At 40.5% G+C, this 57,671-nt stretch carries 48 protein-coding genes, 2 pseudogenes and 1 riboswitch (1 of these 51 running past the window's edge); of the genes and pseudogenes, 19 read left to right on the top strand and 31 right to left on the bottom strand.

From position 1 onward, the window contains the following. The 6 genes from G396_RS0102705 to guaC all read left to right on the top strand — a co-directional run. Window positions 1-719, top strand: the end of a protein-coding gene (locus G396_RS0102705) for a Ppx/GppA family phosphatase (RefSeq protein WP_006417621.1). Its footprint begins 835 nt before the window's first position; 719 of the gene's 1,554 nt are visible here — the last part of the coding sequence; its start codon lies beyond the left edge, outside the window; it ends in the stop codon at window positions 717-719. Between the two features lie 21 nt (window positions 720-740). Beyond that, a complete protein-coding gene (locus tag G396_RS09980; protein ID WP_034907446.1) occupies window positions 741-2,942 on the top strand; it encodes an RNA degradosome polyphosphate kinase in 2,202 nt (733 codons plus the stop codon). Window positions 2,943-2,995: 53 nt separating this feature from the next. After that, window positions 2,996-3,151 (top strand): hypothetical protein, encoded by a 156-nt coding sequence (locus G396_RS11345; protein WP_006417626.1) that lies wholly within the window; start codon window positions 2,996-2,998, stop codon window positions 3,149-3,151. A 217-nt stretch (window positions 3,152-3,368) separates the two neighbouring features. After that, window positions 3,369-4,676: a branched-chain amino acid transport system II carrier protein gene (gene brnQ, locus G396_RS0102690; RefSeq protein WP_028124976.1), complete on the top strand. Its 1,308-nt coding sequence runs from the start codon at window positions 3,369-3,371 to the stop codon at window positions 4,674-4,676. Between the two features lie 254 nt (window positions 4,677-4,930). Beyond that, window positions 4,931-6,565, top strand: coding sequence for an ABC-F family ATP-binding cassette domain-containing protein (locus tag G396_RS0102685; RefSeq protein ID WP_006417624.1), 1,635 nt, complete (start codon window positions 4,931-4,933; stop codon window positions 6,563-6,565). Window positions 6,566-6,712: 147 nt separating this feature from the next. Beyond that, the gene (gene guaC / locus G396_RS0102680) at window positions 6,713-7,687 is read left to right on the top strand and encodes a GMP reductase (RefSeq protein WP_028124975.1); all 975 of its coding nucleotides are present in this window, start codon (window positions 6,713-6,715) and stop codon (window positions 7,685-7,687) included. A 446-nt stretch (window positions 7,688-8,133) separates the two neighbouring features. On the opposite strand, the gene G396_RS0102670 is transcribed toward guaC, so the two are convergent. From G396_RS0102670 to G396_RS0102650, 5 genes are all read right to left on the bottom strand, one after another. Continuing rightward, complete coding sequence (locus G396_RS0102670) at window positions 8,134-8,913, bottom strand: dimethylarginine dimethylaminohydrolase family protein (RefSeq protein ID WP_028124974.1); 780 nt, start codon at window positions 8,911-8,913, stop codon at window positions 8,134-8,136. A 15-nt stretch (window positions 8,914-8,928) separates the two neighbouring features. Next, a complete protein-coding gene (locus tag G396_RS0102665; RefSeq protein ID WP_028124973.1) occupies window positions 8,929-10,008 on the bottom strand; it encodes an alanine racemase in 1,080 nt (359 codons plus the stop codon). Between the two features lie 56 nt (window positions 10,009-10,064). Next, window positions 10,065-11,498, bottom strand: a complete 1,434-nt coding sequence (locus G396_RS0102660; RefSeq protein WP_028124972.1) for an amino acid permease — start codon at window positions 11,496-11,498, stop codon at window positions 10,065-10,067. Window positions 11,499-11,564: 66 nt separating this feature from the next. Then, a complete protein-coding gene (locus tag G396_RS0102655) occupies window positions 11,565-12,341 on the bottom strand; it encodes a dimethylarginine dimethylaminohydrolase family protein (RefSeq protein ID WP_028124971.1) in 777 nt (258 codons plus the stop codon). A gap of 760 nt (window positions 12,342-13,101) precedes the next feature. Further along, the gene (locus G396_RS0102650; RefSeq protein ID WP_028124970.1) at window positions 13,102-16,413 is read right to left on the bottom strand and encodes a M14 family metallopeptidase; all 3,312 of its coding nucleotides are present in this window, start codon (window positions 16,411-16,413) and stop codon (window positions 13,102-13,104) included. A 361-nt stretch (window positions 16,414-16,774) separates the two neighbouring features. On the opposite strand from G396_RS0102650, the gene G396_RS0102645 reads away from it, so the two are divergent. The 10 genes from G396_RS0102645 to tenA all read left to right on the top strand — a co-directional run bounded on the left by G396_RS0102645 (window position 16,775) and on the right by tenA (window position 24,507). After that, the gene (locus G396_RS0102645) at window positions 16,775-17,491 is read left to right on the top strand and encodes a YebC/PmpR family DNA-binding transcriptional regulator (protein ID WP_028124969.1); all 717 of its coding nucleotides are present in this window, start codon (window positions 16,775-16,777) and stop codon (window positions 17,489-17,491) included. A gap of 1 nt (window position 17,492) precedes the next feature. After that, on the top strand, window positions 17,493-17,969 hold the full coding sequence (locus G396_RS0102640; RefSeq protein WP_028124968.1) for a glutathione peroxidase: 477 nt from the start codon (window positions 17,493-17,495) through the stop codon (window positions 17,967-17,969). 141 nt (window positions 17,970-18,110) lie between these two features. Continuing rightward, a riboswitch (TPP riboswitch) is annotated at window positions 18,111-18,197 on the top strand. A gap of 117 nt (window positions 18,198-18,314) precedes the next feature. Next, entirely contained in the window at window positions 18,315-18,854 is a 540-nt protein-coding gene (gene thiW, locus G396_RS09975; protein WP_051221082.1) for an energy coupling factor transporter S component ThiW, read from the top strand. Next, the gene (thiM, locus tag G396_RS0102630; protein ID WP_051221079.1) at window positions 18,851-19,681 is read left to right on the top strand and encodes a hydroxyethylthiazole kinase; all 831 of its coding nucleotides are present in this window, start codon (window positions 18,851-18,853) and stop codon (window positions 19,679-19,681) included. Before thiW ends, thiM begins: the two co-directional genes overlap by 4 nt. Beyond that, window positions 19,665-20,300, top strand: a complete 636-nt coding sequence (thiE, locus tag G396_RS0102625; protein WP_028124965.1) for a thiamine phosphate synthase — start codon at window positions 19,665-19,667, stop codon at window positions 20,298-20,300. The genes thiM and thiE overlap by 17 nt, the downstream gene beginning before the upstream one ends. A gap of 51 nt (window positions 20,301-20,351) precedes the next feature. Next, the gene (gene thiD / locus G396_RS0102620) at window positions 20,352-21,260 is read left to right on the top strand and encodes a bifunctional hydroxymethylpyrimidine kinase/phosphomethylpyrimidine kinase (protein ID WP_028124964.1); all 909 of its coding nucleotides are present in this window, start codon (window positions 20,352-20,354) and stop codon (window positions 21,258-21,260) included. Beyond that, window positions 21,253-22,005: an ABC transporter ATP-binding protein gene (locus G396_RS0102615; RefSeq protein WP_028124963.1), complete on the top strand. Its 753-nt coding sequence runs from the start codon at window positions 21,253-21,255 to the stop codon at window positions 22,003-22,005. Before thiD ends, G396_RS0102615 begins: the two co-directional genes overlap by 8 nt. Beyond that, on the top strand, window positions 21,995-22,765 hold the full coding sequence (locus tag G396_RS0102610; protein ID WP_028124962.1) for an ABC transporter permease: 771 nt from the start codon (window positions 21,995-21,997) through the stop codon (window positions 22,763-22,765). The genes G396_RS0102615 and G396_RS0102610 overlap by 11 nt, the downstream gene beginning before the upstream one ends. After that, window positions 22,765-23,769 carry an ABC transporter substrate-binding protein gene (locus G396_RS0102605; RefSeq protein WP_028124961.1) on the top strand — a complete coding sequence of 335 codons (1,005 nt, stop codon included), beginning with the start codon at window positions 22,765-22,767 and terminating at the stop codon, window positions 23,767-23,769. The genes G396_RS0102610 and G396_RS0102605 overlap by 1 nt, the downstream gene beginning before the upstream one ends. 66 nt (window positions 23,770-23,835) lie before the next feature. Next, window positions 23,836-24,507 carry a thiaminase II gene (gene tenA, locus G396_RS0102600; RefSeq protein ID WP_051221077.1) on the top strand — a complete coding sequence of 224 codons (672 nt, stop codon included), beginning with the start codon at window positions 23,836-23,838 and terminating at the stop codon, window positions 24,505-24,507. Between the two features lie 129 nt (window positions 24,508-24,636). Here tenA and G396_RS0102595 read toward each other — a convergent pair whose 3' ends face one another. From G396_RS0102595 to malQ, 9 genes and pseudogenes are all read right to left on the bottom strand, one after another. Continuing rightward, complete coding sequence (locus G396_RS0102595) at window positions 24,637-26,748, bottom strand: alpha-amylase family glycosyl hydrolase (RefSeq protein ID WP_034907443.1); 2,112 nt, start codon at window positions 26,746-26,748, stop codon at window positions 24,637-24,639. A gap of 398 nt (window positions 26,749-27,146) precedes the next feature. Then, window positions 27,147-28,250, bottom strand: coding sequence for an ABC transporter ATP-binding protein (locus G396_RS0102590; RefSeq protein WP_006417990.1), 1,104 nt, complete (start codon window positions 28,248-28,250; stop codon window positions 27,147-27,149). Then, window positions 28,237-28,989, bottom strand: coding sequence for a hypothetical protein (locus tag G396_RS0102585; protein ID WP_155857392.1), 753 nt, complete (start codon window positions 28,987-28,989; stop codon window positions 28,237-28,239). Before G396_RS0102585 ends, G396_RS0102590 begins: the two co-directional genes overlap by 14 nt. A 108-nt stretch (window positions 28,990-29,097) precedes the next feature. Further along, window positions 29,098-29,949 (bottom strand): sugar ABC transporter permease, encoded by an 852-nt coding sequence (locus G396_RS0102580; RefSeq protein WP_028124957.1) that lies wholly within the window; start codon window positions 29,947-29,949, stop codon window positions 29,098-29,100. A gap of 1 nt (window position 29,950) precedes the next feature. Continuing rightward, a pseudogene (locus G396_RS09970) lies at window positions 29,951-31,258 on the bottom strand (carbohydrate ABC transporter permease). 77 nt (window positions 31,259-31,335) lie between these two features. Beyond that, complete coding sequence (locus G396_RS0102570; protein ID WP_034907441.1) at window positions 31,336-32,580, bottom strand: extracellular solute-binding protein; 1,245 nt, start codon at window positions 32,578-32,580, stop codon at window positions 31,336-31,338. Window positions 32,581-32,866: 286 nt separating this feature from the next. Then, a complete protein-coding gene (locus tag G396_RS0102565; protein ID WP_028124955.1) occupies window positions 32,867-34,630 on the bottom strand; it encodes a glycoside hydrolase family 13 protein in 1,764 nt (587 codons plus the stop codon). A gap of 124 nt (window positions 34,631-34,754) precedes the next feature. After that, window positions 34,755-37,034 (bottom strand): glycogen/starch/alpha-glucan family phosphorylase, encoded by a 2,280-nt coding sequence (glgP, locus tag G396_RS0102560; protein ID WP_028124954.1) that lies wholly within the window; start codon window positions 37,032-37,034, stop codon window positions 34,755-34,757. A gap of 3 nt (window positions 37,035-37,037) precedes the next feature. Further along, complete coding sequence (gene malQ, locus G396_RS0102555; RefSeq protein WP_028124953.1) at window positions 37,038-38,546, bottom strand: 4-alpha-glucanotransferase; 1,509 nt, start codon at window positions 38,544-38,546, stop codon at window positions 37,038-37,040. A 195-nt stretch (window positions 38,547-38,741) separates the two neighbouring features. Between malQ and G396_RS0102550 the strand changes: the two genes are divergently transcribed. Both G396_RS0102550 and G396_RS0102545 read left to right on the top strand, forming a co-directional pair. Further along, window positions 38,742-39,752: a LacI family DNA-binding transcriptional regulator gene (locus tag G396_RS0102550; protein WP_028124952.1), complete on the top strand. Its 1,011-nt coding sequence runs from the start codon at window positions 38,742-38,744 to the stop codon at window positions 39,750-39,752. 234 nt (window positions 39,753-39,986) lie between these two features. Further along, a complete protein-coding gene (locus G396_RS0102545) occupies window positions 39,987-41,210 on the top strand; it encodes a hypothetical protein (RefSeq protein ID WP_028124951.1) in 1,224 nt (407 codons plus the stop codon). Between the two features lie 56 nt (window positions 41,211-41,266). Here G396_RS0102545 and G396_RS0102540 read toward each other — a convergent pair whose 3' ends face one another. The 13 genes and pseudogenes from G396_RS0102540 to G396_RS0102480 all read right to left on the bottom strand — a co-directional run bounded on the left by G396_RS0102540 (window position 41,267) and on the right by G396_RS0102480 (window position 53,303). Further along, window positions 41,267-41,905, bottom strand: coding sequence for a CBS domain-containing protein (locus tag G396_RS0102540; protein WP_006418848.1), 639 nt, complete (start codon window positions 41,903-41,905; stop codon window positions 41,267-41,269). A 2-nt stretch (window positions 41,906-41,907) separates the two neighbouring features. After that, window positions 41,908-42,612 (bottom strand): ABC transporter ATP-binding protein, encoded by a 705-nt coding sequence (locus G396_RS0102535; protein WP_028124950.1) that lies wholly within the window; start codon window positions 42,610-42,612, stop codon window positions 41,908-41,910. Further along, window positions 42,612-43,391: an ABC transporter ATP-binding protein gene (locus tag G396_RS0102530; RefSeq protein ID WP_006418955.1), complete on the bottom strand. Its 780-nt coding sequence runs from the start codon at window positions 43,389-43,391 to the stop codon at window positions 42,612-42,614. Before G396_RS0102530 ends, G396_RS0102535 begins: the two co-directional genes overlap by 1 nt. Next, window positions 43,391-44,359, bottom strand: coding sequence for a branched-chain amino acid ABC transporter permease (locus G396_RS0102525; RefSeq protein WP_028124949.1), 969 nt, complete (start codon window positions 44,357-44,359; stop codon window positions 43,391-43,393). Before G396_RS0102525 ends, G396_RS0102530 begins: the two co-directional genes overlap by 1 nt. Window positions 44,360-44,369: 10 nt before the next feature. Further along, a complete protein-coding gene (locus G396_RS0102520; RefSeq protein WP_028124948.1) occupies window positions 44,370-45,248 on the bottom strand; it encodes a branched-chain amino acid ABC transporter permease in 879 nt (292 codons plus the stop codon). Between the two features lie 102 nt (window positions 45,249-45,350). Continuing rightward, on the bottom strand, window positions 45,351-46,496 hold the full coding sequence (locus G396_RS0102515; protein WP_034907439.1) for an ABC transporter substrate-binding protein: 1,146 nt from the start codon (window positions 46,494-46,496) through the stop codon (window positions 45,351-45,353). A gap of 439 nt (window positions 46,497-46,935) precedes the next feature. Next, a pseudogene (locus G396_RS11150) lies at window positions 46,936-47,067 on the bottom strand (acyltransferase); the annotation flags it as partial. Window positions 47,068-47,134: 67 nt separating this feature from the next. Further along, entirely contained in the window at window positions 47,135-47,890 is a 756-nt protein-coding gene (gene aroD / locus G396_RS0102505) for a type I 3-dehydroquinate dehydratase (RefSeq protein WP_028124946.1), read from the bottom strand. A 78-nt stretch (window positions 47,891-47,968) separates the two neighbouring features. Next, window positions 47,969-49,306: a hypothetical protein gene (locus G396_RS09965; RefSeq protein WP_034907437.1), complete on the bottom strand. Its 1,338-nt coding sequence runs from the start codon at window positions 49,304-49,306 to the stop codon at window positions 47,969-47,971. Between the two features lie 25 nt (window positions 49,307-49,331). After that, a complete protein-coding gene (locus tag G396_RS0102495) occupies window positions 49,332-50,588 on the bottom strand; it encodes an MFS transporter (protein ID WP_028124945.1) in 1,257 nt (418 codons plus the stop codon). A 35-nt stretch (window positions 50,589-50,623) separates the two neighbouring features. Beyond that, entirely contained in the window at window positions 50,624-51,493 is an 870-nt protein-coding gene (locus G396_RS0102490; protein ID WP_051221073.1) for a hypothetical protein, read from the bottom strand. A gap of 91 nt (window positions 51,494-51,584) precedes the next feature. Further along, window positions 51,585-52,439 (bottom strand): SDR family NAD(P)-dependent oxidoreductase, encoded by an 855-nt coding sequence (locus G396_RS0102485; protein WP_028124943.1) that lies wholly within the window; start codon window positions 52,437-52,439, stop codon window positions 51,585-51,587. A gap of 27 nt (window positions 52,440-52,466) precedes the next feature. After that, on the bottom strand, window positions 52,467-53,303 hold the full coding sequence (locus G396_RS0102480) for a sugar phosphate isomerase/epimerase family protein (RefSeq protein ID WP_028124942.1): 837 nt from the start codon (window positions 53,301-53,303) through the stop codon (window positions 52,467-52,469). A 138-nt stretch (window positions 53,304-53,441) separates the two neighbouring features. On the opposite strand from G396_RS0102480, the gene G396_RS0102475 reads away from it, so the two are divergent. Further along, window positions 53,442-54,335 carry a LysR family transcriptional regulator gene (locus G396_RS0102475; RefSeq protein WP_028124941.1) on the top strand — a complete coding sequence of 298 codons (894 nt, stop codon included), beginning with the start codon at window positions 53,442-53,444 and terminating at the stop codon, window positions 54,333-54,335. 195 nt (window positions 54,336-54,530) lie between these two features. Here G396_RS0102475 and G396_RS09960 read toward each other — a convergent pair whose 3' ends face one another. The 4 genes from G396_RS09960 to G396_RS09950 form a co-directional block, all read right to left on the bottom strand. Beyond that, the gene (locus tag G396_RS09960) at window positions 54,531-56,261 is read right to left on the bottom strand and encodes an FAD-dependent oxidoreductase (protein ID WP_051221070.1); all 1,731 of its coding nucleotides are present in this window, start codon (window positions 56,259-56,261) and stop codon (window positions 54,531-54,533) included. Between the two features lie 222 nt (window positions 56,262-56,483). Further along, window positions 56,484-56,690 carry a phosphoribosylaminoimidazolesuccinocarboxamide synthase gene (locus G396_RS11775; protein ID WP_028124940.1) on the bottom strand — a complete coding sequence of 69 codons (207 nt, stop codon included), beginning with the start codon at window positions 56,688-56,690 and terminating at the stop codon, window positions 56,484-56,486. A gap of 358 nt (window positions 56,691-57,048) precedes the next feature. Next, on the bottom strand, window positions 57,049-57,234 hold the full coding sequence (locus G396_RS12075; protein WP_081683529.1) for a helix-turn-helix domain-containing protein: 186 nt from the start codon (window positions 57,232-57,234) through the stop codon (window positions 57,049-57,051). Window positions 57,235-57,405: 171 nt separating this feature from the next. Next, the coding region (locus tag G396_RS09950; protein WP_034907436.1) for a family 4 glycosyl hydrolase at window positions 57,406-57,671 on the bottom strand (266 nt) is incomplete at its 5' end.

Here is a 57,671-nt window from a genome sequence, read left to right as displayed (position 1 = left end):
TTATTGAATTAGTTAAAGCGGCGAAATCAGATGCTTTTGTCATTTCCACACGAGGTCTCCGAGAAGGCATGGTCCTAAAATATATCAATGATAATTATGATGGACCGATTGACAATGCGACCATCCGAGCTCGTGCCATCTTCCAAATGAAAGAGGACCTGCCTATGGCAGGGATTGGTCCCCAAACCGCCGTGGATACCTCCATTTCACTCTATAGCCAGCTCTGCCACCTCGGCCTATTGGAGTACAATTATAAATTACAAGAACTCCTTGAATATGCCGCATCAATTTATCGCTTCGGTGGGTTTCTTTCAGCTGAAGCGGATTCTCAACATACATTCTATATTTGTGCCAATATGAACCTACTTGGTTTTGTCCACAAAGACCGTCTAAAACTGGCTCTTTTAGCCAGTTATCGGAATAAGTCTCTCTTCAAACAATACCTTAGTAACTACCAGGGTTGGCTCGCTGAAGATGAAAAAAAAGAATTACAGATTTTAGGCGGTGTGCTGAAGTTTGCTAATGCCATCAATGATTCCAATATTGAGCATATAAGCAAGGTCCATTTAAAACAAGTTGAAGTCAAAAACTACCAGTTAGATATTTACCATGTTGGTCCAATTTTGTCAGAGAAATTCCGGGCCAACCGTCATCAGAAACATCTCGAACGCGCCTTAGATGGCAAACTAACGCTACATTTCATTAATACTGATGCCTAACCAATAGAAAGGGATGCCTCCATGCCTGCGTCGAATAATTCTAAGAAAGCCGTCCTGAAAAAATCCTTCACTGCTACCGACTTCTCTAATACTAATTTTTCCGCTGCCAAGTATTATTTTAACCGTGAGCTTTCTTGGCTCGATTTCAATGACCGGGTCCTAGACCAAGCATCTGACCTAAATAACCCCTACTTAGAGCAGTTAAACTTTATCGCAATTGCCAGTTCTAATTTAGATGAATTCTTCATGGTCCGAGTGGCAGGGGTCTATGACCAGTTCAATGCTAACGTTGAAATCGCAGAAAACAAGACCCGGATGACCCCAAAAGAATTGCTAAATGCCATTGCCGACAAAAACCATAATAATATCACGAAACAATATGATCGTTATCAACAGTTAGTCAAAGCTTTACCTAAATATGGGGTAGCTTTAAGTCAGGTAGCGCAATTGGATGAGGAAGAACGTTTGGAAGCTGATCGTTACTTTAATGATTTCGTCCTCCCCACCCTATCTCCGCTTGGGGTTGACGCTTATCGGCCTTTCCCCCATTTGAATAACAAAGCGCTTAATATATTTGTGAGCCTATCTAAAGAGGGTGAAGACCACTTGGCACTTATTCCCGTACCTGCCCTGCTAGATCGCTTAATTTTACTTAAAGCTCATCAAACACCTCACCGCTACCTTTTCATTGAAGATCTAATTATCAGTCATTTAGATAAATTATTTATCGGTTATAGTATCAACTACGCTTATCCTTTCCGGATTACGCGGTCGGCTGACTTTGATATCATTGAAGATAATGCTGAAGACCTCTTAGAATTAATGGAAGACTATGTCAAACAACGCCGGAACGGCTTTGCTGTCCGCTTAGAACTCGATAGCTCTTATGATGCAGACTATCAAGAAGACCATATTGACTTTCTTAAGGACCGTTTAAATATGAAGAAGCGGGATATTTATCCCATCAATGGTCCTTTAGATCTAACCTTCTTATTTGACTTTATTGAAACTTTACGGGACCAACATCCTGAAGCTTCATACCCTCCGTTCACACCTTACCTAAATCCTGACCACCAAGGTCAAAGTCTATTTGAAGCCATCCGAAAAAAAGATCTTTTCTTTAACCATCCTTATGACTCTTTCGATCCAATCGTCAACCTAGTCCAAGAAGCGGCCGAAGACGAGGAAACAATTTCAATTAAACAGACCCTCTATCGGGTATCTAAACACTCACCAATTATTGCTGCTCTTAAGAAGGCGGCCGAAAATGGTAAAGAAGTAACAGTCCTAGTGGAACTTAAGGCCCGTTTTGACGAAGAAAATAATGTTTATTGGGCACGAGAATTAGAAGATGCCGGGTGTCATGTCCTATACGGGGTATCCGAACTCAAGACCCACTCTAAAATCACCTTAATTATCCGGAAAGAAGCTGATCGGATTCGTCGCTATGTCCATTTAGGAACCGGTAACTATAACGACAAAACTGCCAAAATTTATACCGATATGGGGATAATGTCAGCCAAAGATGAACTCACCCAAGATGCCTCTAATTTCTTCAACTTCCTTTCCGGTTATTCTGAACGGCCTCAATATAAACACCTGCATGTGTCACCATTTGAAATTCGTGACTCCCTACAAGACTATATTGAAGATGAAATTAAATTCCAACAAGAGTACGGGAATGGCCAGATTATTGCCAAGATGAATTCCCTAACAGATAAACAATTGATTAAGACTCTCTATGAAGCTAGCCAAGCAGGGGTTCAGATTGATTTAATTATCCGGGGTATATGTTGTTTGAAGCCAGGTGTGCCTGGTGTTTCTGAAAACATTCGTGTCCGGTCGATTGTCGGTCGCTTCCTCGAACATAGTCGGGTTTACTTCTTCAACCGCAATGGTCACCACCATCTCTTCCTCTCATCCGCTGATATGATGACACGGAATATGATTAAACGGGTGGAAATTGAGTTTCCTATTTTGGATAAGGAAATAGAAGATACCATCATCGATATCCTTAAGTTACAATTATCCGACACGCTTAAGGCTCGGATTCTACAAACCGATGGCACTTATGTTCGGCCAGATGCCAGTGAGATTCAGGTTAATGCACAAGAAATCCAATTAGCTCAAGCACAAAAAGCTCAAGAAACTCAAGTCAAAGAGGTTATGCAGATCAAAGAAAATAAATCTTGGTTTGAACGAATCTTACAACGTTTCCGTTAAGAACTTGAAAAATTAAATAAGCTACTGCTACGGCCACGCTCTAGAAAAGCACTGTGACTGGGACCGGCTTCCGCTTGCTTGGCAAGCTCCAGACTGTTCTGGCGACGGCTAGACTAAGCGCTAAAGTGCCAAGTCTAGCTTGTGGGCCAGAAATCCTAATTCCGGTCACAGACATTTCTGACCGTGACCTCGCCTTAATCGAAAACTAATACTTTAATCAGCCCCTGTCCAACCGGCAGGGACTTCTTTCTTGCCCTAAAGTACATACCAGCTAGCCAGTGCTTAGCTTTTATCTCATGACCAGCTTCCATAAGAGCTTCAAAAAATATCTGCACAAAACGGTTTATTTCCCAATTCCAAAAATTCCTTTGAAGACCCTACCCCCTTTAGCCTATAATAGAGAGGCAAAAGAAAAGGAGTTGACCCATGTCAAAAAAACATCGTGATATTATCATTGGCGGTTTCGCCCTCTTCGCCATCTTTTTTGGCGCCGGAAATCTCATTTTTCCGCCATATCTTGGACTCATATCCGGTCAAAACTGGCCCCAAGCCGCACTAGGCTTCCTCTTATCCGACCCAATCATTCCGATTTTAGGAGTTGTGGTCACTGCGAGTTTAGGAGGGAGGGCCACTGATTTAGGTAAACGCTTGAGTCTTAACTTTTCAAAGATTCTAGGTGCGATATCCATTCTCCTGATTGGTCCCTTCTTCTCGGTGCCAAGAACAGGTGCAACGGTTCATGAAATTCTCGTCCAAGGCCTTAACCCTGCTATCCCTAATTGGCTGACTGCCCTAGTCTTTTTCGGGATCACCTACCTACTCTGCTTGAATCCAAGTCAAGTTATCGATAAAATCGGCAAATACCTAACCCCTGGCTTACTCCTTCTTACCTTTATCATTGTGGTAAAAGCTCTACTAGTTCCTAGCTCTGACCTTCTAACTGACCTGCCTAGTGACTTATTTGTCCGATCCTTCAAGGAAGGTTACCAAACCATGGATGGGATTGGGTCTCCGCTCATGGCCGGCATTGTCTTAACTAGCCTAATCCAAAGTGGTTATCATAAGCAAAAAGACCAACACAGAATGATTCTTGCCATTTCCTTTGTGGCCTTTGTCCTCTTAGCAACCGTCTACGGTGGTCTAATCTATACTGGTGCCAAATTCAGCGGCCAAATTAACTTAGACCAAGATCGGATTCCTATCTTGACAAGTCTAATTGCCCAACTTTTTGGCCGGTCCGGTCAAATCATTATGGCCCTGATGGTCTCCCTAGCCTGCTTAACTACTGCCGTTGGACTCACTTCAACTTGTGGCCAATACTTTGCTGAACTCAGTCAAAACAAGGTATCCTATCGAACCGTAGTCAGCCTAGCTATTTTGGTAGAATTATTTTTATCTCTCCTTGGTGTCGATGCCCTTATATCAATTGCGGTTCCAATCCTCACCGGTATTTACCCAATCGTGATAAGCCTCATCCTGTGGTCGATTTTTGATAAACAAATTAAATATCAATCAACTTATCTAGGTGCCGTTGTCGGAGCGGGTCTTATCTCCATTAGCCAAGCCTTTGTTCTAGTTAATCAGATGAATGGTAACCATGCCTTAGACACCTTAGGCGATGCCCTAGGTCAACTTCCTCTCAGTCAATTCGGCTTTGAATGGTTACTTCCTAGCCTGATTTTCAGTATCATCTGCACTCTGTTTAGCCAAGTCAAAAAAAATAAAAACCTATAAACCTAAAGAGTCAGTCTCTGGAATTTCTCCTTAGACTGGTTTTTTTAGGAATGCCTAATGAGTAAAAAATACCTTTGCTTTTTGAATCCAATAACCTATAATAGCCTATTCCACTTGTCCCTGTTCCATTTGCTTCATAATAATCCATTGCTTAGTTTCTACATATTATCCTTTTTAGGAATAAATATGTTACAATACATGCTGGTGGTTGATGCATGATTCAACACTACAAATCAATAGGAGGATGCTAGCGCATGATTAATGTATCAAACGTAAGTTTACAGTTTCCTGACCGTAAATTATTTGATGAAGTAAATATAACTTTTACTCCAGGCAATTGTTATGGGGTAATTGGGGCCAATGGAGCCGGTAAATCGACATTTTTAAAGATTCTTTCTGGCGAAATCACCCCCACCACCGGGAATGTCTCTATGGATCCAGACGAACGGTTAGCCGTCTTAAACCAAAACCACTACGGTTTTGAAGACCAAACCGTCATGGACACCGTTATGATGGGACATAAAGAACTTTTTAATATCATGAAAGAAAAAGATGCTATTTATATGAAGGCGGATTTCACCGATGAAGATGGAATTCGCGCCGGTGAATTAGAATCTCAATTTGCCGAAATGGGGGGTTGGGAAGCTGAAGCTGAAGCCTCAGACTTGTTACAAGGTTTAGGTATTCCCACTGATATGCACCGCCAATATATGCGGGACTTAGTTGAAGCCGATAAGATCAAAGTTTTACTTGCTCAAGCCTTATTTGGAAAACCAGATAATCTACTCCTCGACGAACCAACCAACGGTTTGGATGCCCAAGCTATCGAATGGTTGTCTGATTTTATCCTTGACTTCCCCAATACTGTTATTGTGGTATCCCATGACCGTCACTTCTTGAACACGGTATGTACTCACATGGCCGACGTGGACTTCGGTAAGATTAAGCTCTACGTAGGTAACTACGATTTCTGGCTTCAATCCAGCCAATTAGCGGCTAAGATGATGGCAGATCAAAATGCCAAAAAAGAAGAAAAGATTAAAGAATTACAAGATTTCATTGCACGTTTCTCTGCCAATGCTTCTAAATCTAAACAAGCAACTTCACGGAAGAAAATGTTAGACAAAATTACCTTGGATGATATCCAACCCTCTTCCCGTAAGTATCCTTATGTTGGCTTCAGTCCAAATCGCGAAATCGGGAATGACTTATTACGCGTTGAAGGTTTGTCCAAGACCATTGACGGTGAAAAAGTCCTGGACAATATTACCTTCTCCTTGAACCGGGAAGATAAAGTAGCTTTTGTCTCTCGTAATGACTTAGCCACGACTGCTTTCTTTGACATTATTATGGGCGTGACTGAGCCAGACGCAGGAAGTTTTGAATGGGGCGTTACTACTTCTCAAACCTACTTGCCACGAAATTCTGCTGATGAATTCGATAATAATACTATGAACATTGTCGACTGGTTACGGCAATATGCTGACAAGGAAGAACAAGATAATACCTTCTTAAGATCTTTCTTAGGCCGGATGCTATTCTCTGGTGATGATGTAATGAAACCTGTTAATGTCCTCTCTGGGGGCGAAAAAGTACGTTGTTTACTTTCGAAAATGATGTTATCCAAAGCCAATGTCTTGGTCATGGATCAACCAACCAATCACTTGGACTTGGAATCTATTACCGCTTTAAATGATGGCTTGATTAAGTTCAAAGGTGCAATTTTGATTGCTTCCCACGACTTTGAAGTCTTGAATACAACTTGTAACCGGGTAATTGAATTAACTCCAACTGGAGCCTTCGACCGCTTGAAAACAAGTTATGAAGATTTTGTCAATGACCAAGAAATCCAAGCTCGGATTGATGCTATGTACCCTGATGGGGAATAAACAAATGGTAGCCATGTTCGCGCTCGGAGAGTAGTGGAAGCTAGTGTAAAATTTTTGACGCCAGTAAGTACTTTTGTTATTATGTAAATTTTTGTTAAGAATTTGACTTAGCTGGAAAGGTCCAACCCATAAACGAAAGGTGATCTCGTGGAAGTTTTTGATTTTGAAGATGTACAATTAATCCCTAATAAATGTATTGTCCAAAGCCGGTCTGAATGTGACACTAGCATTCAATTAGGCAAGCGGACATTTAAAATTCCGGTAGTACCCGCTAATATGCAGACTGTTATTAATGAAGAACTGGCAGAATGGTTTGCAGCTAACGATTATTTCTATATTATGCATCGCTTTGATGAAGCAGCCCGTAAACCCTTCATTCAAAAAATGCATAAAAAAGGCTTGTTCGCATCAATCTCAGTCGGGATTAAAGATAATGAATTCGATTTTATCCGTGAATTAGCTGCTGAGAAGATTATTCCAGAATATATCACCATTGATGTGGCTCATGGCCATTCAGAATATGTCATTGATATGATTCATTTTATTAAAGAATATTTACCAGAATCCTTCTTAATTGCGGGTAATGTTGGTACTCCTGAAGGTGTACGTGAGCTCGAATTAGCTGGCGCGGACGCCACCAAAGTTGGAGTGGGTCCAGGCCGAGTATGTATTACTAAACTTAAAACTGGTTTTGGGACCGGCGGTTGGCAATTAGCTGCGATTCGTCTCTGTGCTAAAGCAGCCACTAAACCAATTATTGCCGATGGAGGTATCCGTCATAATGGTGATATTGCCAAAGCGATTCGTTTTGGTGCCCGCATGGTTATGATTGGATCTCTTTTAGCTGCCCACGTAGAAAGTCCTGGAACTAGCCGGGAAATTGATGGCAAAATTTTTAAAGAATATTTCGGGTCTGCCTCTGAATATCAAAAAGGTGAACACAAGAATGTCGAAGGCAAAATTGAAATGATTCCAACTCGGGGTCACTTAGCTGATACCTTAATCGAAATGCAACAAGACTTACAGTCTGCCATTTCTTATGCCGGCGGTAATTCCTTGAAGGCTCTACGCCACGTAGATTATGTCTTAGTACGGAATACAATTTATAATGGAGACCGTTAGAAGCAGGATTCATGGCTAAGTTTACATGATTTGCACTAGGCCTCATACTACTAATTGGAATTAATTGACATGATTTTACCTAAAAGGATGCGGTCTCAATTAATTTTCATGACTTTAGCAGATATAATCTCAATTTATTATTTTTATGTAATTATGTAAAAAGTGAGTCATGCGGATACCTCCTAATAATGTAATTCACCACAAGCACATTATTAGGAGGCATCCACATGACTCAAATTGCTTTTACTATAAATGCAGATAAGTTCCTAGCAAACGTATTAGAAAGTAACTTAAGTAGGTCAAATACTTCCCTAAATCTCTTGAAAGACCCTAAGTAAACTGGCTGAAAATGCCTGTTTGGTTAGGGTCCTTTGGATCAAAATTAGGCTAAATAAGCAGGCTAAAGACACCCCTTCTAGTTTAAACCTCCTTTTCTTTCGGCTATCCTACCATCTCAATGACAAGCAGGTTAAACTGCCATCAATTTTCTTAAATTCATCTGTATTAATCACTTTAACTGGATATCCCAGTGATTCAATGTGAGCTTGAGTCTTTGGATGTCCAGCTGGCACCATGACTGTACCATTAATATATAAGCTATTAATAGCATATAATTCTTCCGCTGGGACGATAAAACGATTGAATTCTTGGAATTCTGGGACTTCATTCATATTCGGGCTCACTAACATATTATTATTTTCTAAATAAATAGCAAAATCTTTTAAGTGTAAGCCTTCTGTAACTTTTACAGTTGAGGTTGTATAGCCATATTTAGCAACAATTTCATTGAATTGGCGTGCACCTTCTTCATTGGTTCGTTCAGATAAACCTACAAAGTAGTGTTTACCGACCAACATAACATCGCCGCCTTCCATAGTACCCGGCTCGGTAATATGGAAAATTTGATTTGCTTGAAAAAAAGTTTGAATCGCAGGAAGAATCTCAATTTTTTCACCATTGCGGGATTTTCTTGGAGAATTGGTAATAATCGCACATTCTTTCATTACAACAGCGGGATCTTCTACAAAGCAAGAATCTGGATACTCTTCTAACTTATCTAACACAAGGACTTTCAAGCCAAGTTCTTCTAAGGTCTTAGTATAAGCCGCATGCTGTACAACTGCCTGTTCATAAACAGGTGATTCATCACTAAACATACCCGTTGAAATACCTTCTAACATAGCTTTACAAGGTTTTCTTACAATTGCCTTATCAAATTCTATCATATTATTTTCCCTCTCCTAAATATATTCTTTTTCTACATAGGCTGATTGCGTCAACATCAACATATTTTCATACATAATATGAAATGTTACGATATCACCCAACTTATATTGCCTGTCACATAAAGTTAAATCTAGAATGGTATGGTCAGAACTTCCGCCTAAAATTTCAATTTGAGAATCTAAGGGTTTTAAATGCAGGCACTCCCCTAGATCTTGCCGCCCAACTGCTATCAAGGCTCTGGTACGAATACCTTTATTTTCATATTCCTTCTTATTACCAAAAGCATCCACTGCAATTACTCCAATTGGATAACTTGGTTTATCTTTCAGCTCAATAATTTCCGCATGTAGAGTGAAGGCTTCATCGGAATCAGGAAACATTACATAATTAAAACATTCATCAAGATCACTAATATAAAGCGAATCCCCTATTCTCATTTGGGTAATTCCAGCCGGCATGGTAGCTCTAGCAACTAATGGAAAGGCCGTACTTGCAGCCCCAGAAACCACTTCGATTTTGCGACCAATCGTTTGACTCACTAAGTCCGCTTTTTCAAGTAATTCCTTCATTTTTTCTGGAGTTGGCATAATTGAACCATAGCAACCTAAGTTTGTGCCTATTCCCATCAAATATAGATGGTCTAAGCGATGTTCAACTTCATCAACTGTTGCTAGAAGTTCTTCTTGATTGAAAATTCCTTCTCTTAAATCACCACATTCAGTCATAATAATTACTTTATGGATTTTTTCTTGTTTTTTTGCTTCTTCATTTAAAGCCCTCAGAACTTCGATTGAAGAATTCAAACTGATATCTGCCCATTTTACTACATCTGGAACTTCACTCAACATTGGAATCCTTAAATCATAGGTTAAAATGTCTTTATTTATTTCTTTAATTCGTTTCAATTGTGGGATTCTTGAAGAGGCAAGCGTTTTGAACCCTACATCAATCAATGTTTCTAAAATACCATCTAAAGCATTAATTCCTTTAACAACGCCAACGACTTCGATTCCTTCTTGTTTACAAGTTTCTAAGACATGGCGAGCATTTTTGAATAACTTCTGTTTGTTAATCACTAATTTTGGGTATGCCATTTTTTCCCCCTAACTTAATGCTGTTCGTCTTATGACCTTTGAATCTGTCACCCCAATTACATAGTTGTTAAATCAATGGTTCCATTGAAGATAAAGAATAAACTTAAAAGCGCTAGGGCTACAATAACCAAGACAATAATTTTTTCTGAATTTGTAATAAATTCCTTACCTGCCTTCTTTCGAGCAATATAGTAAACAAGAATACAAGGGGCAAAGAGTAAGGCAGTGATAATAACGTATTGCCATCCAGTTGAATACATCAAGTAGGCCATAGCAATCGTTGAGATGATTCCCATCACCGTGTTTACCGTGAATTTACCTTCCAATTTTATTGATTGCTTAATCATTGTCAAACTAACAAAGAAGTAAGGAACGAGCATCGTACTGGATGCAAATAGGGCCATTACATTATAGATTGATTCATTAACTATGATTGTAATGAAGAATACTTGTTGAATGCATGTTGAAACTAATAAGGAGTTAATGGGTTGACCCACTTCATTTTCTTTACCAAAGAAGTCTGGTACAATTTCATGTTTTGCAGCAACGTCTAAAATTTCACCTGCTAATAAGCAGCAACCGAACCAACAACCCGCTGCAGATAACATGATACCGAAATTCATTAAAACGGCACCCCATTTACCAACAACCGCTTCCAAGATTCCACCTAAGGCTGGCACCTCCATACCAGCTACTTCTGCTTGGCTTAGTGCTCCGAAAGATAATAAGATGATTAATAAATAGACAACTGCAATCACAATATAAGCAGTAACAATGGCTTTTGAAGCATCTGATTTATTTTTAGCGCGGGCTGAATAAATTAAAGCGCCCTCAATACCAACATACACCCAAATTGTTGAGGCCATTGCGGTTGATATTTGGCTACCCAGTGACACTGGCCCCCCTTCAGCAGCAAAGGCATTTTCCCATAAGCCAGACGTTAATAAATCCGGTTTAAATGCCAACACTAACATGGCAATAAAGATAATGATTGGAATCATCTTAGCAATCCATATAACGGTATTGACTAATGAAGCGCTTTTAGCACCACTGGCACAAATGAAATAGAAGACCCATAACAGGATTGAAAGTAGAATCAGAGCTGGGACTGTGTTACCCCCTCTAAATATAGGGATAAAATACCCTAGAGAGCTGACAGATAAGACCCCTAACGATACATTCCCTACTACAATAGATAGCCAATAACCGGTACACGACAAGAAGCCAATAAATTTACCAAACCCTTGCTCTGGAAAACTAAAGATACCCGCATCTAATTCAGGATAATTATCTTGTAAATATTTTAAACAATAAACAAAAATAGCAAAGGCGATACTAGCAATTACTAAGGCTACAAAAGCAGGACCAGGGGCAACAGATGAGGCCAAGTCACGTGGTAAGTTAAATACCCCAGCACCAATTACAGTTGTTACGGTTAAAGCAACTAAGCCAAGCAGACTAACATTCTGTTGGTTTTTATTCTCACTCATATTATCACCATTTCCTCTATTAAGAACAAGGTGGGAAAGTCCCCCACCCTGAACTCACTTGATTGATTAAAATCTTAATGATAAGCAGCTTAACCCACCGTCAATCTTACGATATTCAGAAGTATCCACTAGAAGTACTTTATAGCCTAGGTGTTCCACTGCTTCTTGAATTTTAGGATATCCTTTTGGAACGATCACTGTACCATTGACCCAAATACAGTTAGCAGCATAGGCTTCATCTTCTGGAACAACAATCTTATTGAATTTAGCAAACATAGGATCATCAATAAATTCACCGGAGATTAATAGATTATTATCTTCTAAATAGTTCACGCCTGTTTTCAAGTGCAACATTTTTTCAACAGGAACTTGAATAACCGTCTTTCCATAATTTTCCAATATTTCTTTTATTTGGCGGAAACCTTCGTCATTGGTACGGGCTGTCTTACCGATATAGAAGGTATCACCAACCATCATGATATCACCCGGTTCAACAGTTCCAGGAGCTTTTATTTCATGTATATTGCCATAAAAACTCTCCAACATTGTCCGAAAGTCTTCTAGTTTGGTTTCACATTGCCGTGTTTGGGCACCTGGACGAGAGATGATCGCACATTTATCCGTACATAAAGCCGTATCCTCCATGAAACATGAATCAGGAAAATCATTATTTGGTGGTAATACATTTACTTTAACACCACATTTAGCTAAGGCTTCCACATAGTGTTCATGTTGAACAAGCGCATTTTCATAGACTGGCTTGCCTAATTCTGGATTAGAAGTAATCCCTTCACTAATACCTGCTCCAGGAATACGAACAATAACGTTTTTAAAATGTCCCATAATAATATAGCTCCTTTGCTTTAATTTCGTTTACTAAACCAGCAGATTTATAACCCTCCTCTCCCTTATAAATGTTTATTTCCTGGCTTTGTAAACGTATTCACTGCCATTGTAGGATATCTTCTTTTAAAAGTCAAATAGTATTTTTTTAATTTTTTTCACCTATTTTTTCATCAGCCATTTTTGATATTATTAACTTAAATTCATTTTTATATTAATAAAAATACTCCCCCTAATTTCTAGGAAATTTAATCAATCAGACCTAATAAGAAAAGATGACCATTAAAATTATGTATTTTTAATATAAAAATACATAAAGGAGACTCGAAGCAAGGCACACCTCACATTATTAATTGGAATATTTGGATTAGCTTAAAAGAAAGTCTATCTTTTATAAATGATATGATAGATAAAAATGTTGTTAATAGCTCCTTTGAAGTTCTTAGGTCCCTTAAAGCTGGGGCCCTGCTTCAATAAGACTGTCGGGGGACCGGTTAATAACTCGCCTTTCACGTTCATAATGATGCCAGTTTCATTTAAGTGACATACTAGTACACTGGAAAAGCATGGGCTGTCACGCCTTTCCCCTTTTCCTTAAAGCACTCTTTTAAATACAGAACTTCTTCATTAACATAGAGGCCAAAACAAACCACCCTCCTACCTTTTCTTAATCGAATTGGTGGAAAGGTGGTTTTTACAGTTTCAGCTGGGCATATATCCAGATGAAACGGGCATATATTTAGGAGACCTTAAGGAAAACTTAGTTTTCTTGTTTACGACTGAAATAAACAAGACTTGAACCTAGGACAAGTGCGAAACCAGCAATAAAGATATTTTCATTCATATCTTCACCTGTTGCAGGAAGAAGTGCTGCACTCGTTTGACTTGCTTGGTCAGCAATTACTTCAACTACTTGTGTGTCTTCTTTTGCACCATCTTGATTAGGTTTTTCTGATGAATCATCTGCTTGGTCTTTATTCTTATCACCTGATACTACGCTTGGATCACTCGGTTTGTCATGATCTTTATCTTTATCATCATCACCAGGAACATTTGGAGTGTAAGCAATGAGTTGAGCATCTGCTGTATCACGGAAAATTGCATTAGCTAACCAACCAAATAAATTCTTAGTATGACGACGGTTAGTTGGATTACCAGCATAGATAAAGAGTGGTTGATTGTTGTATGTACCATCAATCGCCATCACTTTACCGGAAAGACCATCGTAACCTGGCCACCAACCAGAAATGAAGAAGTCGTCGCCTGCCACTTCAATAATCTTCTTGAAGCCTGCTGGGACACCTTCAATCCAAGAACCTGAATTAGAATAGAAGAGATCTTTTAGACTATAGCCTGAGCTTAGGTTTGAATTCTTATCAATTAAGGCTTTGAGTAACCCTTCATGAGACCAACCATCCTTAAACATTTCTGCATCAAAGCCTTTTAGTAGTCCTAATTCTTCTAGGCGTGCCATAGCGTCGCCACCTATAATCATCGTTGGTTTCTTACCTAGAAGACTTGGGTCAAATTGTCCACTTTGTAAAATTAACACATCGGCATCATCAATTGAATCAACGACTTGGAAGCCTAAATCACGCGCCACAATTTGGGAATCAAGGATGGTTTCCCGACCTTGCCAAGCTTCATATTTCTTAGGCACAAAGACCTTCAAGGGTTTAAGAGTTTGACCAGATGGATATGCATCTACAATTGGTTGCGCATAAAGTGCATAATTATCTAGCAGATGAGCTAGGGTTTTCCGGTCTACGATATAGCCATCCTTAGTCTTGTAAACTTTAGCCCCTGCTTTAATAGCTGCATTAATGGCTTTAACTGTCGTCGCTGAGTTATTAGCCACTTTGTAGTAAGGAGCGGTTCCCACTTGAGAACGCGGTGCTTTGGTATGAGTCACTTGACCTAAGAAGCCATCGAATTTACCATCAGCAAAAATTGGGTCGGCATCAAAGCCACGCATATCTGGGAAGTTGACCACTAATTCAGCATACATAGCTGCCCAAGCAGATTCATTAGAACCTTTATAAAGGATATGGTTAGCATAACCCCGTTTAGCTTGAGCCATGTCAATCACTAGATCACCTTTTTTATATGGTCCCATATCTGCTTTTAATTCTTTAACTTCAACGCCATTACGTTTGAAATATTCAATCATATCAAAGGTAGCTTGAGTATCACGTACACCATTTGGTGTCATAGGGATTACATAATAGTCAGGGAAGAACTTAGGATTGTCCCCTTTAATCCGACCGATTGTCTTGCCATCTGGTCCGACTAATTCTTCTTCAGCTCGTGGGTCTTCCACTTTATTGACTCCTCTTGAGTAGAAGGTCAAGCGATTTGCCATAAGCCGGTCCAGATTATCTTTAATGTAGTTAATACCACCTAGAACAGCATAAGAACCAGCCTTAAAGGATTCATGGTTGGTTTCAGGAATTTCAATGGTATGACCTAAGATGCCATGGTAAACAGCATAAACCCCAGTATATCCAGAGAACGCATCATCCCAGCCATCGCCATAATAAACTTTAGGGATAATATAGTGGTTGTAATTGGTATTGGTAGTACCGGCATTACCCATTTCACGAGCATGTTCCATCATCGTTTCAGAAACTAAGTCATATTCGAAGTTTGGATCATGTGGTGGTGTCGTAGGTTCAATTAAGAAGTCACGGACAAAACCATGTAAATCATATAAAGCCATTGGATTCCATTTATTAATTAAACCAGAGATTGCTACAGTTTCTGGATTGGCTTGATAAGAAGCATCCCGGTTAGGATCCAAGTCATTAGCTAACTCACGGGTATTAGCAACAGAGCCATCTGGGTTTTCAGAGAAGTTAAATAAGAAAATAAACTTATCTAATAACTCAGAAACATTTAAGCTGACTTTTTTAATTACACCATCTTGAGTCATATTAAAGTGGATGACATCTTTGGTAGCAATTTGTTTAAAGAGGTCACGGACAATGTCAGTACCTGGTTGTTCATCCGCATGGGTATTATTGATTAGAACAGGCACCTTATAATCTAATTTTCCAGATTCAAGTAAAGCTTTGACTTGATCAGGGTGTTTTAACATCGCAGGTGTTAATACATTAAGGTAGTTGTCAATAGAAGCTTGGTCTTTAGCAACAATCCCATAATGCATATCGCGACCTTGAGCTGTCTTACCATAAATTTCAGTTTCTACTAAACGACCTTCTTTATGGTTTTCAGTCGTATCTTGAATATCTTTTAGCATTTCATCATAAGTCATATATTTTTCATAAGGACGTAAATTTATTACCTTACGAATGACTTTACCATCCGCAGTTTTGCCTTCTAAGACATATTCATGCATATAATCTAAGAAAGTCCGCCGAATATTGTTTGGTGTCCGTAAGGAAAGATCACGACCAAATAAGGAATTAATCGTTATATTAAAGTTTAATTGACCATTAACTACACTGGCATTATCAATATTAATAAATTGATCACCTGTAAAAGCGCCATCTTTCATTACATACGTTTTACTTTCATTCAAAGGTTTCCCATTTAAAGTCCATTGAATTGTAGTTGGATCTATATCTCCTACTTCAGCTTTTTCAGTAATGATTGTCTTTTCAGTCATATAGACTGTATCCTTACGATTTTCAATCGGATCTTCAGCAGTTTGATGGTCAATTTGACGGATGGTTTCTTCAGTCGATGCGGCATCAACATTCGGTTCAGGTTTTGCTTCCCCTGTTGCCATATTTGTTTCATCAATCGCCGGTTTACTTTCTTCTGTTTCAGCAGCTTCTTCTGCGGCAGCCGCTTCAACTGTATCATCTGCTACTTGGTCTGTGTCTGCTGATGTATCTGTAGCTTGATCATTAGTAGCTTCTGTTGAAGTGGTATCGCTAGTAACACTAGTTGTTGTAGCTATATCTGTCGCGGAGGCAGCCACCGGATCGCTCACAATACCTTCTTCTGCTCTTGCAGGACTGACGCCGGTCACTAAAGATAAGGCTAGTGTCGTAGAAAGCCCTAATAAGACTTGTTTAACTAACGATGATTTTGAATTATTTGCCATATATTCTTTCCTCCATTCTTAATTTTTCTTAGCTAGCTACTCTTTTTCCCCTCCCCTTTTATAAATTTTAGCTGGCTAATATCACTTTTATTATAAAAAGAAAAAACATTTTTGCAACCGTTTTCTTGTCATTATAAATGAGAGATTGGTCACATTGATCTGAAAATGAGAAAGTTTTTCAATGAAAACGGATAAGAATTAGGCTAATTTTTGTATTCTCATTTTAATGAAAAAATACTTAAAATTTGAAATAAATTTACTTATCATTCTGTAAAGGCTAGTACCGTAAAGAAAACGGCTTGTAAATATGCCTCATCTTCTCTATAATATCAATGATTACATAAAAGAAAGAAGTGACTCTATGGGACGTAAATGGTTCAATATTAAAGATAAAAAAGGCAAAAAAGATACTGACCTCTCTAAGATTTATGCCAAGTTCGGGATTGAAATCTATGCAGCTGCCAAACAAGGCGAACCTGACCCAGAATCCAACCAAAAACTTAAATTCGTTATTGATCGGGCTAAAACTTATAATGTGCCCGCCCATGTAATTAATAAGGCGATCGACAAGGCCAAGGGCGGCGACGAAGAAGACTACCAAGAACTTCGCTATGAAGGCTTTGGTCCGTCTGGTTCTATGCTGATTGTAGATGCCTTAACCAATAATGTAAACCGGACGGCCGGCAATGTTCGTTCTTTATTTGGGAAAAACGGCGGCAACATGGGAGCCCCTGGTTCAGTTTCTTACCAATTCGTCAATACGGCCGTCTTCATGTTTTCTGGAACCGATGTGGACGAAGTTACCATGGCCCTTTTAGAAGCCGATTGTGATGTCCGCGATGTCTTCAATGAAGAAGACCAAATCGTTGTTTACGGTGAACCCGATGACTTTGCGGCCATCCGCAAAGCTCTTGAAGCTATGGGCGTGGAAAAATTCCAAGTCGCTGAATTAGAAATGATTGCAACCAACGAAATTACCCTTTCTACGGAAGACCAAGAAGTCTTTGAGAAATTAGTCGATGTCTTAGAAGACGACGAAGATGTGCAAAATGTCTATCATAATGTGGAGCTCGCCTAAGATGAGCCTGCCAGATATTCCACTCACCCGACCAGACGGAACTACCTATTCCTTCAAAGACTTAACTGGTAAAACCATCATCGTTGTGAATACAGCCAGCCAATGTGGCCTCCGGGGTCAATTCAAAGAATTGGAAAGTCTCTATCAGACATACAAGGATCAAGGCTTAGTAGTGCTCGGTTTCCCTTCTGACCAATTTAAACAAGAAAATTTAAGCAATGAAGAAATAGCTGAAGCCTGCCAAATTAATTTTGGGGTCAGCTTCCCTTTACATAAACTATGCAAGGTTAACGGCTCTGATACTCATCTACTTTTTGCTTGGCTAAAGGACCAAGATGGAGGACTCCTCGGTAAGAGTATCAAGTGGAACTTTACTAAATTCTTAGTGACCAAAGATGGGAGCAAGGTTACTCGTTTTGCGCCTAAAACCTCGCCTCAAGCCATGGTGGAAGCAATTGAAGCCGACTTAGCCAAGTAAGAGACTTAGATACTTATCATTTTATTTATAACAATTAAGCCATAGCCTATTCCTGCAAGCAATATAGGAATAGGCTATTTTTGTAAAATAATGAATGGGTTTTCACTTGATTTTGATCGTCAGTGTGATATTCTAACTAAGTAATAACATTTGGGGTGCGTTTGCTGAGATTATACCCATGGAACCTGTCCAGATAATGCTGGCGAAGGAAAATGTTCTAAGAAGGCTTGTTATTTAATGGCCATTCCTATTATTAATCTCAACCGTTCCTTAAATGGAACGGTTTTTTGTTACTTATTTAGAAAGGAAGTCCTTGTCGTGAAACATGTCTCTACTGAGAAAGTCATGGTGGTTGCAATTATGATTGCCATTGACTTCGTTTTATCTCCCCTCTTCCGGATTGAAGGAATGGCGCCCATGTCTTCAGTAATTAATATTATCGGAGCCGTTTTGATGGGTCCTCTCTATGTCACAATTATGGCGACCGTCTGTGGTATGCTCCGGATGCTTCTTTTGGGTATTCCACCCTTAGCCTTAACCGGGGCGGTCTTTGGTGCCTTATTAGCCGGCTGGGGTTACCATTCGCTGAACAAGTCCATCTATGGCGCCATGCTAGGGGAAATCCTCGGCACTGGGATTATTGGTTCGCTTTTGTCCTACCCCGTCATGGTCTGGTTCACTGGGGTTAAGACCAACCTCTTCTGGCTGGTCTATACCCCTCGTTTTTTAGGAGCTACTTTGATCGGGTCAGCCATCGCCTTCTTCGCCTTAAAGAAATTCTTGAAGGTCAGTCGCTTCAAACAAATCCAAGCCAACTTTGGCACTTTAAAAGTTACCCCAGCTAAGTCAGGTCTATACCCTGTCCAAAAGGAAGTCCAATCATGAGTCCAGTTCAAATCTATAATATTTTCCCCCTTAATCGCCCTTTAATCCACTGTATCTCTAACGAGATTACAGCTGAAAGTTTGGCCAACGCTCTCTTATTTGTAGGAGCGCGTCCAATTATGTCTTATGACCCCCGGGAAGTGGTCCAAGTCAACCGCGCATGTCAAGCCAGCTTTATTAATCTTGGCCAACTCAATTCTACGAAAGAGGCCGGCATCCGCCAGGCCGCCGCTGATCTAGCTGACCGCCAAGCACCATGGGTTCTAGATATCGTGGGGATTGCCTCCAGTCAATTACGCCAGGACTTGGTCCAAGACTTATTAGCCTTTAAGCCAACTATTATCAAAGGTAACTTGTCTGAAATGCGGTACTTGAGTCACCTACCTAGTTTAGCCAAGGGGATTGACCGCCATCCCGCAGATTCTGGAAGCCAAGCCTTGCGAGAGCTTAATCAAGCTTTAACTCAACTAGCCCAAGACGCAGACTTACCTTGTCTGGTGGCAACTGGTCAAAGCGACTTAGTTATTGGACCGACTTGGGCTTATCGTTTAGATAATGGTGTGCCGGCCATGGATAACTTTGTTGGGTCTGGTGACTTAGTCGGTGCTCTGATGGCTGCTTGCCTCAGTCAACCAAGTGTAAGTGTAGCCCAAGCTGCCATGACCTCCTTGTCCTATTTTAATATCTGTGGTCAAATGGCGGCCGACCAAAGTCAAGGACTTGAAAATTTCCGCCAACAATTATTAAATAATCTCTCCCTCGTCTACCAGTCTGACCATTGGTGTCATGACCTGAAAGGAGCAAGTATTTATGAAACAAATATCTAACCCTTATCGTCTCTATTTAGTGACTGACCCTACTGGTCTCAGCGCAGATGGTTTTTTACAAGTAATTGACCAAGCCTGTCAGGCAGGAGTCAGCCTGGTCCAATTACGAGAAAAAACGGCCACTAGCCAGGACCTATTTCAAAAGGCTCAGGCGGTCAAAGCTATTACTGACCGATACCAAATTCCTTTAATTATCGATGACCGCTTGGATATTTGCCAAGCTGTAGGGGCCGCCGGTCTTCATGTAGGGGACGAAGATCTACCAGTAGAGGTAGCCCGCAAAATTCTTGGTCCGGATGCTATTATCGGGGTTTCCAGTAAATCCCTAGACGCAGCCCAAGCTGCCGTAGCGGGTGGCGCTTCTTATTTAGGCGTGGGCGCAATATTTCCTACTAAGACTAAAGTTAAAACCCAAGCCACTTCGATTGAAACTCTCAAAGAAATCACCCGAACCGTACCCGTACCCGTGGTGGCTATCGGAGGAATCAAATCCCATAACCTTGCCCAATTGACCGCCAGCGGCGTCGCCGGTATCGCCATGGTGTCAGAAATTATGCAAGCCCCTGATGTGGCAGGCAAGGTAGCCGAACTCAACCAACTACTGACCCAGGTTTTGTAATTGTTAAAAATTCATTTTTGCCCTCACTTAAGTTAAGAAAGGATGTCTCCCATGACCAATGAAACACCACAAGTTGTCACCATCGCTGGTTCTGATTCCGGAGGTTGCGCCGGCCTCCAAGCCGACCTCAAAACCTTTCAAAACCGCCATGCCTTCGGGATGTCAATTATCGTTGCCCTAACGGCTCAAAATACCCTGGGCGTCCAAGAAGCTTACCCGATTCCAATTGACTTTGTAACCAGCCAGTTTGCTTCTATGGCAGCCGACTACCAAGTTCGAGCCGCCAAAACTGGGATGTTAGCTAGTCCGAGTCTGGTTGAAACGGTGGCCAAGAACTTAAAACAATACGACTTCGGTCCCCTGGTGGTCGACCCAGTTATGATTGCCAAGGGTGGCCATGCCCTATTGGAAGCCGAAGCCGTTCAAACCGTCAAAGACTTCTTACTACCACTTGCGACCGTCCTCACCCCAAATATGCCTGAAGCCGAGGTTTTCCTAGGCTATTCGGTAGAAAGTGCTCAAGATATGATCAAAGCGGCTCTAGATCTTAAAGAATTAGGTCCAAAAAATGTCATCATTAAAGGGGGACACGGCCACGGCGCGGCTGCTTGTGATTATGTCCTCTTGGAAGATGGAACCAGTTTCTGGATGGCCAGCCCACGGATTGATACCATCAATACCCACGGAACCGGCGATACTTTTTCAGCCTGTATTGCCGCTGAATTAGCCAAGGGAACCCCTTTGAAGGAAGCCATCCTCATTGGTAAAGCCTTTATTCAAGCAGCCATTGCTGATCCAATTGCAGTCGGACACGGGCATGGTCCCGTCAACCACTGGGTCCAAGAACTAGCCCCTGTGACCTGGGCCTCTTCCTGGGAAGAACTGCAAAAACAATTAGGCGACCTTGACCCTAACTTGGTCGAGTCCGCAACGAACCCTGAGGAAGACCTACATGATTGATATTCAAGACCTGACTTTTTCCTTTAAGGGGCCGGGCCAAGCCCCGGTTTTAGATGATATCCATGCTCAGCTGCCTGAAGGCCACTTCATCTCTTTGATTGGTAAATCTGGTTCAGGTAAGTCCACCCTCTTCAAAATTTTGACCAAAGATTTGACACCCCAAGCCGGGCAAGTAACCTTTCAAGGTCGCCCTTTAGGTGCCCAAGACGTGGCTTATATGCCACAGAAAGACTTATTATTACCCTGGGCTTCGGTCTTGGATAATGTCCCATTACCTCAAAAACTAAATCCTAAAGTTAAGGTCCACCGCGACCAAGCTTTAGCCTGGTTAGACAAAGCCAGCTTAGCTAAGGTAGCCCAAGCCCTGCCCCAAAATCTGTCGGGTGGCATGCGGCAACGGGTGGCTTTTGTCCGAACCTTAATGATGGCCAAGCCCATCCTCTTGTTAGATGAACCCTTTGGTGCCCTGGACTACTTCACCCAGATGGAAATGCAAGCCTGGCTTTTAGATATCTGGCAGGACCTCAAGACCACGGTTATCTTGATTACCCATAATATTGAAGAAGCCGTCTATCTTAGTGATCAAGTCATGATCCTCCACCCGGCCGGGTCCGCCCCGAAGGGTCAACAATTAGACCGAGTCACCATTGACTTGGACCGGCCACGCCGGCAAGATATGCGTTACCTGCCCCAATTTGTTCAATACAAAAAAGTACTTGAGGAGGCCATCCATCATGACCTTTAAAGGCTTTATCAATCAATACTATCCTTTTATCTTAGTCTTAATCCTTGTCTTAGCTCTGGCTGAATACACGGTAGGGGCTGGCCTAATTCCAGCCTTTATCATTCCCCAGCCTAGCCAGGTCATCTCCTTACTGGTGGACCAAGCTGGTTTTATCTGGGAACAAAGTTTAATTACCTTACAAGAGGTGGCCGTTGGTTTGGGGATTTCCTTGGTGGCTGGGATTGGCTTAGGGGTTCTGATTTATTATTCTGATTGGGCCCGCTGTGCCTTATATCCCTTTGTTCTGATTTCGCAGACCATTCCCACCATTGCCTTATCACCGATTTTTGTCATGTGGTTTGGGTATGGCATGCTGACTAAGGTGGCCGTCATTTTCCTCTTCTGCTTCTTCCCTTTAGTCGTTTCAGTCTATGATGGCTTACGCTTAACCGATGCAGATTATCTAGCTCTTTTTCGTAATATGCAGGCCTCCCCTTGGCAGAGCTTCTACCGTTTAGAATGGCAAATGGCTCTGCCTTCTATCTTATCTGGTATTAAATTAGCCGTCATCTATGCCCTCATGGGCGCCACCATCGGCGAGTGGTTAGGCGGCAACGGTGGTTTAGGTTACTATATCCGCCGCATGTCCTCTTCTCTTAAGGCGGATGGGGTCTTCGCTGGAATTCTGGTTTTGTCGCTCATTGGTCTTATTTTATTTGGTTTTGTCACTTTGTTGGAACGGAAACAATTAGCCTATTTACATCAGAAAGGAAGAAAGTAATGACCCATTTCAAAAAACTCAGCCTGATTTTTGCCGCTATTTTACTTAGCCTTATGCCCCTGACTGGATTGACTTCAGTTGCTGCCCAAGAGGACTTAAAAGAAGTTCATTTAATGTTAGATTGGTATCCTAATGCCAATCATATTCCTATCTACGAAGCAATTGAAAAAGGTTACTTCAAAGAAGCAGGGATTGATTTAAAAATTGAAATGCCTGCTGAAACCAATGACCCCATCCGTTTAGTTGGAGCCAAACAAACCGATATTGGGATTTCTTATCCTGGTGTCTTGTCTAAGGCTGTGGCTGAAGGGGTACCAGTCAAAGCCATTGGTTCACTGGTCCAACAAAGAATGGATGTTATCATGTATAAAACCGAGTCTGGTATTAAAGGTGCCAAAGACTTAGTTGACAAAAAAGTAGGTTTTGCCTCTGACCCAATTTCTGAAGCGGTGGTTCAGTCTATGGTGACGAATGAAGGCGAAGATCCAAGTAAAGTCGATATGATCGATGTAGGTTGGGACCTCATTCCAGCTTTAGCCACCGATAAGGTTGATGCTGTTATTGGAGCCTATGTTAACCATGAATACTTAATGCTGCAAGACCAAGGCTATAACATGGGCTACTTTGACTTTGCTGACTTTGGTATTCCAGAATCCCAAGAATTAATTTTTGTCGCTTCTGACGAACTAATTGAATCTGATCCAGACTTATTAAAAGCTTTTATGACTGCCTTACAAAAAGGGTTTGACGCTGCCAAGGAAGAACCTGAAGGAGCCTTGGAAGTCTTATTCGCTAAAGAAGAAAACGCCTATACCTTGAACAAAGATATCGAAGCCAAGTCTTGGGAAATGTTACAAGACTTTATGGTTAAGGATGGTAGCTTTGGCGCCATGGATGTGGACCAATATGACGCCTATGTTAAATGGCTCTTTGAAACCGGCTCTATTGCCAAGGAAGTCAAGGGTGCCGATGTAGTTCACCCGGTACTAAATGGGGAAAATTAATTTGGTATTGCTTAGCTTTGCCAAAAATTAAAGTAAAGAACTTTGCCAAAAACTAAGGAGGAAACCATGCCAAACTTTTGCCAAGAAGCTCTGGCTGCCAGCCAGAAGCTTTGGGATGCCAACTTCAACCATCCCTTTGTTCAAGCTCTCGCTGATGGAAGCTTAGACCTGAAAATTTTTAAGGGCTATGTTATTCAAGATGCCTATTATCTTCAATCCTTCGGAGCGGCTCATGCCCTTGCTGCCTACAAGGCCACCACTTCTGATTTAGCCATTCGTTTTGGCCAAGGTCTAGTGGATACCTTCCAGTCTGAGCTAGAACTCCATGGATCTTTTTTCAAAGATTTGGAGATTAGCCAGACAGACTTGGATGCTTTCACCCCTTCACCTAACGCCTACGCCTACAGCAACCATATGCGGTTGGCTGGCCATGACCAGGATATGGCCTTTATCTTAGCTACTTTATTACCTTGCTATTGGCTTTATGAAGAAATCGGGCATTATTTGGCCGAACACCGGCCGGACAATCCTTTCTATAACCGTTGGATTGATACTTACAGTAGTGACTGGTTCTCTGAAAACGTCCGTCAAATGAAGGACTTGATGGACCAATTAGCGGCGGATAAATCACCGGAAGAATTTGCGGCTTTGATTCACGCCTTCAAGCAATCAGTCTACTATGAATACATGTTCTGGGACGACGCCTACTACCAACGTGATTGGGCAGTGGAGGAATAATTATTTAAATATACATGAAAAAGTTGCGAAGATAAATCGCTTCGCAATTTTCCTTTTATTAGCTCCACATCCAATAAAACAAACCGCATGTCTTAGCCCTCTAGCTAAGAAGATGCGGTTACTTTTTGTTTATTTTTTATTTTTAAAAACTAGCCCCGTTAGTGGTGCAATAATTAAGGTATCATCAGCAACTTGATAATCCTCACTCGTAGTCAGCGGCACCTTCCTGGCCCGACTTCCATCAGCTAAAAGGTCAGCATTTACCAAATCAAAGTCAGGTGTCAGATTTAAATCAAATGTCCGGGCTTGGTCGTCAGCATTAATTAAGACCAGGTAGTCTTCAGCCGGTTGGGTCTGACCAGCTGTCACTTGCAGGCGGTAAGCCAAGACCAAGTCTTGGCTTTGTCCCCAGTCAATTAGGATCATAGCTTGATCGATTAGACTCGCCTGACCCAAGCGGAAGGCTGGACTAGACCGACGTAGGTCAATCAAGCCTTGAACATAATCATGATTTAAACATGGCAGGGCTTCTCCTAAACGGACCCAATCGAAGTGGTTGACCGAATCTGGCGCCCGGTAGGAATCATGCACAATATAAGGATAAGTTTGGGGTTGACCGTCCGTTTTTTGTAGTTGGTATGTTTTTTTAAATACAGTCTCAGCTCCCGACGCTTGGGTCACGACTGGCTCCTGCAACCCTTCAAAGCCATCATCCCGAATCTGCTTGGACCGGCCGTATTCCTGACCTGCATGGAGGAAGGCCACCCCTTGGGCCGTCAAGACCAATAAATTACCTAACCGCATCCGACGTAAGAGCTCATCTTGGTCAGCTACCGGGTCAAGCTTCAAGGTCAGAGCCAGAATATCATAAACAGTGGCATTATCATGGGCTTCCATATATTGGACCACATTGTAAGGACCTTGGGCCCGGAAATTCCCCGGTTGGCCTTTTAAATTGTCGAATAATTTTTTTCGGTCAATAGGTCCCCCACTTAAGAAGGCGGGTTGACCTTCATCCGGATAACCTGACTTCAAGGCATTGCGAAGCTCATCAGAGAAAACGGCCACATCCCCTGTCTGGTCCATCCAATCCTGACTGGCTGGAAGTGGTTTTTCCAGGTTCTGATCGCCCACATAAGTTCGCCAGCCTTCTCCAATAATCAAGGACTGAGGATTAATGCTTTTGGCTAAGTCCGCAATAGCCTGGAGAGTGGCCGCATCATGGTCGCCCATCATATCAAAGCGGAAGCCGTCCACCTTAAACTCACGCAACCAATATTCAATCGAGTCCAACATAAGCCGGTGAGCCATCCAATGGGTCGATGCTAAGCGGCCCCCACCAAAACTAGTCAAGGAATGGTCTTCCTCATCCACAAAATGATAATAATGAGGCTCAATCTCTTCAAATATATGCAAGGCCGCGGTATGGTTATAGACCACATCCAGAGTCACACCCATGCCCCGGTCATGAATGGCCGCAATCAAGGTCTTCAACTCTTTAATCCGTAGTTGAGGATCATAGGGATTTTCTGAATAAAAACCCGTCGGGGCAAAGTACCCTAAGGGGTCATAGCCCCAATTATAGTTAGCCGGCAGATCCGCCATGGTTGAATATGCAGGCTGGGTTTCATCAATTTTATATTGGGCCATGACTGGCATCAATTGAATATGGGTCACCCCAAGATCTTTGAGGTAATCTAGTCGGTCAATAAAGGCCATAAAGGTCCCCGGCCGGTGGTCTAAGTTCAGACTCTGATCCATGGTAAAATCACGAACAGATACTTCGTAAATCACTGCATCTTGCGGACTGGAATAGCCCTCGATTTTTCCAAAATTTTCTAAGTCTGGTCCCAAATTCTCCGGATCAACCAGAGCTGCCCGTGGCGCGTCAGCTTCTCCCTCTTGGTAGGTCCATGCCGCTAAAGACTTGGCATAAGGGTCAAGTACTAGGGACTCCTGCCCTTGGCGCACCACACCATAATTGTAATAAAAGCCTGTTAGCTCATTTTGACCAGCCTCTTGCGGTCCCACCTGAACTTGCCACTGGCCTTGATCGCTTTTTTTCAGGTCACAGCTATAAACCGCCGCACTATCAGTCCCTTGATCATACAGGTAGAGCTTAACTTGCTCGGCCGTTGGTGCCCACAAGGTAAAGATCCACTGGCCCTCCTGGTCAACCTGTGCCCCCAAAGGTCCCGTATAATGATAAGCCTCATCAATTACTTGCCAATTCAGTGTCATCAAATCCTCCTCTTTCTTCTTTCATCTCTAAAAATCATTCCATCATCGATAGCAGTGGTTTTTGACTTCTAATTGGTGGGTGCTCCTAACATTTTGCCTCTTAATGACGACCTTACCTTTAACTCGTCACTCAAAGCGCACTTTTGGGACCACTTCACTCTCAACTCGTCACTCAAAACACACTTTTGGGACCACTTGGCCCTTAAATCGTCACTCAAAACACTATTTTGGGACGAGTGTGCAAAAACTAGCCTACCTCGCGGTAGCATCAAGGCTCATAATTCATAGTCCGTTGAAAAAACAAAAGGCAGCAGGCTTAACCTGGAAAATCACTGATTTTCACTTGGTCTAACCTACTCCCTTTTAAATACCTAATACTTACTTATTCATTATATAAATTAACGAATCACATTCTCAGTTTCTGGATCGAAGAAGTGAGTCTTATTCATATCAAAGACGAGGTCCACATCATCACCAATATTATATTCGGTCCGAGTATCCACGCGGGCGATAAATTCATTTTGATCATGTTTACAATATAACATCATTTCTGCGCCGGTCATTTCAACCACTTGGATATGGGCTTGAATAATTGCTTCAGGCATAGTGTCCTTCATAACTGGTTCATCATGAATATCTTCTGGACGAATCCCCATAATTAATTGTTTACCTTCGTAGCCTTGGTCATTTAATTTACGAGCCATGGCATCAAAAACAGCCCAAGACAAACCATCCGCCGTTGTCACCCGGCCTTTTTCATAAGTTACATTGAAGAAGTTCATAGCGGGTGACCCCATAAAGCTGGCCACAAAGACATTATCTGGATGATTATACACTTCGGTTGGTGTCCCAATTTGCATAATATTTCCGTCATTCATAACTACAATCCGTGAGGCCAAGGTCATGGCTTCGGTTTGGTCATGAGTTACGTAAATGGAAGTTGTTTCCAGTTCATGGTGGAGCTTGGCAATCTCAGTACGCATTTGAACCCGTAATTTAGCATCCAAGTTGGATAAAGGTTCGTCCATTAAGAAGACTTTAGCTTCGCGGACAATAGCTCGACCCAAGGCTACCCGTTGCCGTTGGCCCCCAGATAAAGCGGCAGGTTTACGTTCTAGATAAGGCGTTAAACCTAGGATTTCAGCCGCATGGTCAACCCGGGCTTTAATTTGGTCTTTAGTATATTTACGTAATTTCAAACCATAGGCCATATTATCAAACACGGTCATATGGGGATATAGGGCATAGTTTTGGAAAACCATAGCGATATTCCGGTCTTTAGGTTCCACGTCATTCATGACTTGGCCATCAATAATCAATTGACCTTCAGTAATATCTTCCAAACCAGCAATCATCCGTAAGGTGGTGGATTTACCACAACCAGAAGGACCTACGAAAACAATAAATTCCCGGTCCTGAATATCGATATTAAAATCTGTTACAGAATAGGTATCATTCCCCTTATATTTTTTTTGGATATTTTTTAAATTAATTTCTACCACGGTGAGCACCTCTCTTTTGAATATCTTCTAAGTAATCATCATTAAAATGGGTTTTCCAATAGGATGCCATTAAACTTGCGATAAAAGCAAAACCTTGTAAGGAAATCATGGCTAAAGGATCCAAGCCCGCAAAAGCCGCTATCATAGCGAGTAGGCTGGCTCCACCAAAAGCATTCAAGACAATGGTCAAGGCTTCCTTGTAAGAGCCAATCGTAAACCGTCGACTCAAATGCATTAAATAAACTAAAGCAGAGACGACCCCGATAAAGATTAAATTATTGGTAAAAAGAATAATCGCCACATTCAATAATTGAATCACTATCAAGGATAAGCGGTTGTCCTTAAACCAAAGTTGGGACAAAATCTTTAAGACCATTTGTGGATCTTGTGATTTAAGCAAGGGATTATCCTGACCTAAGTCTTGGACAAAAATCGGCTGGTCTCCTTCTTTAATAAAAACTTGATCTTGGCTAGCCGCCAAACCAGATCCTTCCTTCAATAAGGTCTCGGCTTGAGTCTCATCCTTAACAAAGGCTTGGCGTATTTTGTCATCTTCTTGACTACTTTGCCCTTGGTTGGCCACTTGGTCCCAGTTAAAATCTTGGTAAGCAGCTAGGAAATCCGCGGTCATAGTTCGCTCTAAGGATGGCATATACTCTGTAATATCCACCGATTGCAAACCATTAATCCGTAGACTCAAAGGCATCAAACTTAAAGCCGTCGTAAAGATAAAGACCAAGACCAATTGCCAGGTTTTTAAGGCTTTTCTTTGGCTAAAAATCCGGCGCGGTGACAGGATTGTTTTGAAATAGTTTAATGGAAAAATAGGTCATCCTTCTTTCTAAGGCTAGCCTTTGGTACCACCAGAGGTTAAACCTGATACGAAGTTCTTCTGTAATAGGAAGAAGAGAATGGAAATTGGCACGGCGATTAAAATCGCACCTGCCGCAAACAAGGCTACCCGTTGGTTCCGAATATCGGAAATAAAGGTTTGTAACCCAACCGCCACGGTGTAGGCTTCCTGACTTCTTAATAAGAACCGGGAAAGCATGTAGTCCCCAAAGGGTCCCATGAAAGCCCAGAGGGCTTGGACAGCCACCATCGGTTTAACCAATGGTAAGACAATTTGCCAGAAGGTCCGGATATGACCGGCGCCATCAATTTTAGCTGATTCATCTAAGTCATAAGGGACTGTATCGAAGTAACCCTTCATGAGCCAGGTATTCATCGGAATCCCGCCCCCAATATAAAGGAAGGTTAGGAACCAGAATTGGTTGATAGCTTTTAAGAGGAAGGCCATAACGAAGAAGGCAGTCAAAGCAGCCGTAGTTGGCACCATTTGGATAATTAAAAAAGTCTTCAAAGAATTTTTTCGGCCGATAAAACCATAGCGAGAATAAGCATAACCCGCTAAAGTAATAATCGTCACCTGAATCAACATTGTTGACCCAGCTACAATTAAGGTGTTCTTGTACCAAGTTCCGTATAAAGTCTCATCGAAGAGACGACGGAAATTATCCAGGGTCCACTGAACATCAAAAGATAATTTAAAGGCGGTCATATTCCCTGCAATAAAGGCTGAAGAAGCAGTCACTAACAGAGGATAAATAATCACAATACTCAAGATAATCATGTAGAGGTAGGTCAAAAATTGGCCTAAGCGTTTTTTGAATTTGGCAGAATGGGCTAGATTTTTCATCTTAGATATCCTCCATTTCAAAAGAATTTGACCGCTTGAAGACAAGTAAAGAAACCCCAATGACGATCAAGGAAATAATAATAGTTAAGGCAGCTGCCACTGAATATTGTGGTGAATTCCCGGTCGTTAACTTGAAGATCCAAGAAATCAAAATATCGGTTGAACCGGCACCGCCCCCAACTGAACCAGGTCCCCCATCATTAAACAGATAAATCATGGAGAAGTTATTAAAGTTACCTGTATATTGGGTGACAAAAACCGGCGCAGCTACAGAGAGAATGGTTGGTAAGGTAATATCCCGGAAACGACGGTTGGCATTGGCCCCATCGATTTTTGCCGCTTCATACAAGTCATTTGGAATGGATTGCAGAATGGAAGTGACCATGACATAAATATAAGGGAACCCTAATCATCCCTGAATCATAATAATAGCAATTTTAGTCCAGTTAGGATTGGTCTTCCATGGGACTAAACCAACATCCATAAAAGGAATTAATCGATTGAAGAAAGGAATAACCTGAGTATTAATGGCTCCCACGGAATCATTGAACATATTTGAAAAGGACAAAATCGTAATAAAGGCTGGAACTGCCCAAGGAAGTAAGAAAATTACTCCAAAGAAACGTTTACCTTTAATAAAGGGTTGGTTGGCCACAATTGCGGTGAAAACCCCCACAACAATTTGTAAGGTCGTGGCTGCTAGCGTCCAAATAAAAGTCCAAGATAAGACCGAACCAAAGGCCTTTCTAAAAGTACTTAGGAAGAAAATTTTATTAAAGTTTTCAAAGCCAACCCAATCCAAGAGCTTGGCAGGAGGCATATTTAAGAAAGAATAATTAACAAAAGCGGTAAATACCGTTACCAAAACGGGAAAAACAATTGCAAAAATCATAGCCACATAGGCCGGAATGATTAATAAGTAAGGAAAGCCATTTTGGTAGACATTATTTAAAAGTTCTTTAAATGATTGATTTACTGGAATACCTTGATTCCAGAAGTCAGCAACGCGTCGAGCATCATAAATATTATATATATAGAAAATTAAGAAAATCAGTGTAATCAGCAATTGTAATGATCCCTGAATCAACATAAATAAAGAATGGTCTTGTCTAGGTGTTGTACCTAGCGTTACCAAATTAACTAGGGCTTGGTTCCCAAAAACATGCATTTCATAGGCAAAAATACCAGTAATAATCAGGAATAAACCCCCTTTAATGGCTTGACGGTTATAGAATTGACCCAAGCCTGGGATCAAAGATAAGCAACCAGCTAAGGTTACATTTTTGTGAGTGACTGTTTGATCAGTCATGAGGGTACCTCCTTATAAAGTAATAAAGTCTGGCCGGCAGGGGCCAACCAGACTCAATTACACGATGTAATTAATTATTAATAACCTTTTTGTGCAATTGCTTCTTTAATCAATTCAACGGCCGCATCGGCAGTTTCCTTAGCTGATTTAGAACCAGATACAGCATCAAACATCATGTTTTCAGCTCCGGTCCAAACTTCAGCCATTTGTGGAATATTTGGCATTGGCACAGCATTTTTGTAAACATCGATTACGGCTGCAGTTAATTCAGAACCAGATTCAGCAGCTTTCTTACGAGATACTTGGTTGGCTGGTACTTCTTCAAGACGTTCATACATAATGTCTTGTTGTTCAGTTGAAGTTACCCAGTCAATGAATTTTTGAGCAAGTTCTTGTTTTTCAGTGAAGGCTGAAATTGTCCATCCTTTACCACCACCGAATGGTTTGTAATCTTCACCATTTGGTAAGGTTGGGATTTTAGCAGCTGCATAGTTAACGCCTGAATTGTTAAAGTCATTGGCCATCCATGGACCAGTGATAACTGCAGCTGTTTTACCATCCATGAAGCTTTGGTTTAAGAAATCTGGAGCAGAAGTTTTATCTTGCATACCTTGAGGCCAAGATTCTTGATAGAATTTAGTGGCATATTCAATGGCTTCAACGGCACCTTCATTATTTAAGCCTAACTCTTCTGGGTTAGTACCATCTTCACCAAAGACATATCCGCCGTAACCAGCTAAAAGACCATAAGTATGATAGAAGTCAACCCAGTTAGCTAGGAAACCAACATTCTTGCCGTCTTCACCTTCAAAGGCATATTTATCATCTTTAAGTAAACCTTCTAATTCTTCAAAGGTTTCTGGTGCTTTTTCTAATAAGTCAGTGTTATAGAACATAACTAATGTTTCGATAGTTGCTGGAGCAGCATAGATTTCACCATCAAAGGTTACTTGTTGTTTATCAGTATCATCATATTCAGCTTCATCATTTAAAGTAACTGGTAATAACATACCGGTTGCTCCGAGTGAACCCACCCGGTCATATGGAGCGATCATTACGTCTGGGCCAGTTCCAGCAGGACCATCGAGTGATAGACCATCTAAAACTTCGAACATGTCTTTATCCCAAACTTCAACCTTAACATTGTTTGCTTCTTCAAAGGCTTTAATATTTTCTGAAACATAGTCGAATTGACCTGCGGCAGAGACGATTAAAGTTTCTTGTGCTGAAGCTGACTCAACACCACCAACGAATGATGCTACTAAAGGAGTAGCGCCTAGTAATAATGCAGATGCTGCACTTACCCATTTGTTCATTTTCATTTTCTTTCCTCCAATTCTTTTATGCAATCGTTTTCTTTAATAGTATTATCTATGAAACGCTTACAAATTGCAAGTGTTTTTTTGCTTTTTACAAAAATTTTCTTAGTGCTTCACTGATTAAGTATTCTTGTATATTATCGTATATTATCCCTTAGCCTAAAGGCTTTGTTAGATCTAGCTCAAACAATACTTAAAGTCGCAACTAAATTTAGTAACTTTAGGCTTTTACCCTAAAAGAAGTTAAACCACTAAAATCCAACACATTTTGTGCAATTGATTTCATACTTTATTGATTAAGCTCAGCAAAAACCACGAAACCATAACTAGTTAAAGTCCCCGCTTGGTATCCCTGACAAAAAACTGGCTCGGATTGACTTTGTTCTTCCAAACTTAAGGCCTCGTCACTTAAATTAAAGTAAGCCAGTAACCGTTCTGGCCCTTGGTCTATTTCAAGCTTTAAACTTCCTTTAGAAGTTAGACTTTCATGGTGGTGGCCTTGGTTAATTAAAGAATTATAGGAATGACGGAGGCTAATTAAGGCTTGGATAAAAGCTTGCATCTGGCGGTCTGAGTCCGTAAAGTCCCAAGGCATGGGCCGGCGGCAATCCGGGTCATCCCCACCTGCCATAGCAATTTCCGTACCATAATAAATACATGGACTCCCCACCTGTAAGAAAAGAAAGGTGAGACTAGCTTGCATAAGTGCTAAGTTTTGCCCGCATTTATTAAAGAGTCGCATGGTGTCGTGGGAATCTAAGAGGTTAAACTGAGCTTCGCTGCAAGACTGCCGATAGGTCATCCGTAGGCGACCGAGCTGGTCTAACCATTGGGACCGGTTAGATTCCACCCCCATAAAAAGACCTTCAATAATTTCTTGCAGGGGATAATTCATCACCGCATGAAATTGGTCTCCCTGTAACCACGGCTGAGACCGGTGCCAAACTTCTCCTACAATATAGAAGTCAGGTTTAAGGGCTAGACAGGCTTGGTGGAAAGCCCGCCAGAAACCATGGTCGATTTCATTGGCCACATCCAAGCGCCAGCCATCAATATCACATTCTTGGATCCAATATTGGGTGACCTTTAAGAGATAGTCCCGGGCTTGAGGCTGGGTGGTCTTCCACTTAGGCATGGCCGGCACAAAAGCAAAAGTCTCATAATTCATGGTTTCGTCATCGAGGCGGCGTAGTTTGTCCACCGGTAATTGATTAATATGGAACCAGTCATAATAGTCTGACTTCTTGCCCTTGGCGATGACATCCTGCCAGATGGGTGCTTGACTGCCAATATGGTTAAAGACAGCATCCAATATGACCTTTATCCCCCGTTGATGGGCTTGGGTCACTAATTCTTTCAGGTCCTCTTTAGTCCCAAAATCAGGATCAATCTTAAAATAATCATGGGTATTGTACTTATGATTTGATGACGAATCAAAAATCGGACACAAATAAAGTCCAGTGATACCCAAGTCTTGTAGGTAGTCTAACTGCTGGATAATCCCTTTAAGGTCCCCACCATAGAAGGCATCATGGTCCGGGCGACTATTCCGTTCCCAGTCTTGAAGGTGATGGCGATTTGGAATCTTCCCTGACCGTTTAAAGCGGTCCGGAAAGATTTGATACCAGACCGTGTCCTTGGCCCAATCCGGTGCTTGATAGTGGTCTGACCAATGTAAATACGGTAGTTTGAAGCCATCTTTATTAGCACGTAGGTCTGCCTGGCTTGGCGGTCCAGCTAAAGGATACAAGTCTACCTCATTATAGAGGTAGGTCTGCCCGGCTAGGTCTTCAATCACAAAATAATATTCAAAGCGTTTAGGCGGATTAGCGATAGCGACTTGATAATAGTCAAAGTCCCGGTCTTGTTCCCACAAGGTCATGGTTTGTCTGTAATAATCGGTCCCCTCTAAGGTTTTAAAGACTTCCTGGTAATAGACCTTAACTTGGGCAACCTGTCCCTTTCCCACCCGCAAACGCAGGTGGAGGCAGTCCTCAGCATAGAGATAGGCGTATTCTGATTCTGGTTGATGGTAAAGTAAGGCAGCTTGCATAGTCCTTCCTTCCTGGGAAAAATCAAGGCAGCACCCAAGACTCTTTGCTGGGCAAAAATCCTTAAAGTGCCACCTCATACAGTAATGATTCAGTTTGATTTGACAAAATAGAAAGGAATACTTGTTAATTTGCAGACTTGTTTTCTTCTAAATGCCAAATATCTTGATTGTAGTCACGTATGGTCCGGTCAGAAGAGAAGTAGCCCGCTTGGGCAATATTCTTAATGACCTTGGCCATCCAAGTAGACCGGTCTTCATAGGCTTGATAAACTTTTTCTTTAGTTTCAATAAATTCTTCCAGGTCAATTAAAGCCATGAAGTAGTCTTTATTAATGATATCTTGGTGAAGCCGATTTAAACGTTCTTCATTTCCCAAAGCCAAGAGGTCAGGACTAACGATAAAGTCGACCAAAGGTTTGATTGATTCTTTTTCATAATAATCAGAGGCCCGGTAGGCATTGTTAGCATAAAGGTCCACAATCGTCTGACTATCCTTACCGAAGATAAAGATATTGTCATCCCCGACTAAGTCATGGATTTCCACATTAGCGCCATCCATGGTCGCAACCGTTAAGGCACCATTAACCATAAACTTCATATTACCGGTACCAGAGGCTTCTTTAGAGGCTAAGGAAATTTGTTCAGAAATATCCGCCGCAGGAATTAAGTAATGAGCGGCCGTCACATTATAGTTTTCGACCATGACTACTTGTAGGTATGGGGCTACCTCAGGATCTTTAGCAATCAATTCAGACAGACATAAAATTAAATGAATAATATCCCGGGCAATGGTATAAGCGTTGGCCGCCTTACCGCCGAAGAGAATAGTAATTGGCCGTGCTGGTTTATTGCCAGCCTTGATGTCAAAGTACTTATGAATAATATAGAGGGCTAACATTTGCTGGCGTTTGTATTCATGGATCCGCTTAATTTGGACATCAATAATTGAATCATCCTTGATAGATACGTCCATGCGACCTTGTAAGAAATGGTTCAATTTAGCTTTGTTGCCAACTTTAATTGCGTCGAGTTTAGCTTGGACGTCCGCATCCGCTTGATAGGCTGCTAAACCGCTTAGGTCATGCGAATGCCGCCATTGGTCACCCAGTAATTGGTCTAAGTAAGCCGCCAAATCTGGATTCGCATCCATCAACCAGCGTCTGAAGGTAATCCCATTCGTCTTATTATTGAATTTCTCTGGATAAGCTTGGTAGAAGTCTTTCAATTCAGATTCTTTGAGGATATCCGTATGCAGGGCTGCTACCCCGTTAATGGAATAACCATAATGGATTGATAAGCGGGCCATATGTATCCGGTTTAGGTCATCAATAATGGCAAGGTCAGGGTTAATAAAGTTTTCTTTCATCCGAGCATCTAAATATTTAATGATATCCGCAATTTCTGGCACAATAGCTTCTAAGTCAGCCAATGGCCATTTTTCTAAAGCTTCAGCCAAAATAGTATGGTTGGTATAGGCAGTCATTGATTTCACGATGTCCACCGCTTCTTCTACATCTAGTCCATGTACTTGATTTAAAAGCCGGATCATTTCCGGAATGACTAAGGCTGGGTGGGTATCATTGATCTGGATGACCGCATAGTCAGCTAAGTCATGAAGATTTGACCCTTTTGCTAAGGCTTCATCAATAATCAATTGGGCTCCATTAGACACCATGAAATATTGTTGGTAAACCCGTAATAATTCACCCGCGTGGTCGGAATCATCAGGATATAAGAAAAGTGTTAAGTTTTCTTTGATATTAGTCTTATCGAAATCAATGGAGTCGTCGTGGATAATTTTCGGATTGACGGAATCAATATCGAATAAGCGCAAACGATTGCGAGTATTGCGTTCATAACCGAGTACATCAATATCATAAAGGCTTGACTCTAAATCAAAGTCTCGGTAAGAAACAGTATAGTGATGGTGGGATTTAACTAGCCAAGATGAATCAGTAATCCATTCATCGGAAATTGATTTTTGTTCATTGGCCTCAAAGACTTGTTTAAATAGACCAAAATGGTAGTTAAGCCCCAAACCATCGCCATTTAAGCCTAAGCTAGCAATAGAATCTAAGAAGCAGGCCGCCAAACGGCCTAAGCCACCATTACCTAAGGATGGTTCTTGTTCGGCATCTTCGATATCCATCATATTTTTGCCAGCGGCTTGGAGTTCTTGACTCACTTGATCATACAGACCTAAATTCAAAAGGTTATTGGATAAAAGCTTTCCAATCAGGAATTCAGCTGAGAAATAATATAATTTTTTCTTTTGATTATTAGTAGGTAAGTCTTGGGCCTTGTCTTTTACTAAGGCTAAAAGGACTTGATATAATTCGGAATCATTACAATCAGCGATGGGTTTCTGGTAAAGAGCTTGGGCATATTTACTTACAAGGGTCATGTCTTACTCCTTTTCTGTTAATTTAGGATTGCTTCTAAAGTATACTTCAGTGATATTCTTTAAGAAATCTGTCACACTTTGATTTAATTGGTCAGGGGTCATCCGCCATTTCCAATTTTTGCCAATGGTAGAAGGCTCATTCATCCGGGCTTCATTGCCTAAACTTAATAAGTCTTGCATGGTATAAACCGCTAAACGAGACACAGATTGGGCCAATCCGCGGTTAAGGGCTTGAGCTGGAGTTTCATTGGGTAATTTATGGAGATAGGTCACTAGTTGGTCTTTTTGAGCTTGCGACGCCGTATCGTTCCACCAACCCATAGCTGTTTCATTATCATGGGTTCCAACATAAACAGCGGTGTTCCAGAAATAATGATGAGGCAAGTCAGTTGAATCGTTATGACCATTAAAACCAAACTGTAGAATTTTCATAGATGGGAAACCGGTGGCCTCACGCATGGCATGAACTTCTGGGGTCATAAAGCCTAAGTCCTCGGCGATAATATCTAAGTCACCTAATTTTTCCTTTAAGACTCTGAAAAGGTCATATCCTGGACCCTTTACCCAGTAGCCATGGGCTGAGCTTGGAGAACCGAAAGGCACTTCCCAGTAAGACTCAAAACCACGGAAATGGTCAATCCGGACCCGGTCATAGAGTTCAAAACTGGCTTGGATCCGTTTCACCCACCACTGATATCCATTGGCTTTCATATAATCCCAATCATAGATTGGATTGCCCCAGTATTGACCGTCCGCTGAAAAATCATCCGGTGGTGTCCCGGCGACTACCGTTGGCCGACCTTGGGCATCCGTTTTAAAGTATTCTGGCGTGGCCCACATTTCCACAGAATCGGCTGCGACATAAATCGGCATATCACCAATAATTTGAATATGGTTTTGGTTGGCATAACCCTTAAGTGCTTGCCATTGTTTAAAGAACCAATATTGGGTCACCCGGTGGTAGTCCATTTGGGCGGCTAATTCTTGCCGGTAACGGTCCAAGGCTTGGGGTTGACGGGTTTGGATATCTTGGTCCCATTCCATCCAAGATGCTAGACCAAAAGATTCTTTAATTGCCATGTATTCAGCAAAAGGCTCTAACCACTCCGCTTTTTCTTGAATAAATGTTTCATAATCCGCTGGACGGGCTTGACCCAAGAAACGATCGACCGCTTTTTGTAGGATCGCTTGACGGCTTTGGAAAATAAGGCCGTAATCCACATCATCTGGCTTACGTCCAAAATCAATTCCTGCTAAATCTTCCGGAACTAATAGCCCCTCTGCTAATAGTTGGTCTAAATCAATAAAATAGGTATTACCCGCAAAAGCTGAAAAAGATTGGTAGGGTGAATCCCCATAAGATGTGGTCGTCAAGGGTAGAATTTGCCAATAAGACTGCTTAGTTTCTTTAAGAAAATCGACAAAGTCATAGGCAGCTTGGCCGAAAGAACCGATACCGTACTGGTTGGGTAACGATGATATATGCATTAAAACACCTGATAAGCGTTCCATAAAAACCTCCTTATAAAATTTATTGAATTTCTTTATGCAAATTCATTATACAAAAATTAAACTTTAATGCAAACGATTTCTCAAATTTATCTTAATTATTTTTTTGAAAAGGATACCATTGTTATTCTAAGCTTGATATTATATAATTCTAAATAGAAAATACGTTTGCATTATATCAAGAAAGGAGGATGTTAAATGAATGTTACCATTAAAGATGTAGCCGAACGTGCTGGGGTAGCCCCTTCAACCGTATCCCGAGTCCTATCTGACAGCAAGTCAATTTCTGATAAGACTAAAGAAAAAGTTCGTAAAGCCATGGCTGAGCTCCATTATTATCCTAATTTGACAGCCCGATCCTTAGTATCTAAACGATCTAAAGTTATTGGCTTAGTCCTTCCCCAAGCTTCCGATGCTTTTTACCAAAACCCTTTCTTCCCTACCGTCTTAAGGGGAATCAACGAAGTCGCAGAGGAAAATGGTTTTTCCTTATTATTGAATACTGGTAATGGCGATCAGGAACGGCTCCGTCACATTCAACGGATGGTCAATGGCCGTTTGGTTGATGGCTTGATTTTTCTTTATGCCATTGAAGATGATCCCATTATTAATTTTGTGCGTCAGTCAGCAACACCCTTTGTAATCATTGGCCAAGCAACCGATTGGCAAACTAATTTTGTGGATAATAATAATGTGGACTTAGGCTTATTGGCCACCCAATACCTCATTGACCAAGGCAAGAAGAATATTGCTTTTATTGGGAGTGCCTACCCGCAAATCTTTGTTAAGTCTCGCTACCAGGGCTATCAAAAAGCTCATGAAGCAAGTCATTTAGAAGCTAACCCTGACTGGATTTTTCGTCCTGATCAATTCTTAGTTAAAAACGGCTTTGAAATGGCACGAGAGGTTGCTGCCATGCCCGAAATAGATGCCGCAGTGATTGTTGACCAGTTAGTTGCCCGAGGTTTTAAGGAGGGCGTCCGCTATGTCTGTCCTGACCGACAGATTGCCGCGATGACCTTTAAACCCTACCGGTCTGACTTCTCCCAAGGCATCCACCAAGCCTATATCAATATTAATGCGATCGAACTAGGTAAACGGGCCTTCCAAGTCCTCTTTGACGCCCTTAACGACCAACATTCTGACCAAGAAATCCGTTATTATCATGAAATTGTCAAAGCGGAACTCGTACAGGGTAATGCTGATTAGAACTATTTATACTCAATAAGGAGACTGGAATTGGCCCAGTCTCCTTATTCTTTTAAATTTATTCTAACCGAAATCCTATTGGCTCTTTTGGGACTGTGCATTGACCTGCTTCAATGCACAATTTTGGACTTTCCTTTGCATTGACAACCTCAAAGCACAACTTAAAAAAACACCAAACTTGTTCCTTAAAGCCAGGACCCCTATAATTAAACTATCAAGAAAGGAGGTTCCAATTTGAAACAAAATTATCCAATCCTATATCTAATTATCTGGACCATATTGCTCTTAAATCCTAACCTAACCTGGCTTTATCTCCTTTGTGGTCTCTTAACACTTGGGCTCAGTATTGGCTTAGCCTACCAAGCCGGCAGACTAAAGCCTAAAATCATACTCTTTCTTTTACTTACCCTAACTTTAATTTTAGTCCTAATGATTATTCCCACTTTAACTTTTCTCTTGCTCAATACCACCATCATCATCATTCAAGCCATTTACTGTCTCTTCCTTAGTCTTCAAATTCTAATTTGGCTAGGACAAAAAGAAGGACGCGTCTATCCATTCATTATAGAAATCAGTAGCCGCCTCCTATTAATCTGGCTTTGCCTTAACTTTGGTGGTGGCCCCTATTTATTAGCTATTTACTGCGCCTTACTCGCCTTACAAGAAGCCCTTCCTTCAAGGAAACTCAACTATAGCTTGCCTCAATTCCCCATTTATCTCACCGCACTTTTTCCTTATCTATCTCTTTTAATCTGGCAAAAGGACCTCCCTCAAGACTTAGATAAAGTGGACCTAAGCTTATTACAAGGTCACCACCTAATTTACTCAGCGACTACTTTGAAAGAAAGACTAGCCCAGTCCGACCAAGACCTGGTCATCTTACTCCAAAATGGACCGGCCTCTTATGATCGAATTGGCCATATTGATCTGGCTTTTCAAGGACGCGTCTATTCATACGGTAACTATGATGCTGATTCTCGAAAGTTATTGGACCTTTTGGGCGAAGGTATGCTGATGACTGCAGACCTGGACGCTTATTTGGACTACTTACTCAAACGCCACCTGAGTATTTTTGCCTATTCCTTCAGTTTAAATCCGGACCAAATACAAGCGACCCACGATTTTTTAAATCATATGCTTTGTCAAAGCGAACTTTGGTTACCTCAAACTCCTAAGCAAGAAGGTGATTTTGCCGGTCGAATGTTAAGTTACCCCGGCAGCCAATTCCACCATATAAAGCAAGGTTCATATAAAACTTATTACTTATTCGGAAGTAATTGTGTCTTATTTGTCAAAGACCTTCTCAGAAGTCTTGGATATCCGCTGAAAACCACAACCAATATTCTTAGTCCTGGGGTCATATTCGCCTTCCTTGAAAAAGCAGATCAGCCCAACTTTATCCAAGACCGTTACCTAGTCTCAGCACCTTTATTTGACCGCTTTGTCTTGCATAAATAATATACAAAACAGCCCCCTTCTTAGAGAAGGGGGCTGTTTTACACATCAACTATTCATTACCGTTTAACAACGGTCTTCACTTCATAGCCGGCTTGACTTAAAGCATCAATTAAGTTATCAACATTTTCTTCATCCACATGAAGGACTACCCGGATGGCATCACGCAAATGGTAAACCAACATGTTCGACAGGTTATGGTCAGCCGCCACCAAGGCATCACCAATTTCTTCAATCACGCCTTTGCGGTCATCACTTAATTCAATGACTAAACTAGTTCCAGCAGTATAATAACCCGAAATATCAATAAAAGTCCGGAAGATATCTTTATCGGTAATAATCCCGACTAATTTTTCCCCCTCCATCACTAACAAAGAGCCAATGCTTTTATTTAACATGGTTTCAGCTGCTTCATCCAAGAGAGTATCTGGACTCACGGTAAACATATGCTTGGCCATGATATCGCCGACGGTCATCTTGTCTAACAAATAATTCATCTCATATTTGGACAAAGAAGAAGCATTGGTTGGTGAATTCAAATCAATTTCTTCTTTTGTCACCAATCCAACTAGCTTACCCTTAACCATAACCGGTAACCGATTAATGTCGTGGGCTTTTAAGACATCAACCGCTTTTAAGACCGATGTTTCTGGCGTTACTGTCACTAGATCTTGGCTCATATAATCTTTTACGTACATACTTATCCTCCTAAATAGGCCTTTTGCACTTGGTCACTGGCCAACAAGTCTTGTCCTGACCCAGACAAGACCAACTTACCACTCTCTAATACATAACCACGGTCAGCTACTTGTAAAGCCATTTTAGCATTTTGTTCAATTAAAAGCACGGTTGTACCTTGTTCTTTAATGGCCTCAATAATCTTAAAGATTTCCTTGATAAAAATCGGCGCCAGCCCCATTGAAGGCTCATCTAAGAGCAAGAGTTTAGGCTTCGCCATCAAGGCCCGGCCCATGGCTAACATTTGTTGTTCGCCGCCCGATAAAGTCGAGGCATCTTGTTTAAGCCGGTCCTTTAAAATTGGAAACCGCTGATAAATAGTCTGATAATCCGCTTCAAAATTCTCCTTATCTTTGCGGAGAAAGGCCCCCATTTCGAGGTTTTCTTTGACCGTCAAATCCTTAAAAACATGTCGCCCTTCGGGGACATGGGAAATCCCCATTTTAACGATAGCTTGGGGATTAGTCTTAGTGATATCCTGGTTCAAAAATTGAATAGACCCTTCTTTAGGATGGATTAAGCCAGAAATTGTCCGCAAAATTGTAGACTTACCGGCTCCATTGGCTCCAATTAGGGACACTATTTCTCCCTGGTTAACTTGCAGACTTACATTTTGTACAGCTTGAATCATGCCATAATTAACTGATAAATTCTCAATCGTTAGCATTAGTCACCGTCACCTCCTAGGTAGGCCCGAATTACTTGGGGATTGGCTTGGATTTCTTTAGGACCACCCTGGGCAATTAACCGACCATATTCCAAAACAAAAATTTTCTGACAAATATCCATGACTAAGGACATATCATGTTCAATCAAGACCACCGTTAAATCAAAGTCAGCTTGGATTTGGGCAATTAATTGGGTGAGCTCAGCCGTTTCATTCGGGTTCATCCCGGCCGCAGGTTCATCCAAGAAAAGAATCTTAGGATGGAGGGCCAAGGCTCGGACTATCTCTAAGCGTCTTTGTTGACCGTAAGCCAAATTTTTGGCTTTTTCTTGACAAAGTTGGTCTAAGTTAAAAATCCGTAACAAATCCAGGGCTTCCGCCTTCAGTTTAGCTTCTTGCTGATAATGGTTTTGGGTCCGGAGCAAGGCGTGGAATAAACTTGGCCCTTGTTCACGGTGCATGGCAATTAAGACATTTTCTAAAACTGTTAAATCAGCAAACAAACGAATATTTTGGAAGGTTCGGGCTAAGCCCAAACCACTAATAACATCAGGATGCTTGCCGTTTAGCTTTTGCATTTTACCATCCACTTGTAATTCCACAGTCCCTTGGGAAGGCACATAGACACCGGTTAAGAGGTTAAAGAAAGTTGTCTTCCCGGCCCCATTCGGTCCGATCAGGCCCACAAGGTCTCCTTGGTCAATATCTAAAGATACATTGGATACGGCGGCCAAGCCGCCAAAGTTTTTGGTTAAGTCCGTAATTTTCATTAAAGGCATTAGGCCACCTCCTTAGTATCTCGTGAATTTGTATTCTTGAATAAACGACCCACTTTAAATTCCGACGTGCCTAACAACCCTTGAGGTCGGAAAATCATAATTAAGATCAAAGCCACAGCATAAATAATCATCCGTAATTGACCATAATCTTGTAAGAATAAGTTTAAGAGGCCCAATAAGATAGCAGCGATGAAGGAACCAGTAAAGGACCCCATGCCGCCAAAGACTACAATAATTAAGATATCGATTGACCGGTTAAAGGTATAATCTTTTGGCGTGACAATCCCTAAGAAAGTAGCTTGTAACGAACCTCCAATGGCTGCAGTGGCAGCCCCCATTGCAAAGGCCATCACCTTATATTTAGTAACATTGACCCCCATGGCTTCAGCGGCAATTTCATTTTGTTCAATCGCACGCGTGGCCCGGCCCACAGACGAATAATTATAATTCAAAACTAAGATCGTGGTTAAGACTAATGCAACAAAAACTACCATCCAATTAGTGACGGTGGGAATACCCGAAATCCCAGCAGGACCATTGGTGATTGACCGCCAATTATTAATTAAGACCCGGATAATTTCGGCCACTCCTAAGGTCGCGATGGCTAGATAGTCTCCTTTTAAACGAAGGGTCGGAATCCCTACGAGTAAGACCACTATGACTGAGATGACTACTCCCAGTAATATACCTTCCAAGAGGCCTAGCCATGGATTAGCTGCGGCCTTAGTACAGATAGCAGCCGCATAGGCACCAATAGCAATAAAGCCGGCATGGCCGAGGGAAAATTGACCGGCAATCCCAAGGACCAAATTTAAACCAACCGCATAAATAATATTCAACATAATGGTCATTAAAGTAATCCGATAATAAGCATTAATGATATTGGCTTGAGTTAAGGCAAAGAGGATAGCAAAAGCCGCCACAATCAGCAAGAACCAGATACCATTTTTTCGATTCATTCTTTGCATGGGCTTCCTCCTATACTTTTTCCTTAACATTCTTGCCAAATAAACCAGAAGGCAGAACCAATAAGATAATAATCAAGAGGGCGTAAACGACCGCATCCTTGTAATTTGAAAAACCTAAGACTGTCACCAGGGTTTCAAGAATCCCAATGAGGTAGCCTCCGACCATAGCGCCTGGAATCGAACCAATCCCGCCAATCACCGCGGCAATAAAAGCCTTCAATCCGGGAGCTGTCCCCATAGTGGCTTGAATGGAATTATAATAAATCCCCACTAAGATACCGGCAATCCCAGCTAAACCGGAACCTAAAGCAAAGGTAAATGAAATTACCCGGTCGACGTTGATTCCCATTAATTGCGCGGCCTCGGGATCGACTGCTACCGCCCGCATGGCCTTCCCCATTTTTGTTTTTTGGACAATTAATTGAAGGGCAACCATTAGAATCACAGTCATGACGACCACCAAAATTTGCTTAGAAGTAATTACTAAGCCAAATACCTTTAAGATAGTCACTTTGATTGGAGACGGAAAGGCTTTTACTTCTGGGCCTACAAAATAAATCATGATATTTTGTAAGAAAAAAGAAACACCAATCGCCGTAATTAAAGCTGCGACTCTAGTTGAATTTCTCAAAGGCTTATAGGCTACACGTTCGATAATTACCCCTAACAAGGAAGTAGCCAACATGGCAACCACCATGGCTAAAAATATATTGACTTGTAGGACAGTCACCAGATAAAAACCAGTGAAGGCCCCTAACATATAAACCTCCCCATGGGCAAAATTAATTAATTTGATGGTCCCATAAACCATGGTATATCCCAAAGCAATCAAGGCATAAATTGAGCCTAGGGCAATCCCATTAACCATCTGCTGCATAAATAGCTGCATGTTTTCCATCCTTTCAGTAAGCAAAGGTGACCCTCATTTTTATTAGGGTACGACATATAGGGGTGACGACAAGATAATAAATGAGGCTAAAACTTTGCTGTTCTATTCAGCGGTCACTTCTTCTGCCGATTCAACTTCTCCGCTAGTTAATTTAATCATAGTTGCAGTCTTGACTGGATTATGGTTTTCATCAATGGTGAAAGTACCCGTAATTCCTGGGAAGTCTTTAGTTTCAGCTAAGGCTTTGTTGACAGCTTCTTTATCAGTTGAACCTGCACGTTTGACAGCGTCTAACATAACATTGGTAGCATCATAGGCAAGCGCAGCAAACGTATCCGGTTCTTCATTATATTCTGCTTTGTAAGCATCAATAAAGGCTTTTACTTTTTCATCATCAGACTTGGTAGAAAAGTGAGAGGTATAATAAACGTCATTGGCATTTTCTGCACCTGCTAGTTCAACCAAGATATCTGAATGGTAACCATCCCCTCCTACAATTGGTTGGGTAATTCCCATTTCCCGGGCTTGTTTAATGAAGAGACCTGCTTCAGTATAGTAAACCGGTACATAAAGTACATCGAAGTCTAGGCCAACTAGGGTAGTTAAAACCGCTGAGAAATCTGTGTCACCTGTTTGGAAAGAAGCTTCAGAAGCAACTTGACCACCCTTTTCTTGGAAGGCTCCTTTAAAGGCATCGGCTAAACCTAATGAATAATCATTAGCTTGATCAGTCACAACAACGACCTTCTTAGCCCCTAATGTATCCACCGCATAGGCAGCGGCAGCTTTCCCTTGATAGGAATCTTCAAAACTTACCCGGTAGAAGTAATTAAAAACATCCCCGTTATCCTTCATGGTCAAGCCATCTAAAGTAGCAGCTGGGGCTAGTGACGGTACTTTGGCTTCATCTAAGACAGACATTTGGGCCTTCACGTCCCCAGAAGTGGCTGGGCCAACCACTCCAACCACATCTTCACTGGCTAAACGATTCGCAACTGAGGTTGCTTCCGTCAGATCAGATTTATTATCGAATTCAACGTATTCAACCGTACTATCGAGCATTTTATTATCATTCGCTTGTTTAATGGCTAATTGAGTCGCTTTACTCATCATTGAGCCATAAGAAGCCGCTGGGCCAGATAATTCAAAGTTGCCTCCAATTTTAATCGCATCCTGAGCAAATACAGAAACAGGTGCAAGTAGGGTAACCATAGTAGCAAGACTGACAGTAAACTTTTTGAAATTCATGGTATTCTCTCCTTTTATACATTTATTCCCAATAAAATAGCCTAATTTAGATTTAACAATCTAAATTAGGCTTAAAGATTACTCAAGGAAGCTCTCCCAATCCCGCTTTAGATTGAATCATCTATGCGGGCAAGACTTTTAACTTAGCACCTCATAGATACAAACTGACGATGGTTTGTCGTGTTTGCATCTAATTGGAGTAGATACAAACACTATCTAATGATTAAGCTAAGTAATAATAAGACTTGATATTGTGTCGATGACTTCAACATGGAAATCTCCCTCTCAGACTATTTTTTTGATGATTTGATATTACAACTTTATGAGGATGATTGCAAGAGTTTTTAATAATTTTCTCATAAAATTAATGGAAGATCTTAATATTATTTAATACTCCACTTTACTCATTCAAAAACCATCTACAGAATTGAGCTTTACTTTATTTTTCTAAATCATTTTCTAGTTCTTTAATCCTTCTGGCTGGCACGCTCCCCACCAAGGTATTATCTGCTACATCTTGAGTCACAACTGCACCAGCTGCAACAATCATATTATGACCAATTGTAACCCCCTTTCATATTTTATATCTATGTTATACTCCTCCAGGAAATTAAAAGAAGCCATTTATGCTTAATTTTTTAATTTTCCATAGTCAAAATTTTAAGACTAGCTACTACTGTATTTAAGTCAAGTTGGCCAGGTGCAGATCCTCTACCAAGGCTAGCAAAGGTAGCCGCACTGCCTACCAATTGTCCAGATAATCGTGTGATTTTACCTATTTGTCCCATTGCCATCGTAATAAATGGCTGACGAGCCACAAGACTGTGAGAGTAACTTGCATTTAATAAAGTTAGCACATCTCCCTTATTTTGAGGCATTACTGCAATTTTGCAAATATCTGCCCCTCCTTTTTCCATCATCCTTAGACGGTGCATTATTTCTGTTTTTGCAGGAGTTTTTTCAAAATCATGATTTGATAAAATCACTTTGATATTCACTTCTTTGGCGGCTTTTATCAGTAATTGTTGGTAATCCTCATCTATAAAAAATTCTAAATCAATTAAATCACATAATTTATGTGATATTAAGATTTGATAGATCCTATAATATTCTTCTATTGTTCCCTCAAAATAACCATTTTCCTTCTTCGTACGTAAGGTTATTAACAATGGTTTTTTTATCTTCTGCTTCAATAATTCAGCAGTCCTAATCAATCTGCTACTGTCATTTATTTTGTCGAAATAATCTAGGCGCCATTCCACAATTTGACAAGGGGCAGTAGCGAGTTTTTCTGCTTGCCCCAATAAGCCCTCACAATCTTTTTCTACTAAAGGCACAATCACTTTAGGTATTCCTGAGCCAATCTTAACGCCAGCTACTTCGACTATTTTCATACTAACCATCACTGTTTCCTCTCTAAATAAGTAAAAACTAGAAAGTTTTCACTTTCTAGCCTTACAATCCTTATTTTATTATTTTTTTAATTCATTCATTGAAATATTTCCCAGGATGAAGTTTAAGGCAAAGCCAACCAGCAAGCCCCAACCAGAACCTGCAAAGGCAATGACCGCAGCCGTAAACGGTGCAATCAAACGGTCAAGATCATTTTCACAGAAATCTAAACCGATACGCCCTGAAACTATGGCTTGGAACATTAGAGTTATGGCCCCACCCACCGCAAAGACCGGTTTTAGAAAACTTGTTAAAGGTAGAATCATGACACAAAGGAAGGTTGCAATTCTAAAGGAACCCATCCCACCAATCAGAGTATCCATAGCCCCTTTTCCTTCTTTGTATCGTTGGGTGGTTGAAACCATCATTCCAGCCCATAAAGGACCCGCCATTGGGGGAAATGGTGCTAAAGTTCCTAATAGGAGATTTCTGAAACCTACAATTAAGTTAGAACGATTTTCATTAAAATCAACGATTTCATCATCCCGTTCTGTCTTAGCATCTTTGACTAAAGACTGACTAGTAATAAAATCCCCAAAGGAGATAATATATATAATTAAAGCTAAAGGAAACGCTCTAAGGAAAAAGCTTACAGGCGGGAAACCATTCGTAAAGACCGACATTTGTCCGAAAACAAATTTTAAATTTGGTAAATGAATGATACTACCCCACTCTACCGGATTCGGACTAAGCTCTCCGATTAGAAGACCAACCACCATAGCAATTAGATAGGGAAATAAGTTCCCATACTTGCCTATTAAATCAAAGATTTTATATTTTTTACGCAATTTTGCATAAAAAGTAGAATAAGAAATAATAACTAAAGAAAGAAAACCAGCTAACAAGGCAATCGGATAAGTATGCATGCCACCCGTATCAGACAGTTGTCCTTGTAGGACACTAATAGGAGCGGCCATCAAAATTGCACCTTTAATGGAGGATGGGACTAAGCCTACGAATTTTTTAGCAAAACCTGTAATTCCCATAACCACAAATATAATCCCAACTAATATTTGAAGGGCAGCTAGTGCTTGAATTCTTTCAGACCCCATTTGGAAGTCAGCTAAATAAACCAATGTTAAGGGAAGTGAAGCAGTAATCCAGCCAGGTATCACCGGATCTCCCAATAAGACATGGAGCATATATAGAGATGTCTCGAAGATAACTAAATTGTAAGCTAAGTCATAAGAAACACCTAAGGCATCCATTAAATATACAGTAGCACTTAAAGCCGTAGCACCTAAAATTATCCCTTGTATAAATTCAACTTTTTCGACTTTATAATGAATAAAGGGGAAACGAACCTTGAAGGGACCTAGTGGCAGATAAGATGCTTCATATTGAAGTTGTTCTGTCATACTAATCCTCCTTGTTAACTATACTTTATTTGGTACGAGAAAATGGTGAAACACCGAAAACTTTTTTATACCGCATGGCAATCAATATCATTAATAAAAAGGCTAGGAAAGCAACACCTGCATCTAAGAGCATAACTTTAGTAAAGTCAATCGTTTTTAAATAAGAAGCTAAACGTGGCATTACATATGAACCGAGACTCATAATAAAGAAGTAAATATTTGTATTACGGCCCTTATTGGTGTCAAAAAATTGATTGAATAGGGAATTACCCATTTGTAGAATACCACCAGCAGCACAGAAACCAATTACGAAAGCTGTAACCATCAGTGTAATATTAGTCGGCATCAAGTAAACTAACATAGCGCCTGCAGAAGCCAAGAGTGGGAATACAACCATAAGGGAAATGTCCCGAATACCTTTAGCAATAATAACAGTACTTAAGATAACGGCTAAAAATGATCCTACTTGGTAAATTGAAGCCATTTGACTTGCCCCTTGGGCCCCTAAATTTAGGACATCAGTCGCATAAATACTTACCACTTGTTGGAATAAGTAGAAGGTTGAATAGATACAGAAACCAAGAATTGGGAAAAGTAGGCCTTCAAACCAACGATTAGCCTTAGTAATTTTATGAATCATGGTTGAATTAGCTGCTTGGTCTTTTTCAAGAATCTTAATTGCTTCGGCAGCACTCACGCCTTGTTCTTTGCGAATATCATCATCTGGAAGTGGTACAAAGAGCAAACCGAGAAAGACTAAAATTGAAATGACCAAAGGAATAATCAACAAAATATTAGGGGACAATTCATGAGAAAGTACAAATCCTACTAAGAGCGGATAGAGTACTCCTGAAACGGAGATAGCACCCTTATTAATGACTGAAGCTGTACTTTTATCATTTGGATAAATTTCCATAACACCTGGGTTAACACCACCATCATAAAGTGAAGTTGCAGCACCACCAATAAAGGAAAGTGCATTTGCCAACCAGATTGACTTACAGAAAATTAACGCGCCAAATAATACCACATATCCAAGGGCCCCGGTTACTACCATGGGACGACGGCCAATTTTATCAGACAAGGACCCTGAAAAAGCTTGGAATAGTATTTTACCAACCCCGGTCCAAGCGATTACTGATAAAACCCCTGCAGCATCTGTTCCCCAGCGACTTGCGAATACATCTGTGTTTTGTGATAATACAATCGCTTGAATCCCATGAAGGAACATACACATATATAGCATAAATGCGCCAAGATTGTACTTATTATTTTTAAACATATCCAAGCTATTTCACTTCCTTACTTTTTATAGTCTTATAGTCCGTAAACATCTCGTTTAACATCTTCAACTGGCATATCTTGACCTGTCATGAAATTAAAGCCAGCGGCACCTTGATATAAAAGCATACCAATACCACCATAAGTTGCTTTAACGCCAGCGGCTTGAGCTTCTTTGATTAATTTAGTTTCTAAAGGACTGTATACAGTATCTGTGACAATTAAATCTTTATGGAAATATTCTGGTTTAACCAATGATTGGTCTTCATTTGGTTCCATACCAACTTTAGTTGCATTAGTTAAAATATCAGCCGCAGCAATTTTTTCTTTCAATAAATCTTCATCAGCCAAATCATTCATAGTAATTACTCGATCTGGGAATTCTTTAGTAAGTTTTTCAACGGTTTTTTCGCCATTTTCATAGAATTTATCTTTTTGGTTGAAAATTGATAATTCATGAACACCATCAATAATCGCTTGGCAAGCAATCGCAGTTGCTGCTGCACCGGTACCAATCAAGACCATTTTTTTACCTTTAACTTCATGACCATTATTCAATAAATTATCAATGAAACCTTTACCGTCTGTATTATGGCCATAAATTTTACCTTTATCATTTCTGAAGCAATTAACAGCACCAATTAAACGGGCAGAGTCAGTCAACTCATCGGCATATTTTGCACCTAGAGTTTTTACGGGCATGGTTAAATTGCCACCTTTAATATCTGTAGAACGAACCGCATTAAAGGCATTTTCAAAATCATCTTCGCGAGCTTCTAAGGTTACATAGACAGAATCTGTATCCATTTTATTGAAACAATAGTTGTACATTTCTGGTGATTTACTATGTTCTACTGGATATCCAAATAATGCATATAAACTAGTGTGTCCTGTTACTTTTGTCATAATAATTCTCTCCTTTATTAATTACGTTTTTCACAAACACTTGTAAAGAACTAGGCTGAGGATGCCCACAGCCTTAGCCTTTTATTTATTATTATTTTTTACCAATACGTTCTAAATATGCATCATGTTCTTTAACTGCATATTCACGACGTCCGCCAGGTTTTGGTGTTTGGTCACCCATCATAATACCAAATCCACCCTCAACCCGTAGTTCATGACCATTTGTATAATCAGAACGATCAGATGATAGATATAGAACTGCGTTGGCAATATCCATAGTATTACCAATACGTTTATTGGCAGTTAAAGCTTTGCGACCATTTTCAACTTCTGGATCAGCATAGAAGGCTTCAGATAATGGTGTTTTAACAAAACATGGTTGGATGCAGTTACTCCGTACTCCAAATTGTCCCCATTCAGCGGCAATTTGACGAGACATCATATTTACACCAGCTTTAGTAGAACTATAAGCTGCAGAATATGTTTCAGGGAAGATTGAAGCAATTGTAGAAATATGGACCATATTCCCTTTACCTTGTTTAATAAATTGACGGCCAAAACGTTGAGATACTAAGAAATAGCCAGTAAGGTTAATTTCCAATGTTTGACGCCATTCATCGAGTGGTAGGTCTTCTAAAGGACATGCTCTTAACATAGCTGCGGTATTAACTAAAATATCGACATGCCCAAATTTTTCAACTGACTTAGCAACGGCGTTATCGACATCTTCTTCTTTGGTTGAATTTGTTACAATTGGTAATGTTTCTACGCCAAATTCATCTGCTACTTCTTGAGCATATTCATTTAAGGCATCTTCTTTGATATCTAATAAAACAATGTTTACCCCTTGTTTTGCAAATTCTTGAACGATTGTCCGACCCATACCTCCAACAGCACCAGTAATTGCGGCAACTTTGCCTTGTAAACCTAACCATTGATCTGACATATTTATTTCCTCCTTATTTTTCCGAACCTATTTAGCTGCTTCAGGCCAGTTTTCAGATAAAACTTTTTGAGTTGTTTCAAATGTATATTTAGCTGCTTCAGCAAGTCCACGACCTAAGATTTCATCAGAAATTACTTCAACCCCAATTACTTTTGGTTTAATTCCTGCGTCTTTGATCATCTTAACAAAACCAGCAGTATCTTTAACACCAGTACCTGGTGCCAAACGGTCATGCATTGATTCATCACGTAAAATTGATTTAGCGTATGGACGATCATAAGCATCATTCACTTGAATTGAGATGATTAAGTCTGCTTCTTCTGGTGTTAATTCACGGTAGGCTTGATCTGCACGTACCCAATGCCAAGTATCTAAAATAATTTTTGCATTGTCAGCACCTGATGTTTTAACAACTGCAAGAGCTTTTTCAAAATCAGGAATACCAGAATATGGCATTGGTTCAACCCCAATAATCCGGTCGCCTGCACGTTGACATAACTCAGCTAATTTCTTAGCAGTATGTTCTACAGAATAATCTTCCATTAAACCACAGTTAATATGGTTTACGTCAAATAAGTCACACATATGGAAGCACATTTGTTCTTTGTATTTTTGTTCATAAGAGCGATGTTCTTCAGCCCATTGAACAATATATTCTACTTCTGTTACCTTGATATCATATTTAGCTAAGATATCTAAGATATCTTGATCAGTTAACCCTTCATTCAATGCATCAACATAAGTTTCTGCACGTAAACCAATACCTTCATAGCCGCCTTCTTTTGAAGCTTTAACCCGATCTTCAAACTTACATTGGTCTCCTAGAGTCCATGAACTTACTGTAATTGGAAATTCTTTTGACATTTAAATCACCTTTCCTTTATTCGATATACAAATTATAAAATTCACAATAAAGGAAATCAATTTAATGTTTTTAGCGTTTTCTATAGAATTTTTCTATAAATTAGTTATAATTATTATTAAAGGAAGTGAGAAAAATTAATGAATCTAACACATCTCCGTTATTTTATTAAATTAGCAGAAATTGAACACTATTCACATGCGGCCCAAGATTTAAACATCAGCCAGCCCACCCTAACCTATGCCATTAATCAAATAGAAGACGAATTAGGTTTACGGCTTTTTGAAAAATCTGGTAGAAATATCAGTTTAACCCATATTGGCCTAGATTTTTATCATAAAGTAAAAGATAATATTGATCAATTCGACGAAATTATCATGGATATGAAGCTTCAAAGTATGGGGTCAGGATTAATTCGGGTAGGAACCATTCGGGTTCTTAGTCAAAAAATTGTCCCCAACGCTGCCCAAAAATTTAAACAACTTCATGAGCATGTAGATATTAATTTTATATTCTCTACAGGGAATGGTTTATCGACCGGTCTAATTGATGGGTTAAAAAATAAACGCTATGACCTAGTCTTTTGCTCAAAGACTGAGGACAATCCAGAGATCACTTATGTTCCATTAAGCCAACAAGAAATGATCTTACTAGTTCCTAGAAATCATGCCTTAGCAAAATTTGACCATATTACTTTAGATAAAACCTTAGCTTATCCCCATATCCGCTTCAAACATTCTTCGGGAATCCGTACCATTGTTGATAAAATTTATGCTAGTCAACACGTAAATCCTACTTTTAGTCACGAGCTTGAAGAAGATGATTCGATTGCAGGAATGGTTGGAGCCGGTTTTGGTATTGCCCTACTTCCCAGATTACCCATCAACCAATTATTAGATGTCAAAGAGATACAAATCGATAACCTACAATACGGCCAAGTATTTTATATGGCTTATCTCAATTCAATCTATCACTCACCAGTTATCCAAAATTTTATTGATTTTGTTGCTGAAAGATACAGTATTCAAGCATAGCATGAATGGGAGCGGGAAAGAAGTAGAAAATCTCTGATTTTCGCTTTGTCTGCCCGCCCCCGCAAAGTTGATTAGGATGGAACAAGTCGCTATGCGACGCGGTTTCCATCCTAATCAACCACTGTGTTACAATATTTTATTATCAATAAATAATAGGGATTGGGCTTTTTTTGCCCAATCCCTATTATTCTACCTTTATTTTTTACTATTTATTTTTTCACTTGCTAACATACCTGAGGTAATCGCCCAAGCATTGTTTGCACCTGAAGGAGAATCATTTCCCATGACTCCGCCTACGGTTTCGCCAGCAGCATATAAACCTTCAATAACAAGACCATCTTTATCCAATACTTGTAAATCTTTATTTACTTTTAAACCACCTAAGGTCGTGGCAAAACGTGGTTTTTGTTCGACTAAGTAATAAGGGCCTTCTTCAATTGGAATTCTTAGGAATTCAGCTTGTCGGTTAAAGTCACTATCTTTGCCCACTTTAACGAACTCATTATAACGGTTCACTGTCTCGATTAAAGCTTGAGGATTCATTTTAGCTTTCTTAGCTAGGTCTTTTAAGTTATTGGCTTTAAACAAATATGGTGTTTGATCTGGTTGGCTAAACCATTTTTCAAGATCATTATCAGACACACCATCTGCGTTTAGCTTAGCTTTAAAGAGTTGGAACCGTTTATGATCCATAAATAGGTACAACATTTGTTGACGTTCTTTCAGTAAAACTTCAAGAATTTCTTTATTCGATGCTTTTTCGTTTATAACCCGTTGACCCTTAGAATTCAATAATAAGGCATTTTCACCAAGAACTACTAAATTCCCCGCAATGGTAGATTTAGCTCTACCTGGAGATATTTCCATCCCATTTGGATAAATCTTTCCTTTATCCATATTGACCAAGGCCGCATTTACAGGTTCCTTACTAGCAAAAGAAATACCGTCGCCAGTTGCTGACACTGGACCATAATATAAAACTTTTTTCAATTCATCACTTAATAATTCAACATTATTACCATACCCCCCCGTAGTAATAATGACAGAATTTGCTCCGATATAATCAATTTTTCCATTGACTTCTTTTGCAATCGCACCCACAACACGGCCATCTTCAACCATTAATTCTTGTACACTGGTTTCAAGCAAAACTTCTATTTTTGCCTTCTTAATTGCTTTACGCATGGCATCTGCAAAACCATGTCCGCCATTTAAATAAGCAAATTCACGGTTTTTTTGATATTCCGCTAGATAATGAATGCCTGCTGGGAAATCGTAAAGCACATAATGGTTCACCCAGTCTGTTGCCTTTCCGACATTTTCACTAAATAATTTTAATAGATAATCAATATTCGTATCAGAGCCATTTTTCATAAAATCTTGGAACATAAGTTCAGGACTATCATCTTCAACTCCAGCTCGTCTTTGTACTCTTGATCCAGTTACGACTTGGTTCCCACCAGAGATGGAAATAGCTCCACCAATAAAACTCATTTTTTCAACAAGTAAAACTTTTTTTCCTAATTCTGAAGCTCTGAGGGCGGCAGTCATCCCAGCTGCCCCTCCCCCAATCACCAATACATCAGCCATTTTAACCGCTTTATCCTTAGACACTGCATGGGGAGCAGGTGGACGGTTCTCTAATTCTGATACTGAGCCACCAGCTTCTTTCACCGCTTCCTTAACCCCAGCTAATAAACCAATGCTTGAGAAGGTTGCTCCAGATACCGTATCAACATTTAGGGTTTGCCCCTCGATGATTTGTTTTGGTATCACCCGAAATACTTTATCAGATAAACCAGAGGATTCTTTTAGTTTATCAAAAGTAATTTCCTCAATTCTTTCTTGTGAAAAAGTGACATGGACAGGGATTTCTCCATTATGTCCAATTGCAGAAACATGATAAGTACCTGGCTTGAATGACATATACTTTACATCTCCTTCTATTCGACTTTACTTAATTCTGAAAAAATTTAGTATCTATCAACTTACTTTATCAATCGATAAAAAAAACTAATCAATAACCTAACTCTTATAAATATATTATATTAATCCAGCTGGAAATTTCAAGTCTTTTTGTGTTAAAATTCACAATTATTTATAGAAAATAAAAAAGGCTACCATCAAGATGTTCCTTCTCTTCAAATATTAGCCAAGTAAAATCTTTTCTAAATCTAAAGGTAAAACATATTCACCATCTTGGTATGCCAGCATATTTTCCCCAGAAATTTTATCAATTAAAGCAACTCGGCCATCAACCATCCCAAACTCAATCTTAATATCATTGAGGTCTAAGTCCTTCTTAGCTAAATCATCCTTGAACACTTGGCCAATCTGACGGGCTAAATTAACCAATTCTTCTTAAACTTGGTTAGTCATGACCCCCAAGACAGCTAAACCATCTTTGGTAATCGGTGGGGCTTGCCGATGATCATCTTTTAATGTCACTTCAACATAGGGGGGAATTCAGCTGCTTCTTCAAGATATGCCCCATACCGACGTAAGAAAGAACCAACGTCCTGGTACTTTGTCTGTATTCGACTGAAATATAAAGACTAAGGACCAACAGAACCCAGCCGATTGGCTGGGTTCTTTCTTCAAGGATCATTGCCTCGCTGGCGCTCGACCTTGTAGTATATCCGTAAGCGAACAAAACAATAAATTTCCCAATAAAAATAGCCTACCTGAATTAACAGATAGGCTTTCAAATCGTTTAGTACAGCGGAACCGCGTCTCGCTGACGCTCGTCCATATGAGCCGTACTTGCTTGATAAGCGCCAGAAACACATCTTCCTAATTCACGATAAATGGTAGAGCGATGTCGGTTTAGTAACTTAGTGATTTGGTTGACTGGATAACCTTCTTGATGAAGTATTGCTATTTTCGAACGTTCTTCTATGGTAAGCTATGTGTAGCTCATAACAGTCCTCCGTGTTAGTGTTTGTGTGATTACTTACATTTTACACGAACCTGTTATGAGTCTTTTAATATTTGTCGCAATTAATTTTACAATCTATCTTAATTTAAAGTGAGTTTATATTATCAAACTCCACAGATAATAAAAATGATATTATTTTAATTCAACCCAATACTCTCCATTAACTTCAATAAATTCATCTAATATCTTTTTAGCCACTTCACCATTAGGTACGGATTGATTTAAAGTAAAGGCTTTTAGAGCTTTTTGATATGAATTTTCAAAGAAAGCATCTACAAGTAACTTTTCTGCAGCAACTTGAGCTTCCATTAAACCTTTGTGGAAATCTGGAATATTAAATCTAAGTGATATAGGTTCTACACCTTGAGCATTGACATAACAAGGTACTTCAACAACAG

This window comes from Eremococcus coleocola DSM 15696, from assembly GCF_000428865.1.
Lineage (GTDB): Bacteria > Bacillota > Bacilli > Lactobacillales > Aerococcaceae > Eremococcus > Eremococcus coleocola.
The sequence above is the reverse complement of the archived record's forward strand: the minus strand, read 5'-3'. Positions and strand labels throughout refer to the sequence as shown.

What these genes read in the sequence shown, in the direction of transcription:
- G396_RS09980 (WP_034907446.1), top strand. Translation starts at nt 741, where the DNA reads ATGCCTGCGTCGAATAATTCTAAGAAAGCCGTCCTGAAAAAATCCTTC.
- brnQ (WP_028124976.1), top strand. Translation starts at nt 3,369, where the DNA reads ATGTCAAAAAAACATCGTGATATTATCATTGGCGGTTTCGCCCTCTTC.
- G396_RS0102685 (WP_006417624.1), top strand. Translation starts at nt 4,931, where the DNA reads ATGATTAATGTATCAAACGTAAGTTTACAGTTTCCTGACCGTAAATTA.
- G396_RS0102670 (WP_028124974.1), bottom strand. Translation starts at nt 8,913, where the DNA reads ATGATAGAATTTGATAAGGCAATTGTAAGAAAACCTTGTAAAGCTATG.
- G396_RS0102665 (WP_028124973.1), bottom strand. Translation starts at nt 10,008, where the DNA reads ATGGCATACCCAAAATTAGTGATTAACAAACAGAAGTTATTCAAAAAT.
- G396_RS0102660 (WP_028124972.1), bottom strand. Translation starts at nt 11,498, where the DNA reads ATGAGTGAGAATAAAAACCAACAGAATGTTAGTCTGCTTGGCTTAGTT.
- G396_RS0102655 (WP_028124971.1), bottom strand. Translation starts at nt 12,341, where the DNA reads ATGGGACATTTTAAAAACGTTATTGTTCGTATTCCTGGAGCAGGTATT.
- G396_RS0102650 (WP_028124970.1), bottom strand. Translation starts at nt 16,413, where the DNA reads ATGGCAAATAATTCAAAATCATCGTTAGTTAAACAAGTCTTATTAGGG.
- G396_RS0102645 (WP_028124969.1), top strand. Translation starts at nt 16,775, where the DNA reads ATGGGACGTAAATGGTTCAATATTAAAGATAAAAAAGGCAAAAAAGAT.
- G396_RS0102640 (WP_028124968.1), top strand. Translation starts at nt 17,493, where the DNA reads ATGAGCCTGCCAGATATTCCACTCACCCGACCAGACGGAACTACCTAT.
- thiW (WP_051221082.1), top strand. Translation starts at nt 18,315, where the DNA reads ATGGTGGTTGCAATTATGATTGCCATTGACTTCGTTTTATCTCCCCTC.
- thiM (WP_051221079.1), top strand. Translation starts at nt 18,851, where the DNA reads ATGAGTCCAGTTCAAATCTATAATATTTTCCCCCTTAATCGCCCTTTA.
- thiE (WP_028124965.1), top strand. Translation starts at nt 19,665, where the DNA reads ATGAAACAAATATCTAACCCTTATCGTCTCTATTTAGTGACTGACCCT.
- thiD (WP_028124964.1), top strand. Translation starts at nt 20,352, where the DNA reads ATGACCAATGAAACACCACAAGTTGTCACCATCGCTGGTTCTGATTCC.
- G396_RS0102615 (WP_028124963.1), top strand. Translation starts at nt 21,253, where the DNA reads ATGATTGATATTCAAGACCTGACTTTTTCCTTTAAGGGGCCGGGCCAA.
- G396_RS0102610 (WP_028124962.1), top strand. Translation starts at nt 21,995, where the DNA reads ATGACCTTTAAAGGCTTTATCAATCAATACTATCCTTTTATCTTAGTC.
- G396_RS0102605 (WP_028124961.1), top strand. Translation starts at nt 22,765, where the DNA reads ATGACCCATTTCAAAAAACTCAGCCTGATTTTTGCCGCTATTTTACTT.
- tenA (WP_051221077.1), top strand. Translation starts at nt 23,836, where the DNA reads ATGCCAAACTTTTGCCAAGAAGCTCTGGCTGCCAGCCAGAAGCTTTGG.
- G396_RS0102595 (WP_034907443.1), bottom strand. Translation starts at nt 26,748, where the DNA reads ATGACACTGAATTGGCAAGTAATTGATGAGGCTTATCATTATACGGGA.
- G396_RS0102580 (WP_028124957.1), bottom strand. Translation starts at nt 29,949, where the DNA reads ATGAAAAATCTAGCCCATTCTGCCAAATTCAAAAAACGCTTAGGCCAA.
- G396_RS0102570 (WP_034907441.1), bottom strand. Translation starts at nt 32,580, where the DNA reads ATGAAAATGAACAAATGGGTAAGTGCAGCATCTGCATTATTACTAGGC.
- G396_RS0102565 (WP_028124955.1), bottom strand. Translation starts at nt 34,630, where the DNA reads ATGCAAGCTGCCTTACTTTACCATCAACCAGAATCAGAATACGCCTAT.
- glgP (WP_028124954.1), bottom strand. Translation starts at nt 37,034, where the DNA reads ATGACCCTTGTAAGTAAATATGCCCAAGCTCTTTACCAGAAACCCATC.
- malQ (WP_028124953.1), bottom strand. Translation starts at nt 38,546, where the DNA reads ATGGAACGCTTATCAGGTGTTTTAATGCATATATCATCGTTACCCAAC.
- G396_RS0102550 (WP_028124952.1), top strand. Translation starts at nt 38,742, where the DNA reads ATGAATGTTACCATTAAAGATGTAGCCGAACGTGCTGGGGTAGCCCCT.
- G396_RS0102540 (WP_006418848.1), bottom strand. Translation starts at nt 41,905, where the DNA reads ATGTACGTAAAAGATTATATGAGCCAAGATCTAGTGACAGTAACGCCA.
- G396_RS0102535 (WP_028124950.1), bottom strand. Translation starts at nt 42,612, where the DNA reads ATGCTAACGATTGAGAATTTATCAGTTAATTATGGCATGATTCAAGCT.
- G396_RS0102530 (WP_006418955.1), bottom strand. Translation starts at nt 43,391, where the DNA reads ATGCCTTTAATGAAAATTACGGACTTAACCAAAAACTTTGGCGGCTTG.
- G396_RS0102525 (WP_028124949.1), bottom strand. Translation starts at nt 44,359, where the DNA reads ATGCAAAGAATGAATCGAAAAAATGGTATCTGGTTCTTGCTGATTGTG.
- G396_RS0102520 (WP_028124948.1), bottom strand. Translation starts at nt 45,248, where the DNA reads ATGCAGCTATTTATGCAGCAGATGGTTAATGGGATTGCCCTAGGCTCA.
- G396_RS0102515 (WP_034907439.1), bottom strand. Translation starts at nt 46,496, where the DNA reads ATGAATTTCAAAAAGTTTACTGTCAGTCTTGCTACTATGGTTACCCTA.
- aroD (WP_028124946.1), bottom strand. Translation starts at nt 47,890, where the DNA reads ATGAAAATAGTCGAAGTAGCTGGCGTTAAGATTGGCTCAGGAATACCT.
- G396_RS09965 (WP_034907437.1), bottom strand. Translation starts at nt 49,306, where the DNA reads ATGACAGAACAACTTCAATATGAAGCATCTTATCTGCCACTAGGTCCC.
- G396_RS0102495 (WP_028124945.1), bottom strand. Translation starts at nt 50,588, where the DNA reads ATGTTTAAAAATAATAAGTACAATCTTGGCGCATTTATGCTATATATG.
- G396_RS0102490 (WP_051221073.1), bottom strand. Translation starts at nt 51,493, where the DNA reads ATGACAAAAGTAACAGGACACACTAGTTTATATGCATTATTTGGATAT.
- G396_RS0102485 (WP_028124943.1), bottom strand. Translation starts at nt 52,439, where the DNA reads ATGTCAGATCAATGGTTAGGTTTACAAGGCAAAGTTGCCGCAATTACT.
- G396_RS0102480 (WP_028124942.1), bottom strand. Translation starts at nt 53,303, where the DNA reads ATGTCAAAAGAATTTCCAATTACAGTAAGTTCATGGACTCTAGGAGAC.
- G396_RS0102475 (WP_028124941.1), top strand. Translation starts at nt 53,442, where the DNA reads ATGAATCTAACACATCTCCGTTATTTTATTAAATTAGCAGAAATTGAA.
- G396_RS09960 (WP_051221070.1), bottom strand. Translation starts at nt 56,261, where the DNA reads ATGTCATTCAAGCCAGGTACTTATCATGTTTCTGCAATTGGACATAAT.